The organism is Butyrivibrio sp. (assembly GCF_017433805.1).
Lineage (GTDB): Bacteria > Bacillota > Clostridia > Lachnospirales > Lachnospiraceae > Butyrivibrio.
Map to the genome: position 1 here is coordinate 1 of NZ_JAFRGN010000028.1, position 57,629 is coordinate 57,629.

The 57,629-nt window shown below is 41.6% G+C and carries 48 protein-coding genes, 2 tRNA genes and 1 other annotated feature; of the genes, 11 read left to right on the forward strand and 39 right to left on the reverse strand.

Annotated features, from left to right (window positions below; all coding sequences use genetic code 11):
• On the reverse strand, positions 1-197 hold a 197-nt coding region (locus tag IJI01_RS07295; RefSeq protein WP_292188051.1), incomplete at its 3' end, for a GTPase domain-containing protein.
• Positions 198-381: 184 nt separating this feature from the next.
• Here IJI01_RS07295 and IJI01_RS07300 point away from each other — a divergent pair.
• The 3 genes from IJI01_RS07300 (at position 382) to IJI01_RS07310 (ending at position 4,065) form a co-directional block, all read left to right on the forward strand.
• Positions 382-1,908 carry a Na+/H+ antiporter NhaC family protein gene (locus IJI01_RS07300; protein ID WP_292188054.1) on the forward strand — a complete coding sequence of 509 codons (1,527 nt, stop codon included), beginning with the start codon at positions 382-384 and terminating at the stop codon, positions 1,906-1,908.
• Positions 1,909-2,056: 148 nt separating this feature from the next.
• On the forward strand, positions 2,057-2,827 hold the full coding sequence (locus tag IJI01_RS07305) for a hypothetical protein (RefSeq protein WP_292188057.1): 771 nt from the start codon (positions 2,057-2,059) through the stop codon (positions 2,825-2,827).
• A 59-nt stretch (positions 2,828-2,886) separates the two neighbouring features.
• Positions 2,887-4,065, forward strand: a complete 1,179-nt coding sequence (locus IJI01_RS07310) for a CapA family protein (protein WP_292188060.1) — start codon at positions 2,887-2,889, stop codon at positions 4,063-4,065.
• Positions 4,066-4,128: 63 nt separating this feature from the next.
• On the opposite strand, the gene IJI01_RS07315 is transcribed toward IJI01_RS07310, so the two are convergent.
• The 7 genes from IJI01_RS07315 to IJI01_RS07345 all read right to left on the reverse strand — a co-directional run bounded on the left by IJI01_RS07315 (position 4,129) and on the right by IJI01_RS07345 (position 10,752).
• Positions 4,129-5,064 (reverse strand): adenosine deaminase, encoded by a 936-nt coding sequence (locus IJI01_RS07315; RefSeq protein ID WP_292188063.1) that lies wholly within the window; start codon positions 5,062-5,064, stop codon positions 4,129-4,131.
• Between the two features lie 45 nt (positions 5,065-5,109).
• On the reverse strand, positions 5,110-5,574 hold the full coding sequence (locus IJI01_RS07320) for an 8-oxo-dGTP diphosphatase (protein ID WP_292188066.1): 465 nt from the start codon (positions 5,572-5,574) through the stop codon (positions 5,110-5,112).
• 66 nt (positions 5,575-5,640) lie between these two features.
• Positions 5,641-6,207, reverse strand: a complete 567-nt coding sequence (locus IJI01_RS07325) for a histidine phosphatase family protein (protein ID WP_292188069.1) — start codon at positions 6,205-6,207, stop codon at positions 5,641-5,643.
• Positions 6,208-6,227: 20 nt separating this feature from the next.
• Positions 6,228-7,211: a GNAT family N-acetyltransferase gene (locus IJI01_RS07330; RefSeq protein WP_292188072.1), complete on the reverse strand. Its 984-nt coding sequence runs from the start codon at positions 7,209-7,211 to the stop codon at positions 6,228-6,230.
• Positions 7,212-7,300: 89 nt separating this feature from the next.
• Positions 7,301-8,170: an aminoglycoside 6-adenylyltransferase gene (locus tag IJI01_RS07335; RefSeq protein ID WP_292188075.1), complete on the reverse strand. Its 870-nt coding sequence runs from the start codon at positions 8,168-8,170 to the stop codon at positions 7,301-7,303.
• 535 nt (positions 8,171-8,705) lie between these two features.
• A tRNA-Gly gene (locus IJI01_RS07340) sits at positions 8,706-8,778 on the reverse strand.
• Between the two features lie 117 nt (positions 8,779-8,895).
• Complete coding sequence (locus tag IJI01_RS07345; protein WP_292188078.1) at positions 8,896-10,752, reverse strand: glycoside hydrolase family 36 protein; 1,857 nt, start codon at positions 10,750-10,752, stop codon at positions 8,896-8,898.
• Between the two features lie 208 nt (positions 10,753-10,960).
• Between IJI01_RS07345 and IJI01_RS07350 the strand changes: the two genes are divergently transcribed.
• Genes IJI01_RS07350 through IJI01_RS07360 form a run of 3 tightly spaced genes read left to right on the forward strand, consistent with a single transcriptional unit; the run spans position 10,961 to position 15,572 of the window.
• Positions 10,961-12,490 (forward strand): GGDEF domain-containing protein, encoded by a 1,530-nt coding sequence (locus tag IJI01_RS07350; protein WP_292188081.1) that lies wholly within the window; start codon positions 10,961-10,963, stop codon positions 12,488-12,490.
• An 11-nt stretch (positions 12,491-12,501) separates the two neighbouring features.
• On the forward strand, positions 12,502-14,022 hold the full coding sequence (locus IJI01_RS07355) for a glycosyltransferase family 39 protein (RefSeq protein WP_292188084.1): 1,521 nt from the start codon (positions 12,502-12,504) through the stop codon (positions 14,020-14,022).
• Positions 14,022-15,572, forward strand: a complete 1,551-nt coding sequence (locus IJI01_RS07360) for a glycosyltransferase family 39 protein (protein WP_292188087.1) — start codon at positions 14,022-14,024, stop codon at positions 15,570-15,572. Before IJI01_RS07355 ends, IJI01_RS07360 begins: the two co-directional genes overlap by 1 nt.
• 72 nt (positions 15,573-15,644) lie before the next feature.
• Here the strand turns inward: IJI01_RS07360 and IJI01_RS07365 are convergent, their stop codons facing one another.
• The 18 genes from IJI01_RS07365 to IJI01_RS07450 all read right to left on the reverse strand — a co-directional run bounded on the left by IJI01_RS07365 (position 15,645) and on the right by IJI01_RS07450 (position 37,269).
• Positions 15,645-16,340: an ETEC_3214 domain-containing protein gene (locus IJI01_RS07365; RefSeq protein ID WP_292188088.1), complete on the reverse strand. Its 696-nt coding sequence runs from the start codon at positions 16,338-16,340 to the stop codon at positions 15,645-15,647.
• A gap of 153 nt (positions 16,341-16,493) precedes the next feature.
• Positions 16,494-16,567: transfer RNA gene (locus IJI01_RS07370), tRNA-Pro, on the reverse strand.
• 98 nt (positions 16,568-16,665) lie between these two features.
• The gene (locus IJI01_RS07375) at positions 16,666-17,802 is read right to left on the reverse strand and encodes an AAA family ATPase (RefSeq protein ID WP_292188090.1); all 1,137 of its coding nucleotides are present in this window, start codon (positions 17,800-17,802) and stop codon (positions 16,666-16,668) included.
• Between the two features lie 40 nt (positions 17,803-17,842).
• Entirely contained in the window at positions 17,843-19,498 is a 1,656-nt protein-coding gene (locus IJI01_RS07380; protein ID WP_292188092.1) for a DUF5722 domain-containing protein, read from the reverse strand.
• 24 nt (positions 19,499-19,522) lie between these two features.
• Positions 19,523-20,719 carry an FprA family A-type flavoprotein gene (locus IJI01_RS07385; RefSeq protein WP_292188095.1) on the reverse strand — a complete coding sequence of 399 codons (1,197 nt, stop codon included), beginning with the start codon at positions 20,717-20,719 and terminating at the stop codon, positions 19,523-19,525.
• Between the two features lie 54 nt (positions 20,720-20,773).
• Entirely contained in the window at positions 20,774-23,869 is a 3,096-nt protein-coding gene (locus tag IJI01_RS07390; RefSeq protein WP_292188098.1) for an ATP-binding protein, read from the reverse strand.
• Between the two features lie 11 nt (positions 23,870-23,880).
• Positions 23,881-25,215, reverse strand: a complete 1,335-nt coding sequence (locus IJI01_RS07395; protein ID WP_292188099.1) for an ABC transporter substrate-binding protein — start codon at positions 25,213-25,215, stop codon at positions 23,881-23,883.
• Positions 25,216-25,245: 30 nt separating this feature from the next.
• On the reverse strand, positions 25,246-25,752 hold the full coding sequence (locus tag IJI01_RS07400) for a flavin reductase (RefSeq protein WP_292188101.1): 507 nt from the start codon (positions 25,750-25,752) through the stop codon (positions 25,246-25,248).
• 28 nt (positions 25,753-25,780) lie between these two features.
• Positions 25,781-26,284, reverse strand: a complete 504-nt coding sequence (gene greA / locus IJI01_RS07405) for a transcription elongation factor GreA (protein WP_292188104.1) — start codon at positions 26,282-26,284, stop codon at positions 25,781-25,783.
• A gap of 92 nt (positions 26,285-26,376) precedes the next feature.
• On the reverse strand, positions 26,377-27,240 hold the full coding sequence (fba, locus tag IJI01_RS07410; protein ID WP_292188107.1) for a class II fructose-1,6-bisphosphate aldolase: 864 nt from the start codon (positions 27,238-27,240) through the stop codon (positions 26,377-26,379).
• Positions 27,241-27,329: 89 nt separating this feature from the next.
• On the reverse strand, positions 27,330-29,420 hold the full coding sequence (locus IJI01_RS07415) for an alpha-glycosidase (RefSeq protein ID WP_292188110.1): 2,091 nt from the start codon (positions 29,418-29,420) through the stop codon (positions 27,330-27,332).
• Positions 29,421-29,622: 202 nt separating this feature from the next.
• Positions 29,623-31,491, reverse strand: a complete 1,869-nt coding sequence (gene ftsH / locus IJI01_RS07420; protein ID WP_442861680.1) for an ATP-dependent zinc metalloprotease FtsH — start codon at positions 31,489-31,491, stop codon at positions 29,623-29,625.
• 31 nt (positions 31,492-31,522) lie between these two features.
• Positions 31,523-32,047, reverse strand: coding sequence for a hypoxanthine phosphoribosyltransferase (hpt, locus tag IJI01_RS07425; RefSeq protein WP_292188113.1), 525 nt, complete (start codon positions 32,045-32,047; stop codon positions 31,523-31,525).
• Positions 32,040-33,419 carry a tRNA lysidine(34) synthetase TilS gene (tilS, locus tag IJI01_RS07430; RefSeq protein ID WP_292188116.1) on the reverse strand — a complete coding sequence of 460 codons (1,380 nt, stop codon included), beginning with the start codon at positions 33,417-33,419 and terminating at the stop codon, positions 32,040-32,042. Before tilS ends, hpt begins: the two co-directional genes overlap by 8 nt.
• Before the next feature lie 131 nt (positions 33,420-33,550).
• Positions 33,551-33,862: a septum formation initiator family protein gene (locus IJI01_RS07435; RefSeq protein ID WP_292188119.1), complete on the reverse strand. Its 312-nt coding sequence runs from the start codon at positions 33,860-33,862 to the stop codon at positions 33,551-33,553.
• 73 nt (positions 33,863-33,935) lie between these two features.
• The gene (locus IJI01_RS07440) at positions 33,936-34,175 is read right to left on the reverse strand and encodes an RNA-binding S4 domain-containing protein (protein WP_292188122.1); all 240 of its coding nucleotides are present in this window, start codon (positions 34,173-34,175) and stop codon (positions 33,936-33,938) included.
• Between the two features lie 2 nt (positions 34,176-34,177).
• Positions 34,178-35,914: a PEGA domain-containing protein gene (locus IJI01_RS07445; RefSeq protein ID WP_292188125.1), complete on the reverse strand. Its 1,737-nt coding sequence runs from the start codon at positions 35,912-35,914 to the stop codon at positions 34,178-34,180.
• An 11-nt stretch (positions 35,915-35,925) separates the two neighbouring features.
• Positions 35,926-37,269: a CCA tRNA nucleotidyltransferase gene (locus tag IJI01_RS07450; protein WP_292188128.1), complete on the reverse strand. Its 1,344-nt coding sequence runs from the start codon at positions 37,267-37,269 to the stop codon at positions 35,926-35,928.
• A 100-nt stretch (positions 37,270-37,369) separates the two neighbouring features.
• Here IJI01_RS07450 and IJI01_RS07455 point away from each other — a divergent pair, with 100 nt between their 5' ends.
• Positions 37,370-39,091: a GGDEF domain-containing protein gene (locus tag IJI01_RS07455; protein WP_292188131.1), complete on the forward strand. Its 1,722-nt coding sequence runs from the start codon at positions 37,370-37,372 to the stop codon at positions 39,089-39,091.
• The gene (locus IJI01_RS07460; protein WP_292188134.1) at positions 39,084-40,766 is read left to right on the forward strand and encodes a GGDEF domain-containing protein; all 1,683 of its coding nucleotides are present in this window, start codon (positions 39,084-39,086) and stop codon (positions 40,764-40,766) included. Before IJI01_RS07455 ends, IJI01_RS07460 begins: the two co-directional genes overlap by 8 nt.
• An 80-nt stretch (positions 40,767-40,846) precedes the next feature.
• On the opposite strand, the gene proS is transcribed toward IJI01_RS07460, so the two are convergent.
• From proS to murI, 7 genes are all read right to left on the reverse strand, one after another.
• The gene (gene proS, locus IJI01_RS07465) at positions 40,847-42,280 is read right to left on the reverse strand and encodes a proline--tRNA ligase (protein ID WP_292188137.1); all 1,434 of its coding nucleotides are present in this window, start codon (positions 42,278-42,280) and stop codon (positions 40,847-40,849) included.
• Between the two features lie 82 nt (positions 42,281-42,362).
• Positions 42,363-42,600 (reverse strand) — a binding site (T-box leader).
• A 47-nt stretch (positions 42,601-42,647) separates the two neighbouring features.
• Positions 42,648-43,802: a hypothetical protein gene (locus IJI01_RS07470; protein WP_292188140.1), complete on the reverse strand. Its 1,155-nt coding sequence runs from the start codon at positions 43,800-43,802 to the stop codon at positions 42,648-42,650.
• Between the two features lie 207 nt (positions 43,803-44,009).
• On the reverse strand, positions 44,010-45,032 hold the full coding sequence (locus tag IJI01_RS07475; RefSeq protein WP_292188143.1) for a sugar kinase: 1,023 nt from the start codon (positions 45,030-45,032) through the stop codon (positions 44,010-44,012).
• A 179-nt stretch (positions 45,033-45,211) separates the two neighbouring features.
• A complete protein-coding gene (locus IJI01_RS07480; protein WP_292188146.1) occupies positions 45,212-46,570 on the reverse strand; it encodes a GGDEF domain-containing protein in 1,359 nt (452 codons plus the stop codon).
• 110 nt (positions 46,571-46,680) lie between these two features.
• Positions 46,681-47,232 carry an anaerobic ribonucleoside-triphosphate reductase activating protein gene (gene nrdG, locus IJI01_RS07485; RefSeq protein ID WP_292188149.1) on the reverse strand — a complete coding sequence of 184 codons (552 nt, stop codon included), beginning with the start codon at positions 47,230-47,232 and terminating at the stop codon, positions 46,681-46,683.
• 128 nt (positions 47,233-47,360) lie between these two features.
• Positions 47,361-49,592, reverse strand: a complete 2,232-nt coding sequence (gene nrdD / locus IJI01_RS07490; RefSeq protein WP_292188152.1) for an anaerobic ribonucleoside-triphosphate reductase — start codon at positions 49,590-49,592, stop codon at positions 47,361-47,363.
• Between the two features lie 167 nt (positions 49,593-49,759).
• Entirely contained in the window at positions 49,760-50,578 is an 819-nt protein-coding gene (murI, locus tag IJI01_RS07495) for a glutamate racemase (protein WP_292188156.1), read from the reverse strand.
• A 48-nt stretch (positions 50,579-50,626) separates the two neighbouring features.
• Between murI and IJI01_RS07500 the strand changes: the two genes are divergently transcribed.
• A complete protein-coding gene (locus tag IJI01_RS07500; RefSeq protein WP_292188158.1) occupies positions 50,627-51,076 on the forward strand; it encodes a hypothetical protein in 450 nt (149 codons plus the stop codon).
• A gap of 33 nt (positions 51,077-51,109) precedes the next feature.
• Here the strand turns inward: IJI01_RS07500 and IJI01_RS07505 are convergent, their stop codons facing one another.
• The 3 genes from IJI01_RS07505 to trmB are packed head-to-tail and all read right to left on the reverse strand — an operon-like array spanning position 51,110 to position 52,842.
• Positions 51,110-51,826: an SH3 domain-containing protein gene (locus IJI01_RS07505; RefSeq protein WP_292188161.1), complete on the reverse strand. Its 717-nt coding sequence runs from the start codon at positions 51,824-51,826 to the stop codon at positions 51,110-51,112.
• Between the two features lie 41 nt (positions 51,827-51,867).
• Complete coding sequence (gene trxA / locus IJI01_RS07510) at positions 51,868-52,188, reverse strand: thioredoxin (RefSeq protein WP_029231353.1); 321 nt, start codon at positions 52,186-52,188, stop codon at positions 51,868-51,870.
• A 3-nt stretch (positions 52,189-52,191) separates the two neighbouring features.
• Positions 52,192-52,842, reverse strand: a complete 651-nt coding sequence (trmB, locus tag IJI01_RS07515) for a tRNA (guanosine(46)-N7)-methyltransferase TrmB (RefSeq protein WP_292188164.1) — start codon at positions 52,840-52,842, stop codon at positions 52,192-52,194.
• 132 nt (positions 52,843-52,974) lie between these two features.
• Between trmB and IJI01_RS07520 the strand changes: the two genes are divergently transcribed.
• Positions 52,975-54,372, forward strand: coding sequence for a D-alanyl-D-alanine carboxypeptidase family protein (locus IJI01_RS07520; protein WP_292188167.1), 1,398 nt, complete (start codon positions 52,975-52,977; stop codon positions 54,370-54,372).
• 51 nt (positions 54,373-54,423) lie between these two features.
• Here the strand turns inward: IJI01_RS07520 and IJI01_RS07525 are convergent, their stop codons facing one another.
• Positions 54,424-55,359: a 3'-5' exonuclease gene (locus tag IJI01_RS07525; RefSeq protein ID WP_292188171.1), complete on the reverse strand. Its 936-nt coding sequence runs from the start codon at positions 55,357-55,359 to the stop codon at positions 54,424-54,426.
• A gap of 124 nt (positions 55,360-55,483) precedes the next feature.
• Between IJI01_RS07525 and IJI01_RS07530 the strand changes: the two genes are divergently transcribed.
• Positions 55,484-56,026, forward strand: coding sequence for a glutathione peroxidase (locus tag IJI01_RS07530; protein WP_292188174.1), 543 nt, complete (start codon positions 55,484-55,486; stop codon positions 56,024-56,026).
• A 95-nt stretch (positions 56,027-56,121) separates the two neighbouring features.
• Here IJI01_RS07530 and IJI01_RS07535 read toward each other — a convergent pair whose 3' ends face one another.
• Together IJI01_RS07535 and IJI01_RS07540 are read right to left on the reverse strand one after the other, a co-directional pair.
• On the reverse strand, positions 56,122-56,748 hold the full coding sequence (locus IJI01_RS07535) for a hypothetical protein (RefSeq protein ID WP_292188177.1): 627 nt from the start codon (positions 56,746-56,748) through the stop codon (positions 56,122-56,124).
• A 64-nt stretch (positions 56,749-56,812) separates the two neighbouring features.
• Positions 56,813-57,629, reverse strand: an 817-nt coding sequence (locus IJI01_RS07540) for a DUF1295 domain-containing protein (protein WP_330623099.1), incomplete at its 5' end; no start/stop codon positions are given.

The window sequence follows — 57,629 nt, forward strand, 5'->3', positions numbered from 1 at the left end:
AAAACGCCTGGTTCAATGCCAACAGTGTCAATCAATCTGAATGGGATACTTTTGTTCTCGTAAACCTTAAAATCCGCATCATTCTTTGTCTTGGATGGTACAGGCTTCTTCATGGCCGTTTCACCCAAAATAGCTTTTATCAAAGTTGACTTTCCAACACCTGCATAACCAACTACCAGTACGTTTCCCTTATCCACCGTCTATTCTCCTATGCGTTTGCCATCACATTCTGTAGTTTCTTATTTATATATAGTTATACGTTTGCAAATATATTATATAACGACATCAACAAAATTTCGACACCAATAATGCATTGACAACACCCGTGTCTTAGTAAAATAATAGAGTATACTTTAATACGTTAATGCAAAGGAGAATGGTATGTTTGTCGACACTTTCTGGTCCCTGCTTCCCGCTATCATCGCTATAGCACTGGCTCTTATCACTAAGGAAGTTTATTCTTCCCTGTTCATCGGCATTGTTGTCGGTGGTATGCTGTATTCCGGCTTTAGTTTTACAGGAACAATCGAGCATGTTTTTGTTGATGGTATGATCAGCCAGCTTTCAGATTCCTGGAATGTTGGTATCCTGATCTTCCTGGTTGTCCTGGGCACAATGGTAATGCTCATGAACAGAGCTGGTGGTTCCGCTGCCTTTGGTAAATGGGCAGTACAGCATGTTAAGACCAAAACCGGGGCTCAGATTGCCACTATAGTTCTTGGAATGCTTATCTTCATCGATGACTATTTTAACTGTCTGACTGTTGGCTCAGTTATGCGCCCAGTAACTGATAAGCACAAGATTTCAAGAGAAAAGCTTGCATACCTTATTGATGCAACCGCTGCTCCTATCTGTATCATCGCTCCTATTTCTTCATGGGCTGCAGCTGTTACCGGTTTCGTAGATGGTGTTAATGGTCTTACTCTTTTTGTAAGAGCTATTCCATATAACTTCTACGCACTCCTTACTATTGTTATGATGTTCGGCCTTACTCTGATGAAGATGGATTATGGTCCAATGAAGCAGGCAGAAGAGCATATCAAGGTAAAAGACCTTATTACTTCTGTAGGAGATGGTGAAGGACTTCTTGGTGCCAGCGACCAGCCACATCCTCCAACATCTCAGAAGGGAAAAGTTATTCATCTTATATTCCCAATTGTTTCTCTTATCATCTGCTGCGTAATCGGAATGATCTACACTGGCGGATTCTTTGAGGGAACAGGCTTTGTTGATGCTTTCTCTGGTTCAGATGCTTCTGTAGGACTTGTATATGGCTCTGTTGCAGCACTTATTATTACAATTGTCTTTTTCCTGCTTACTAATGTACTGAGCTTCAAGGATTGCATGAACTCTATTCCAGAAGGCTTTAAGAGTATGGTTCCAGCTATCCTGGTACTCACCTTCGCATGGACACTTAAGTCTATGACAGATTCTCTTGGCGCAGCTAATTATGTAGCTGGAATATTTGAGAACTTTGCTGACAACGGCGCTGTTATGAGCTTCATCCCTGCACTTGTTTTCATCATTGCTACATTCCTTGCTTTTGCTACAGGTACTTCATGGGGAACCTTCGGAATCCTTATTCCTATCGTAGTTAATGTATTTGGTTCAAACATGAATAACGAGCTTATGATAATCGCTATTTCAGCTTGTATGGCTGGTGCTGTTTGCGGAGATCACTGCTCTCCTATTTCAGATACTACTATCATGGCAAGTGCCGGTGCTCAGTGTGACCACATCAAGCATGTTTCTACGCAGCTTCCATATGCAATGACCGCTGCCGCTGTTTCTTTTGCCGCATATATCATTTCAGGTTTCGTCAGAAACTGGATGATCTGCCTTGTAGTTGGAATAGCATTGATGCTTGGAACATTGTTCGTTATTAAGAATCTTAAGAAAGCAAATTAAAAAACTATTGGCCTCAGGTGCATTTTTGTGCCTGAGGTTTTTCTTTTTGCCATCAAAAATATTCCTTCGTATAAATATTTAAAGAAACAGATACGAGCTTTCGATAATAGTTTATATATGGGATTTATCTTTTCCCGAGGAGGATATTATGAGAGACAGAAACAAAGCCGCTTCACTTATAAATGTACTTTTTGCTACAACTATTATTGCAGCTATGGTTGGTTGTGGATCAAAGAGCGTTAACGCTGAAGCGTTAGAAGAAAATATCCAGAGTGCAAGTAATGATGCAACTGAGGTTGAATTCTTTGATGAGGTAGAGCCTGAGGTTATCATAGATGAGTCAGCTACAGATGTCAGCGAAGTTCTGGTTGATGCAGAGAATGTTGATTCTCCTCTTCCAAGATATGAATATCCTGGCCCAGAATACTTCTACACAGTTCTCTATGATTTCCTGAGAGACGAATATGGTCAGCAGTATTCAGACTATGATGTCTGCATTCCTACACCATATATTATCGAGATTGATGATTCTGATCAGGACGACATCAAGGTTTATGGCGACTTCTGGATCTACAACTACAATCTTGAGGGTGATACTCTGATGTTCACTTCAGGCGGAAGCTACGCTGGACTCATCCACATGAAGAACGGCGAAGACGGCTATGAAATTACTGGTATGGATCTTGTAGGTGATGGTTCCAACTTCGAACCTACAGCAAGAGCAATCTTCGGTGATAAGTACGACGAACTCCTTGCACTTTCACTTGATAAGGATGCAAGAGAAGCCACAAGAGCTCAGATCATTGCTAACTATGTAGCAGCAAATGACCTTAATATCACTCAGTATCAGGATTATGGCTGGCCTCCAGTTCAACTTCCAGCCGAGAATATTGATAATTTCTACAGCCAGCTCGATTGAGCAGCTCTTCTGCTATAATAATATAGTGTAAAAGACATATTATTTGGCGGAATATCAAAATGAGAATATGTGAAGGTTCAAAAAGAACAATTTCATATATAAAGAAATATTCTGTAGGCATCATTATTGCCAGCTTACTATTTACTGCCTCCAGTTCTCCTGTTTCTGCAGCTAATACCAATGATGTAAATATCATCATGGTTGGAGATATTCTTCTCCACAGTCCTGTTGAGGAAGCAGCTGTAAATGAAAGTGGTGAGTACAACTTCGATTTTATATTTGACCGTACCAGAAAAGACATCTCGACAGCTGATATTGCAATCGTTAATCAGGAAGTCATTATAGGCGGCGAAGAGCTTGGCATTTCCGGATACCCAAACTTTAACGCTCCTTACCAGGTTGGCGATGCTCTTGTAAAGGCAGGTTTTGACGTTGTCTGCCACGGAACAAATCATGCCCTTGACCGAGGGAAAAAGGGAATTGTTAACAGCTGTAATTATTGGAAAAAGACTCATCCAGAAATAACTGTAGTTGGAATCAACCAGACAGAATCTGAATATTCAAACATAAATATCATCAAGAAAAATGGCATTCGCATAGCAATACTCAATTACACTTATGGAACTAACGGAATCAAGGCTCCTTCCGACATGCCTCATGCTGTAGATACTCTAGAAGTATCAAAAGTAAAATCTGATCTTGCCTACGCTGAGCAAAATGCTGATTTTACTATTGTTTGCCCTCACTGGGGAACAGAATATGTCCTTAATCCAGATTCATATCAGAAAGAATGGACTAAGCGATTCAGGAAATATGGTGCAGATCTTGTAATTGGAACTCACCCACATGTAATAGAACCTGTTGAAATGCTTGAGGATAGCATTGCTGGCATATCCAATAATAAAGGTAATGGTGATATGCTCGTATACTACTCACTCGGCAACTTCGTTAACTGGACTTCCTCAAGTGGCGCAGGTATTGCCAATAGGTGCGTTGGCGGAATGGCACAGATTACCATAGGCCGCGATTCAAAAGGAGAAGTCGTGATAAAAGATCATGGCATCAAAGCACTGGTTTGCCACCTTCAACAAGGTCCGAATGGCGTTTCGGTATATCCACTCTCAGAATATACTGATGAACTCGGGAACAAAAACGAGATTGTTGCGCAAGACTCATCATTTTCTAGAAAGTATTGTGTCGATCTTTGTAATAAAGTTTGGGGAACCGCATGGAAATAAGGAAATCCACCTTAAGGGGTTCCCTAAGGGAAGAGTCAACAATGCTTTTCAAATTTTTTGTATTTATCTTTTTAATCCGTTTAGCCTGATGTCATCCAATTCCTCGGCGGTCAGACAGCCTGATTGATAGAGGCGAAGGTATTCCTTGGAAACATCCGAATCGAAGATAAGGACATCGTCAGAGTTTATGGTCACATCCACGCCTTTGTGGTAAAGCTGCGCTATTGGATGCTGCGCCATATTAGGCACGCGGCCAAGGAGGACATTACTGGACGGCGTGATATTCAGTCTGATCTTGTGGTCTATCAGATAATCGATTACGCTCTCATCCTGTACGGCAGCAATTCCGTGCTGGACTTCATTAAGATGAAGAGCCTCAACTGCTGTAACTATATCCCGCGCTGTTCCCCACTCTCCCACATGAGCTTTCAGCACCAGACCGTTCTCTGCTGCCTTTTCATATATAGGAATGAAGTTCTCTATGGGCTGTGCCATTTCATCGCCGTATAGGTCGATAGAATAAAATTCCTTGTGTCCCCAGAAATGAGATAAGCATCCCATTAGATAATCAATTGGGCAATGACGGGATAAACCGATCTGTAGGCGAAGTTCTATCTCAGGAGCAAACTCCGCATTTGCCTTTTGGAATGCGTCAATCAGCTCTTCTATATCGTTATTAAAAAACTCCCCAAGTCCCCATACGTCTTCGCCAATTTCCAAAATGGTGACTCCATCTCTTTTGGCCTGTTCAAAGGTTGCTTCGATAAGCAGTTTCCTTCCCTCCAGACTGTTAAAACGATTCCCGATATACTTGCTGCTCCAGGCATCCATCTCGCTCATGGATGATAAGGTCTTGGAAATGGGAGTTATTTCATAGCCTATCTTCTCAAGGATATATTCTCTGCTTCCCCCGAGCACGAAATGGTTGTGAAGATCAGCCTTGGGGAAGCTTCTGATCGCATCTAGGTTTTCACTTTTTATTGCGTCTATAAAGGTCATGGTTGATTGTTCTCTCTATGTTTCTTTATTCCTGTCCTGGTAGCGTTATCTCTTTGAAACGTTCCAATTATCGCCCTCTACAAGGTATTGGAACTCGGTGAGACTTGGATTATTGAATACATCAAGAAGATCTTGGAAGTCATCGACAGTATCAATTTCAGTAATTTGACTGTAATCGATCCATTCCATCTGGCCTTCTGCAGAAGAGACAACATCTCCCGTAAATTCAGTAGCCTTGAATAGCAGTACTACGTATCGTCCCTCTTCATAATTTCCATTTTTCATAGGAAACTGTTTTATTCCCACAAGCCTTGGATCAAGGATATCAAGACCTGTCTCTTCCTTCATCTCACGTTTAACTGCGTCCACAAAGGATTCGCCAATTTCAACATGACCACCTGGAAGAGTGTACCCTTTCCAATCTTCCTTAACTCGATTCTGTAGTAATATCTTTTCCCCATTCTGAATGAGGCATAATACGGTAAGTTCTACCGTTTCAGTTCTTCCCATTTATGTTCTCCCATGTTCCATTGCATTCGTATGATTATCATTTTCTTTTGCTATGATTACAGCCAGTTATTTCAGAATGTACTTATTAATCTCAATGCACTTCCTATCTGCGCCGAACACGAACTCCACAATCCATGGCATGACAAATTTTATCTTTTCAAATTCTTCATATCCAAATGATTTGTCGTAGTAATTGATTATCGTGCTCAGTGCCGTTCCATGGCTACCAATCACGATATTTTTTCCTCGATACTTCTCCAATACTTTGCTCAATGCTGCTATATTTCTGTCCTGTACTTCACTAAGGCACTCCCCGTCTGAGAGTTTGTAGTTAAAATCACTCCACTGCCTCTTTGTAAACTCTGTGAAATCCTCAATCCAGCAGCTATCAACTTTTCTTTCGCGGAAGTCTTCTATCTTTTCTATAGACAGGCCCTTTTTCCTAGCAAAATCTGCCACAGTGTCGATAGCTCTTTTAAATGGGCTGGATAATACAACGTCTATATCCTTATCTGATAAAAAAGCTGTAACAAGCTTTCTATCCTCCATCCCACGTGGACTCAGCTCTCGCGATAAATCATCATGATTGTCGTAGTTCGGCTCTGCATGCCTTACAAAATAAACTCTGGTCATAGAAACATCCCTGATCACATTTATAGTTTGATGGCGTAATGCTGCTTGATCACTCCATCTTCTTCAAACTCTTTAACCAGCACCCCATTGCAACTCTTTGCTGTTGCGGCTGATGCAGCATTGTCCTTATCACATGCAATGATAACCTGATCCAGATGCTGCTGTCTTGCATATGCTAAACCCTGTTGAAGCTGTTTCCTGCCATAGCCTTTGCCTCGCTCAGATGGTCTTATACCATATGCGATATGTCCGCCGCTCTGAAGGTCATCTGTTAATGAATGATGGATCTTGATGCATCCAATCAGTTTGCCATCAGATATACGCTTAGAAAAGAATGTGCTTGTCTGAATTGGTCTTTCATGGCTCTTTTGCCTTATGGAATCTATATGGCTAAGCCATTCGCCATAGTCATCATAGAAAGCAAATCCGCCGCTTCCATGGATCTGAGTATCACCAGCGCTGAAGTGTTCTTCTTTATATTCCAGGGCTTCTTTTTCCATTTCTTCTGAGGGTAGCACAAGAATCATATCGTTGTCTTCATCAAAATCATGGTCAAGGCTATATCTTTCTTTTCCCAGAACAATAGCATCATCAAGCATCTGATTTCCGGCCTCATCGGAGTAATTCAGATACCCTTTTACTTTCGATATGCTAACCAGCTTACGACCATACCTTTTCCCATTAGCAGGATCATCTTGGATTTCATGTATATCTTTTATCCGTGCAATCATCCTAACCTGAGCGTACTGACTTCCATCCTCTTCGACAAGCAGATAGCCCAGGTAATGGATATCCTCTATTACAGTATTTAGTTCCTCGATGTATTCCCTCGATAGTGTCTCCTCAAATGACTCGCTCTTTTCTGGCTTTCCGCCAGTTAGCTTGTATTTATCATCCTCTATCCTAAGGAGAACTCTGCCATCATTCGAAAAGACAATTCCATAAACCTGCCTGACCTCTAAATCATCAGGGCCAGGTGCTTTAAACCATGTAAAAGTCCCCACAACAACACCTTCCTATCATCAGATAAACATTTAAAGCTACATTACTTTCTCATAGCATTATTCTTTGAACTCGTTATTCTCTGCTTACATTATTCTTTAAATGCATTACTTCTAAGGCTATCAATAAAATTCAACATCTCTTTTTCATTTGCATCAGAATAGTTAACCCCACATTTATCTGCCACTAAATTACCAGCTTTGCGCCATAGCTTGATCACAGCGTCGAAAGCTTCCCAAATCTGCTCGTACTCAGAGTTAGGATATGTCTTTTTGTACAGATCAAACAGCTCTTTTTCCAAAAGCTTTTCCATATTGCTATCTAGAATCCCCATATCCACAGGCTCGCCGTGCTGCAGATAAATATGCCAGCGAAGCATCTTATTCAGGAGATCGCGCACTGCGATATTAAGATAGAACATGGCAGATGGGAGCTCTTTTCTAAGTGTATATTCTGAAAAGGTCTTGAGAACCCAGAAGAATTCGTTGCATGTTCCAAGAAATTCATCCTCTGAAGGTGCCTCTGAAAACAGAGTCTGTGTTTCTTCCAGGCGCTCAATCTCTGGCAAGATACCATCTTTATCTATAAGCTTCTGGTAAGTATCCCCAATCCAAACGTTTTCATGAGCTTGTTCTCTATTGTAACGGGACAAAAAGGACTCTTTATCAGCCGCATCTATCACAAGCGTAATGCCATCTTTAAATAACATCAGATGTGCTTTTGTACCAGGGAACATTTCAGGATAGTTCTTATCACCGCGATATAAGAGGATTCTTTCTCCAAAGCTATCTTTAAAAAAATCATCCTCATATTTCTGAAGATCGTTGACCACAAAGAAGAATTCGTAGGAATGCTGATATTCTCTTTTAGGCATGAGATTAGTCCTGATAACCGCCCTGACAGAGGGCTCAGCCATAGCATACTCTTCAATTTGTCTTATTATCTCCGCCTCAGATCTCATACAACTTGGTCTCCTCAAGTTTTCTATAAAGGTTTCTAAATTTATAAAGGTTTCTAGATATTTAGATTCGTAAAATCACCTTACTTGAATCATTATACTTAATCGAGAGGCTTTTCCCAACCATTAAAGCCTGCATTCTTCTAATATTTCGTAAACATACCTGAGGGGCTTACTGTTGAAATTGGGAATTTAGAGATTTAGGCAGGCTCTTTTTACGGAATTATGTCATATTGCATTTTTTATATTGATTTTTAATCAAAAATCCTGGTTTCAAGCTTGTTTTTATCGATATTGCGGTAAAAAAGAGCAATTTTTCACTGCTGAAATCTTGATTTTCCCATTTTAGGCAGACCACTGTATCAATAACAGCAGAAATTGTAGTCGGTAGCATCCGCAAGCGACAATAAAGCAGGAATAAGTACATCAGCCAGTAGCAGCCTAGACATAAGACGAAAGAGACACCAGAAATAGCAAAGACAGTCAGATACAACAAAAAACCCCAGATCAGTGATCTGGGGTTTTAAGTAATAAAAAGAGCGATAGACGGGGCTCGAACCCGCGGTCTCCACCTTGGCAAGGTGGCGCTTTACCAACTAAGCTACTATCGCATATATGTAAAGTCGCTTTCGCGACAGCAAAATAAATAATACACTAGTGATATATGTTTGTCAACAACATTTTTAAGATTTTTTAAAAATGTTGTTGACGCCAGTATTTATGCCATTTTACAGTTCTGCCAAAAGTGCCTCAGCAGAAAAATCTTTCTTAGCTTCGCCATATTCTTCTAAAATCTTGTAGCTACTAATATCTATTCCAAGACCCTTAGCATACTCTTCCAGATCTACGGAATCACCAAATCTGTGATACACAACGAGTGCTCTATTGCCCAACTCTCTGATCACGAGCTGTGAGCCGGTAGGCTCATTGTAGCTGTCCGTATCGGCAGCAAGGACCGTCGTCTTACCATCTCTGATAATATCTGAAACCTTGCGGTAGAAATCCATTCCCTGATCAAGAAGCTCCCACTGATGGTCGCTAAGATCATAAACATCTCCGGAAAGCCCCATTCTGCCAAGGAATGTTGAGCAGATTGAATACCAGATTCGCTCGTCGCTGTCTTTTGCTCTCATAACAGCCCATATCTGGCTCTGGGAAGGTTTGATCACTCTGTGCATGTTTGCGGCAATGATTGGAAGTGATGCGCACTCATGGGCATCAGAAAAGCTTGCCATAGAAGCCAGCTCCATAAAGGATGGCTCAAGGCGATGTCCGCCACTTGAACAGTTCTCAATTACAAGCTCAGGGATCTCACGTTTCATTCTCTTAAAGAAGTCCTGAGTCGCCAGAACCTTCTTCCTGAGATTCTCTCCCATTCCTTCTGGGCCATCACAGCCCATTCCCATAGTGTCGTTATAATCAATCTTGATATAGCCAAAGTTATTATCCTTGAGATTATCAATAACATACTTATCCAGGTGCTGAATAACCCAAGGATCTTCCATATCAAGGAAATGCACATTTCCTACTGTAAGTGGCACTCCGTCTTTTTTTACAAGGTGATTCGTCTCGTAGAAAGATGGTGCTTCCTGAGATGTATTCTCAAGCTCGAACCAGATACCTGGAATCATGCCCTTTCCGCGAATGTAATCTGTAAGCTCCTTGAGGCCATTAGGAAATCTCTCGGTGTTAATAGTCCAGTCACCGCGCCAATCCCACCAGTTACCGCATTTGCCGTACCAGCCAGAGTCCATGACGAGGTACTGGATACCCTTTCCTGCAATCTTGTCCGCAAGCTTCTTGAGATTGTCTATTGTCGGATTTCCCCAGGTCGTACAGTACTCGTTAAAGACGATACCCATCTCATTATCAACCGGGCTGATATCCGGATTCTGGGCTTTCACAAGCTTATCACATACATCCTCAAGAGAGTTGCCTGTGGCCACAAGAGCTTTAGGCGCAACAAACTCCTCACCTGGCATAAGCTTCTTGGTCCAATGGCCAAAGTCTCTATCCGCAATTCCTCCGGCAATCGTAACAACATCTCCCGATTTAACCAATATCTCTATCTGCCATGAGCTAGGTGCATAGAGCTGAACCCCAGTAAATTTCCCTGTCTCAGAATCCTCAACTGCAACAAATGGGAAGAACTGCCTTACTGGCATAGATCCCAGATTTCCAAATTTGAGGACACGAATTCCGTGATTACTCCAGGAATGCTCCATATCAAGCTCTTTTATACTATCTACTTTATGCTTACCTTCTGCGCTCCAGAATGACAAAAGTCTGTGAATCTTGTCAGCCTTAATCTTCTTAAGAAGAACGGAAGTCAGCATTTCCATTGTCAGAGGATCTTTTCCCTCGTTAGCAACCTTGGTTACAACCTCGGTTACGTCAGCCCTGCTACTCTTTGTATTGCTAACTTTGAGCACAAGTCCGTCTGGCCTTCTGAGCTCTTCAACTTCCTCTGTATCTTTTACCAGCTCAAAGTCGTCCATTGAGCCACTTCCAAGCATAGACAGACCACATGTATATTTGTCGTTATATCTTTCACCTATGATCTTAACTTCTGCAGTTGATTTCATAACCCTCACACCTCAATTATTATATGTAACTTTCATATATTGATTATATGTGCATGCCCCATGACACGCAATTACATCCTCATTATCTGGTCCATCGCAGTTTATAGAAGTTTAACTAAACGATAATAATTACACGCTATGCCGCATGTTAAAATGGTATATGAGGTATCATGAGTTTAGTATACCCTTGCAAACATGAGGATAATCGATGGCTATATTCTTAAAACTGCCAGAGAATAAAATATCGGCCCCGGATACATACGAGGATTTTCTTGTAGAAAACATTGCCAAGATTAATCAGTACATGAACCGTACTCTTTGGTTCTGCATTCTGACAGGTCCTGCCATTGCAATAGGGGTTGCTGCGGGCATTTTTAAAAGAGTGCCTTATTCCGTATGTCTGCTTCTTTCTGCCGCTGTACTACTGCTGACAATAACTCATTTATTATTCATTAAGTACTTCCCCAAGTCTGAATTCACCAGCATTTATGCCTTATTTATCCTGGATATTCTTTTAGCCTATATGGCATATTCCCACATATATCTCAGACTTACATGGTTTTTTGTGCCGCTTTTATCTCTTTTGTTCTGTAGCTACAGAATTTATATTATGTCGCTGATTATAAATTACCTCACAATGCTGATGACAGTCTGGATAACTTCGCCATCTTATACCAGCGTTCGTTCTGACTATGATAGCTCAGTACAGTTCTTTTACAATTATATCAGTGGCACTACTATCGAAATGATCCTGATGGCCATCGTAGGTATTGCAATTCTCAAGACTTCTCACAGATATGTCCGTGAGTTTTATGAAATGTACATGACCTTAAGTTACCGCGAACAGCAGGTTTCTGAATCTATCGATACGCTGTCCTCCATGGCTGGTATCTACGACAGAGTTAATCTGCTAAATTTCCGCAATATGACTGAAAAGCCACTCACTGACGAAAACGCCAACAAACCTCCAACAAGCATAGAAGGTTTTGACCACACCAGCATGGTCATGAGTATGAAGAGCCATATCGTGCCTGAGCAGATGGATGCATTCCTTAGTTTTACAAACCTGACCACCCTCCGAGAGAGATTATTAGAGAAAAAATCTATCTCTGCAGAGTTTATCAACATCACCACCGGTTGGTTCAGAGCCCAGTACATCACTGTTGAAAAGAATCCGGATGGAATTCCTGTAACCATTATTTTCACTGTCCAGAATATTGAAAAAGACAAACGTAAAGAAGAAAAGCTCATCAGAATAGCCATGACCGATGAACTTACTCATTTATACAACCGTAGAAGCTACGATGACGACATAGCTGTTTATCGTGAAAAAGGCCTCGATGATGACTTTATCCTATTGTCGGCAGACGTAAATGGGCTTAAAATAACCAATGATACCAAAGGTCACGCTGCAGGCGATGAGCTTATTAAAGGCGCCGCTGATTGCCTACATGTATCCATTGGCAAAAACGGTAAAGTATACCGTACTGGCGGCGATGAATTTATCGCCATTGTACATTTGGACGACTATGCGGAGCTTATCGCAGAAATCGCAGCCAGAGCAAGGTCCTGGCACGGAGAATACATAGATTCCATTTCTATATCCATTGGATGTGCCAGCCACAAAGAATTTCCTGATGCTACCATCGACGAACTGGAGCGAATTTCCGATAAACGAATGTACGACAGCAAGGAACAATACTACAAACAGACCGGTCATGACAGGAGAAGGAAATAAAATAATTAACTATGGATAATAATTGCGAAAAGCCTAAAAGTTACATTGGAATTGTACTTGCACTTATCTCTTTTATTGTTTTCACGTTTTGGAATAGATATGCACAGGGAAACGACATCTGGTATGACGAAGTCTTTTCCCTGTCTTTTGCAGAGCACGGATTTAACGAGATCACCGCTCTGACTTCGCGCGATGTCCATCCTCCACTCTATTATTTTTATCTCAAGGCTTTTACTTCTATAGTCAGCTCTATTACAGGGCAATACTCAATGATAATCATTGGCAAAATTGCATCCCTGATTCCTTGGGGTTTCCTCTTTCTTATTAGCTCTACATACATCAAAGATAGATTTGGAATACTTACCTTTGGTCTGTTTTCCTTAATGGTAACAGTCATGCCACAGCTTCCATCCTACTATTTTGAGATCAGGATGTACTCTCTGGCTCTTTTGTTTATCACTGCGGAGATTCTTATCTCTTTTCACATTCTTACCAACACAGATAAAAATAATAATCTATCCTGGATTTTATTCTTTATCACAGGAATCCTTACTGCTTACACTCAGTATTATGCGTGCATAGCGATTATCGGCTCTTACATCGCCGTATTTCTTTGCCTCCTTTTTATCAAGGGCCAAAAGAAATCCGCCAATCTGATACGCCTTGCTATCTGCAGCGTTTTGTCAGTTGTATGTTACCTTCCATGGCTTCCTGTTCTGAAAGCTCAGATTGAGAATATTTCCGGCAAATACTGGATTCAACCTCTGACTCTTAGGAGTATTGCCGGCTGTGTTAAGTTTGTCGTTCTTCCTGTTGTATACCTTGGCAAAATGCCTGAGATTTCTGCTGGACTCTTGCTCATCGGTATCGCTATTTTGACGGTTCTTTTTATCAGAAAGGGTAAAAGAGATGACTTCGTAATGGCACTTTGCTGCCTGATGCCTGCATTCATCGTTGTTTTGAGTGGTTTTATTCTGTCCGCCCTTGGAACTCCGATATTTGTATATAGATATCTCGTTCCTACCCTTGGTGGAATATGGCTTCTAGTAGCACTGATGGCAGAAAAAGTTATAGATAAAAACTATCTCTTGCTGCTTTTGGTTCCTATTCTTCTTGTTTCCATTCTTAATATCAAAGGTACTGTGGACGAAGAAGGAAATAAATACTACAACATCGACCATTCCTATGATGTTGTATTAGAAGTCCCCAAAAACTCTGTCATTATCACCAATTTTGATCACGTATGCGCTATAATGTCCTATTATAGGCCTGATTGCAGCGTGCTCTTATACGAAGGCGAAATCGATCAGCTTCTACCTGACATGCTTGGAAATATCACAGACAATGTGAATGATTCAGACATACAGAACCTGGTAAAAGATAACCCTGAGAACGTTTACTTCTGGGGAAGCTTTAATTCTAGAGAAGAGATTGTCGCATCCTGGGAAAAGCTGGGCATCAGCAATGAATTACTTGATAATATCCTGATCGAGAGATACTGGATAAATGTGTATAAACTCGGAGTTAGATAATGACTAAAAAAGTATCTGCAGATTTCATCAAAGAACATATTGTAGCTGTACTCCTCATACTGTTCATGGCGATTGTGTACATCTATAACATGTTTACCAATAAACCCTGGTACGACGAACTATATACCTACTACTTTTTCATCAGTAGAGGCCCCATATACGCAGCTATCCACTGGCCTGTTCCCAACAACCACGTGGGCTATTCTGTAGTTTCTGCATTTCTTGATTATCTTGGAAATCCTTATATTGGCTTAAGAGGCGTTTCAGTTATCGCTGCTGTAGCTAATCTGGTTCTTGTGTATAAGCTTGCAATTAAGTTCATGAATAAGTGGTTCGCTACTGCTGCCATGGCACTTTATGCTGGAACATACCTGTGCTTCAGGCTCGCATTCCAAGGAAGAGGCTATACTCTTTCAACCACTTGCCTTCTGGTGGCAATACTTGCTGTCTATCGAATTGCTCTTGGTGATTGCAGGATCCGAAACAATATCATCTTCGCTGCTGCTCTGACCCTCGGACTCTATATCGTTCCAAGTTCCATCTACTGGGTTATGCCAGTGTGCATAACCGGCGGTTTATATCTCCTGTTGCAAAAGAGATATCGAGACCTGTGTAATCTTGTTCTATCCGGAGTCATTGCCGCTGTAGCGACACTGTTTTTATATCTGCTGATCTGGCTTGCTATTGGTGCCAACCTTCTGAGCAAGGATGCATCTAGCGTTTATTACGGCATTTCTCAGGTCAAGATCATCCTGAAAGCTCCATTTGCTGCCGCCGGTACAGGTATCGACTACATGCTAGCTACTCCTTATATTCAGAGTATCGACAGACTTCAGTGCATTAAGACCATGCCCGAGTACTTCATTTCTCTTTTTGGAAATTTCTACGACAAGGCTGGACTGCTGATCTTTATCCTGTATATTGTTGTGATGCTGCTTTCTATAGTTATCACAGTTATTAAGATACGACGCAGAAACAATTCGTTTTTAGGATTATTTATCAGCTGTGGAATGGTCCTTGTTCCTGTGATTCTGATGATCCAAAGTGTTCATCCATACCTTAGAGTTCTGAGCTTCCTGGCTGTGTTCCTTGCTATTGGATTTATCTACTGTATTTCCGAAGGACTGGAGCTCTTTTCCAAGGACAGTATTACTACCAAGGCAGGCTTTTGTTTCTCCTTTCTGACTATTATCCTCGCAATTACCAGCTGTGTAAGCCCATTTTACAGAGGACCGCTCGCCACAAGAGAAAACGAGATAGCTGATGTTCTTACGCAGATGGGCGATCCCGCCAGCATAGACAACATTTTCTACCTCGATGATTATCAGAAATATGTTATTAAATTCTACTACGATACTACTCCAAACGAGGTTTACACATTAGAAGCCGCAGACTACGTGATTGCCTGTCCTGAGTTTACTGATCCACAAAACGAAGTTCCAGAATGGCCTGTTCTGTATGGCTATAGTCCTGAGATGATAGAGTATGTGAAGAGTAATATGACGGTCATTGCTGAGAATGATAGCTATGCAATATACAAAAGAAAATAATAATCGTTCATATACGTAAATAATTAAGGGACAGTTCCTATCTGAGCTGCCCCTTTTGATTTGAATTCGTATTCAATAATTTATTGTATGTAATATATAATTTTCGACTTCTAGCGTGTCTTCCATAGTACACACTCCATAGGTATTCGGATAGGACTTGGATCTATCTGGTGTCTGATCCTCTGGTAGGAATTCATTCTTCTCAAAGCCATACTTATCCACATACATGAAGTAATGATAATTACGTTCGCGATCACCGTCAAACCTGTATTGCTCAAAGTATACTTCCAGATCATATAACCCCTGATCGTAAGCAACATTATCCAGAGTCCCTTCGACCATATCGTAAGTGAAACTTCCAAGTGGCTTTCCTCCTGTGCTGCAGTACTCTGGCAGTTCAATATGCTTATAGGACCTGTCCTTGGATGTTATGAAGTAGGCTATTACGCTCTCGTCTTTGTAAAAGACTCTTATCATTCCATGTTTGGTAAAATATCTGGCATCTGTGATATTGGTATCTGTATATAGACTCACATACCTAGGATGACCTATTGCATCTTCTATATAGACCTGGCTATTTGCTATAGCAATTTCATTATAGAAATCCCGCTCTGCGTATTCTGCTTTTAACCCATCAGCGATACTTGAAGCACATGCTACAGCCGCAGCCAGTATGATCGCAATGATTATCTGTCCAACAGCAGTACCAGAGAAAAATGAACCCAGCTTTTCATCACAAGTATGTAAAACCGATAATACCTTTTTCATCGCAAGCCCTCGCTAATCTCGTCATTTCAACTTCATTCATCAACTATAATTTTCTCAGATTAGCTATCAGTTGTCAAAATATCGTTTATTCGCTTACTAAAGTAAAAACAGGGTTTGCAAATCTGCAAACCCTGTTTTATAGTTCCACTAAAGTCGAGGCGACAAGATTCGAACTTGCGACCTCTGCGTCCCGAACGCAGCGCTCTACCAAACTGAGCCACGCCTCGATAAACAATATTGATACAGTTAAGATAAAGCTGCTGATGCGTATATTACGCATCAGCAACATTATCGATTTTATTATGATATTGAGAAAAAGTCAAACTTACGCGGTTTCTTCGGTGTTCTCAGCAGCCTCTTCCTTATTTCCCGCAATAACCGACAGATCTTCCAAATCCTCGCGGAGGATTGTCATCATATCATCACCAGTAGGATTCTCAAGAGTTGAGATACGTCTTGCCTGGTTAGTGATGATCTCCTCGAAGAGGTTTCTAACCTCTCTTGCGTTAGCGAAGTTATCGATGTTCTCAATCTTCTTGGCTGTAATAAGAGCTCTGATCTGATGCTTAACATCCTCATCAACCTTGTAGTCGTACTTGTTACAGTTCATGTAGAAGATCTCTTCAAGCTCATCGATGTTGTAATCGGAGAACTCGATATACTTGTTGAATCTGGACTTGAGACCTGGGTTAGACTCTATGAACTTCTTCATAGGCTCTGTGTATCCAGCTACGATAACAACGAAGTCGTCTCTGTTATCTTCCATAGCCTTGAGGATTGTATCAATAGCCTCCTGACCAAAAGCATCATCCTTCTGAGAAAGAGCATAAGCCTCATCGATAAAGAGAACGCCACCCTTAGCCTTCTTGATCTGCTCCTGTGTCTTGATAGCTGTCTGACCAACATAGCCAGCTACAAGCCCTGATCTATCTACCTCTACAAGCTGACCCTTGGACAATACTCCGATCTGCTTGTAAATCCTTGCGATGATTCTGGCAACAGTAGTCTTACCTGTACCAGGATTACCTGTAAATACCAGGTGAAGTGATACTGGAACTGATTTAAGTCCCTGATCCTGTCTGGCCTTCTGAACCTTAACAAAGGCAGCCAGTTCTTTCACATCATCCTTGATAGAAGTAAGTCCTATAAGCTTATCGAGGGACTCCATCGGATCCTCTTCAGGTTCCTCAGGTTTCTCCTCTGTTTCTGATGCTGTAGTCTTGATATTAGGGTCCTTAGCAAGAAGGTCCTTGGCTTCGCCAAGTGCTGCGTTAGCATTGTCGATGGCGTTTCCAAGTGAATCAGCAGCTTCCCCAATTTTCTTTTCCTGTTCAAGCTTCTCAGGATCTTTTTCTTTAACAGTATTCCCAGTTACATTAGATGTTCCGCTTGTTGAACCACTTGTACTGCTGCTTGATGAAAAGAAATCTCCGTAGATGCTGCCCAGAAGATTCTTCTGCATATTTGTAATCTTATTTAGTGCTTCTAATTCTTTATCTAAGTTAGTCATTTAAAAACCAGCCGTTTCTGGAAAGGAATGTACGGTTAGCAACCAGTGAGTTGATGTCGTAACCGATGATAGCTGAAGCCTTAGCCTTGTAAGTCTCCTGCTGAGCTGTTCCCATAGCCTTGTAGTAATCATATGCCATCTTGTGAGAACCATCGAGATTCTTAAGTCCCTGTGCAATATGGCTCTCCATCTCGTGAGCATCATCTGTCTCTCTGAAGAGAATGAAGCTCTTGATGTATGGGTTAGTTGAAGCCATTGTGTAAGCATATGCGATAGATGCTGCCTGATACTCCTCGCCGAAGTCTGAAGTAAAGCCGATCTCTGAAAGAGAGATATCTCTTACCTTACCTGCAGGATTGAGGAATGAAGCCTGGCACATGTAATCTGTAAGAACATACAGGTTCTCCATTGTGATGTACTTACTTGTTACATCATTGCTAACATACTGAGCCTGCTGCTTCCAAGCATATGGATCAAACAAAGGTGCGTTGTAAGGGTGGATTGAAAGTCCCCAGTCTACGTTACCTTCTCTGTTCATGTAGTAGTTGAATCTATCAAGGAAGTCCTTGGAAAGAGAACATCCAGGATTAGATTTTCTCTGCCACTCCTGATCGATTGAGTTATAAACCTTGGCGTTAGCATTAACAGCCTTGATCTCGTTGTAGAAAATACGGAATGCCTTAACATACTCACTTACGTTAAGCTCAAGGTTTGTTGAGCTCATGTAATACCATTCTGTTCTGGCATTAACCTCATTACCAATTACCCAGTTATCAATTGTTCCATAAGCTCCGCCTGAATATCTCATAGCAAGGAAAGCTGCGATAGCCTTAAGATGCTGTGTACCGCCATCTTCCTTGGTATTCATAGCGTAACCAGGACAAACATGAGCATCTCTTGAAAGAGGATGGATAAGGTCCGCACCAGCTTCTGTCTTGTTGTTGAGGATTGTCATTGTAAGCTGGAATCCGCTCACATGACACCAACGAACAAAGGCATCGTACTGGCCAAGAGTTGCTGGGTTAAAGTAATAATCTGTTCCATTGTAATTAAAGAGGATTGCTCCTGGAACTGATGCATCACATACGATATCGCCCATGTAGAGGTTATAAACCATCTGAGCAACACCGAGATCCTTGAATGTAGCAGCATCAGCATTAGTAGGAAGAATTCCCTTGATACCGTGATCATTTCTGGCAACTGTCTTGTAAGCATTGCCCTCTGGGTTTGTGATGTAGTGCTCATCACTTACCTGAACCATTGAACCACCGCTCTTAACAGCAACCAAAAACTTTCTTGAAAGATTAGAATCGCCTGAATTATATCCAAGAGGGAAAGTAAATGTAGCACTTGTGCCTCTGTCTGCAGTAGCAACTACCTTACCTGTTGTACCATCCTGATATACTTCATCAGCAAAAAGATAAAACTTACCATCATCTGAAGCTGGAACTGATTTGCAGGAAACGTTGGCAACTACGTTGCCACCCTGTATTACACAAGAATTGATAGTTACTGGTCTGCCAGCAGCTTCTGCTACAACTCCTGCATTATCAGTTACAACATGAGATGTAAAAACACCGCATGCAACTGTTGCTGCCATAGCTACTACGGCAACAAACTTCTTCATTACATTTGTTCCTTTTCTCACACTCAACCTCCGAAAAACTAATTTTTATGCCTTGACTATAGCATCCGTAAATGCTTCAAGGCTGTCAGTATCTTTTTTATGGAATGCACTTTTTATTGTAAGACTCTCTTCGAGAATTGTCACGTTTTTAAGTGCCTGAAGTTTCTCCGTCATAAGTTTAACTGTTACAGGAGCCCATGTTCCGTTCTGTCCAAGGGCAAAAGTCCTGTTCTGAACACCAAGAGCAGCCATATCATTTAAAAAGCTCTCCATTGGCGGATAAATACCATTGTTATAGGTAGGGCACATAAGAACTAATTTCTTGCAGCGCCAAACTTCTCCAATAAGATATGAAACATCTGTACCTGATACATCATACACCTTAACACCAGCTTTTGTCTTGCCCCTTATGCTGGCTGCCACAGCTTCTGCTGCGCTGGCTGTATGGCCGTACAAACTTCCATAGATAACTGCAATATCCTCTGTTTCAGGCTCGTAAGTACTCCATTTCTGGTACTTATCGATAAACCACGCTATATCTTTTCTCCAAACTGGTCCATGAAGAGGAAGAAGCATCTGAATATCAAGTCCCTGCGCCTTTTTAAGGACTGCCTGAACCTGCATTCCATACTTACCTACAATATTTGCATAGTAACGCCTTGCAGAATTAAGGAACTCTTTTTCGAAATCATAATCATCCGCAAAAAGACCTCCATCGAGCGCTCCAAAGGTTCCAAAAGCATCTGCGCAAAGAAGTGCCTTGGTCGCATCGTCATAAGCAAATAATACCTCTGGCCAGTGCACCATAGGCGCTGTCACAAAGTGGAAGGTATGGCTTCCTGTAGAAAGCGTATCCCCTTCCTTAACTTCGAGCTTATTAAAGCCTGCTGCCTCTGGGAAGAACTGCTCCATGATCTGGAAAGTCTTGGCATTACCAACAACAGTAACCTCAGGGAAAAGACCTGCAACTGTGCCGATAAGTGAGCAGTGATCCGGCTCCATATGTAAAACCACCAGATAATCCAGCTTCCTGCCATTAAGACAATCCTTGAGATTCTCAAGATACTGATCTGACACACTGATATCTGCGGTGTCAAATACAGCTGTCTTCTCATCGTCTATGAAGTAACTATTATAGGAAACCCCCTCAGGAATCGGGAAAATATTCTCAAAACGCTCAAGTCTCCTGTCACTTCCACCAATCCAAAATATTCCGTCTGTTACTTTCTTTACTCCGTTCACGTTTTACCCTCCATTAATAACCTATTTTCTCATATTATACGGATAAAATAAACCTTATTTGTTCTTAAACTCAAGGATTGTCTTCTCAACAACCTTGATATCAATAGGCTTTGTCACATGCGCATTCATTCCAGCATCAAAAGCAAGCTGCACATCATCCGCATATGCATTAGCAGTCATAGCTATGATAGGTATTCTCTGAGCCCAGTCTGTCTGGATACTTCTGATGGCAGCTGCTGCCTCATATCCGTTCATAACCGGCATCTGAATATCCATGAGGATCATGTCATAATCGCCCTCCTTGGCCTTCTTAAACAGCTCTACAACTTCCTGTCCGTTTACGCCTCTTGTTACAGTTGCTCCGAACATATCCATTAGTTCAATAAGGATATCTGCGTTGATATCATTATCCTCCGCTGCAAGGAAGTGCATTCCTTCAAGAGGATTTGTAGGCTCCTCTTCCTTCTCGGCATTCATCTTGGTCACATCTTCAATTGCCTGCTTGAGATTCGTGACAAATACAGGCTTTTGCAGAATATCATTGCAGCCTGCTGCCTTAAGAGCATCTGCGTTCATCTCATAATTATCAGTAACAGCAAAGATAAGGCTATTATTCTTGTTGTCCCTTGCCCTGATATTCTTAACCAGCTCCACCACCGTGGTATCATCGATAGTTTCATCAATAAGTATGAAGTCGTAGTGCTTATTATCCGAGCGCATTTCATCAACATACTTAAGTGCCTCACTTCCTGTGAAAGCCCTTGTAACATCCAGATCCTCGTTGGCATATGCCTTCCGATGTTTCTCATCTTCTGCCTTGTCTCCATTAACCACAAGCATCGTGTATATTCCATTGGCTTTCCAGAAATCGACGTCTGATTCAATAGCTTTAAGTCTTAGGTTAACAATAAAGGTACTTCCTTTGCCTTCTTCTGACTCAACCCTGATAGTACCGCCCATGAGCTCAACAAGACTCTTGGTAATAGCCATTCCAAGACCTGTTCCCTGAATGGTTTTGGTCGCCCCCTTCTCTTCGCGGGAGAATGCATCAAAGATCTTATCTTTATATTCAGGCTTCATACCAATTCCATTATCCTTGATTGTAAAGGTAACGTTCTGGAAGCCCTCTGATGAAGATGAAGACTCAATAATAGAGAATTCAATCCTGCCACCCTCCGGAGTATATTTGATCGCATTACCCAGAATATTCATCAGGATTTCATTGATCCTCTGCTTATCTCCCATGAAGATATCATGCTGAAGGCCTCCAACAGTCACAACATACTCCTGGTTCTTATTCTTGGCCTGGAAGCTGATAACAGAATTAATTTCCTCCAGCAAAAGACCTATTGGCATTTCTTTAATATCCAGAGTAGTCTTACCACTCTCGATCTTACTCATATCCAAAACATCGTTGAGCATAGATAAAAGATTCTGCGATGCAAGGCTGATCTTATGCGTATACTCTTTTACCTTCTCAGGTTCGTCTGCATGCTTGTCTATCAGAAGGTTAAAGCCTGTGATGGCATTCATAGGAGTTCTGAAATCGTGAGACATATTTGCAAGGAAGCTTGTCTTGGCCTTATTAGCTGTCTCAGCGGCATTAAGAGCTTCCTGAAGCTGATGATTTCTCTTAATCTCCTGAGTTCTGTCATAGAGCGCAATGGCAGTTCTTTTACCACCGTCATCAATAGTAGTAACAGTAATTCCACGATAGTAGAGATGCTCACCGGTTCTTACATTTTCTAGCTGAATTTCATCCTGTATGAACGCCTCGCCAGTATCTCTGCACGTCTCAAATACATGTTCAAGCGTTATACCGTCAGTTTCCTCTGATTTATGTACTCTGTTAAGGGCTCTGATATCTTCCTTAACATCATTTAATGGAATTCCCAGCACATCCTCAACATTCGAGGTGACAAAGCTTGGAACATAACTATCTCCATCCACAACTGCCAGAATATCGTTATTTCTCTCAACCACGAAATCGAACAGCCACTCTCTATAGTGGATATCGTTATCCTTGAGCTGAAGATCCTTCTCGTTACGCTCATTGATTTCCTGCACCATAGCATTTAGCTGACCAGCCATTCCTACCATGGCTGTGGACAACTGTCCAATCTCGTCCTTATATTTGTCTTTATCCTGAATATCAAAATTACCTTTCCTTACCTGCTCGGCCATGTCATTAAGTCTGCTGATTCTGTTACTGAATCTTCCGGCATAAAACGACGCAACAATGAATGCCAGAGCAAAAAGAACTATGGCAATTACTGTATCTGAGAGCAGAATCGACATTACATCTGCTGTAATCTCAGCTCTATCTACGTAGTAAAAGAGCTTCCAGGAATTCTCGAATGTCTTGGATGAGGACAGGAAATAACCTTTGCCCTCAGCAAAGGCATTATTCATGAAATCAATGCCATATCCCATGGCAACTTTACAGATTTCTGTATCAAGTGCCTTATCTGCGATTCTCTTGTGGATTACAATATTTCCATCTCCATCAACAATAAGAATTCCGTTATCCAGATATCCTGTACTGCTAATAGATGAAAAGAAAGTCTCATTCTTAACTTTTAGGACAACGACACCGACCAGTTTAGATGAGCTTCCAATATCAAGAAGCGCCTTTATAACATAAACACCACCCTGTCCATCAGTAACCCACATGGTGCTATAGTCCTGGGAGCACAGCTCATACCACTTCTTTTCCAGATCAGTCTCTGGCCTGTGCGTAAAGTCGCCAAGGTGATCTTCTGATATAAGCTCAGAATAAATATTTATGGATTCAATTCTCGTATCACTACTAAGGTAATACCAGATAAGAGGCTCGATATTTTTGCTTAATTCAGATGAAAGGGCATATGGATTACTGTTTGCGTGTTCAAGCGTTTTTCTAAGGTTCTCCTCATAGGTAAAAAACTTGACGATATCTGACTTTCTGTTACAGTTGCTTTCAAGCTCATTGGCAATAACATCAGTATTACCTTCCATGGCAATCTGCGTTTGCTGAATCAGATTTTTTCTGGCTACAACATACATGTAAATTCCCAGAAAGACGATAGGCGTAACAATAAGCACAGCCAGTATTACCCTCAGCTGCGTTTTGATACTATATGTCCATTGTCCCTTTTCTTTTGCACCCATATACGCTCCTCTTAATCTTCTCTTAGAAGCTGCTTCACTTCGTCATCTATATTTTGAAATGCCACTTCTATTGTCCTTTCTCCAAGTACCACCTGTTGAAGCTCATATCCAAACTTCTCATAAATCTGACTACTGTTATTACCCCATTGATTCCACGGCATTACTACCCTGTCTGTACTGGTAAGTGCCCTGATCTCGTCGAACTCGTCCGGATTATCAAATATTACATTTTTCAGATAGGTCTGACTTCCCTGTCTGTCAGACCACAGTGCTCTCTGTCCTTCTTCCGTTGCTATCTTGCCAACTACAGCCATAGCAAAGCCTTTATTAGGGTCAAAAGAATTAACTGCAAAGCCACAGTTACAGCCGCCTATAAGAACAGCCTTTCCTACACTGTCGCTTGAAAGAGCCATTGTTCCCAGTCTTATGTCCGGGTTCTTTTCTTTGATTCGGTTATAATCTGATAATCCGCCCAGATACAAAAAGCTCTTACCAGCTGCAAATTCCTCTATTGCTGCTGTTTCATCCATAATACACATATCCCTTGTATATATCTTATGGATGCACATATCCTGCCATTTATGCATATATGGCCTTATTTCTTCATAAAATGTAGTCTGACCATAGGCCATTTTGCTTCCAAACTTTTTACCCTGATCGGTATTAAAGTAACCTGATGAAAGAAGGGCAAGCGCTGTATCTGCAACCTTATCAGAATCCTTAAGACCTGCAGATAATGGTTTTATTTCCATGTTGTTTCGCATGTAATCGCACAGGTCAACAAGGCTTGAATATGACAACGGAACCTTTTGTCCGCTCTGCTCTAATATATCTTTATTGTAAAAGAGACACTGAAAATCGCTGGTACTTGGGACCGCATATATTTTGGTTCCGTACATAAAGGCCTCTTTTCCCTTATCTGTGAAATTCTCACAGTATAGTGTCAGATCCTCGATATACCTGTTTTTAGCATGCTTTTTAGCCATAGATGGTGTCATCATAACAATCTCTGTGGCTATCTGTGACGAAAGCTCCGCATCTATTATGGATTCGTAGCTATCCTTGGATATGTATCTGTATTTAAATTTATATTTTGGGAATTCATCGGCAAGAAATGCCATGAGATTCTTGACGCAGGATTCATCAAGCCATCCTGAAATCTCTATAGTAGAAGCAGAGTCATAGAATTCTAATTCCTCTGAAACATTGTTATCATATTCCTCTAAAATTTGCGTATACTTATCAGAGCGTGGATCTGACTCTCCGCAGCCAGATAACACGCCTACCGCCAATAAAATCGTGCTAAGCACACAGGAAAAGATATTCTTAGGTCTTTTAGTTCTCATATGCCCCTCATAAGCACATTTTGTACTAACTTATCGCAATAATACCTTTTTTATCTCTCCCACGTAGATCACATAATCATTAACTTCTTTCGCTTCAACCTCCGGTAAGATGCTCTCTATAAAGCCGTCCCTACCTATCTCCTTCCTATACAGTACCTTACAGACGATAACATTGTTAGCTTCCTCAATGTATGGTACCCCTTCATAATATCCCACATTGAGTCTTGCACCCTTTAATTTGTCCTCATCTTTTCCAGATACAGCTTCAAGGTACTTGATAGCACCTCGAAATTCTTCGTGATCTAAAAAACTAAGCGAGTATTCTCCAGCAGCATCAATAAGCTGCTTGGTAAAACGGTTGTTTCGGACACAGATAAAGGTAACTCTTTTGCCCCACATCTGACCAACTCCGCCATTTGATGCCGCAGTGGTATTAACCCTTGTTTCATCTCCTGCCGTTACCAGAAATTTCCTTCCGCTAAAAACGTAAGCGCCGTTTTCAACATCCTCTGGTTTAAAGTCCTGAAATACTCGCATATTTACCTCCGTAAATCCCGAAAAAACATCAGAAATCTCTAATTCTGTCTTCTTCTGTGAGTCCTGTGTTTTCAATCTTGGTTATCGTTATTTCATAACTATAATTATCGCTTACTTTAATATTAACACGGTCTCCTACCTTATGTCCAAGTAATTGTTTGCCCAGTGGAGATTCAATACTGATGAGGCCTTTAAGGGAATTCTGCCTCATTGTGGTTACTATTTTGTAGGTTTCCTCACTGCCATCTTCTTCAATGCGAACAGTTACGGATTTATTCATTCCTACCTGATCCTCTGTTGTGTTATCATCGATAACTTTGGCAGTCTTAATCATCCTCTCAAGGAATCTTATTCTGCTCTCGTTCTGATTCTTGGCTTTTTTGGCAGCGTAATACTCGAAATTCTCAGAAAGATCTCCCTGTGCACGAGCTTCTTTTACGTGCTCGAGGAGCTCTTTTCTGACAACAACCTTGCGGTGTTCGATCTCTGCCTCCATGTCCTCAATATCTTTTCTGGTTAATTCGTTGTTCATTGGTGTTCCCCCATAACAAAGTTAAGTATATATAAACAGCAAAGGGCGAAGCCTTACGGCCTCGCCCCAATTTACTCCTAAAACAAATCGCATCAAGCCTTGCCAACTGATCCGAAGAGTTCCATCTTCTCCTTAACTGTAGCCTTGATAGCTTCAGCACCAGGAGCAAGAAGCTTACGAGGGTCAAAGCCCTTACCTTCAAGATCCTTACCAGCCTCAACATACTTACGAGTTGCATCAGCAAATGAAAGCTGACACTCTGTATTAACGTTAATCTTGGATACACCAAGTGTGATTGCCTTCTTGATCATGTCTGCAGGAATTCCTGTGCCGCCGTGAAGTACGAGAGGCATAGCTCCTGTCTTCTGCTGGATAGCATCAAGAACGTCGAATCTAAGTCCTGGCCATCCTTCTGGATACTTACCATGGATGTTACCGATACCAGCTGCAAGCATATCTACGCCAAGATCAGCGATTCTCTTGCACTCGTCTGGATCAGCACACTCGCCCATACCAACAACGCCGTCTTCCTCGCCGCCGATTGAACCAACCTCAGCCTCGATAGAAAGACCAAGCTGATGAGAAACGTTTACAAGCTCAGATGTCTTAGCAACGTTCTCTTCGATGTTGTAGTGTGAACCATCGAACATGATAGATGTGAAACCAGCCTTGATGCACTTGTAACATCCTTCGTATGTACCGTGGTCAAGGTGAAGTGCAACAGGAACAGTGATTCCAAGGCTCTCGTCCATAGCCTTAACCATAGCTGCAACTGTTGTGAAACCTGTCATATATTTACCAGCACCCTCTGAAACACCGAGGATAACTGGGGACTTAAGCTCTTCTGCTGTAAGAAGTACTGACTTAGTCCACTCCAGGTTGTTGATGTTGAACTGGCCTACTGCATAGTGGCCTTCTTTTGCTTTTACAAGCATGTCTCTTGCGGATACTAACATTGTTTTTCTCCCTTGTTTATGTAGTATTGATGGTTATTTCCATTATATACTTGTTGCCTGAAAAAATAAAGTTAATCATTTCACAAGCATCAGGCAAAATCAAAGTAGTTATCTGCCCAGAACTCGTCATCTGTCACAGGTGCAAAGCTGTTGTACCTGAGTACAGTTCCAGACCTGCGTGAAAGAGTCAGTGTGAGCACACCATCTTTAACTCTGACTGTTGAACCATCTGTGTTATAGCCTGTGTAATCGGAAGTAATAAGAGTGCTGAGCTTGGTATCACGTGGAATACCTGTTGGCCAGACTTCTATCTCTTTGGTTACCTCGAAATCATTATTGTTGATTGCCACGATGACAGCTGCAGTTCTGTTAAATCTGCCATAGGCAATGAAATTGTGATCTGCAAGAAGCTCTCTAATAGAACCACTTATAAGCTCAGGACAAGTCTTGTGAATAGCTATCATATCCTTGTGGAAAGCTATCATTTCCTTGTCTTCATGTCCCCAAGGGTAAGTTCTTCTGTTATCAGGATCTGTAAATCCACAGACGCCTGCTTCATCTCCATAATAAATAGTTGGAGCACCAGGCCATGTCATCTGCACAATAACAGCTTCTCTCATGACGCCCTTGTTGATACCAGTCTCAGCAGACTCAGGCAAAAGATTTCCTGTTCTGCCTACCTTCTGCGATGTTCTGGTAAGGAATCTGGAGTGATCATGATTGGAGAGCTCGTTCATCGCTGTATACAGTGAAGACATGCTGAAATTCTCGCCGCCACAATATGACATGGTATCGAAGAACTCTCGGGCATTACCCACACGTGTAGGCTGGAACTCATCTGAGTGCTTCTCCATTCCAGTGAGGAACCAGGTGAGAGGCTCCATAAATGCGTCATAGTTCATGACTGTATCCCACTCACCGCCCTGAAGCCATTCTCCAGCTGGTCCGTAATGCTCAGCCAGGATAATAGCATCTGGATTAGCCTTTTTTACCTCTGTTCTGAATCTGTTCCAGAAGTAATGATTGTACTCCCTTGAATGGCCAAGGTCTGCTGCCACATCAAGTCTCCATCCGTCGGCATTGTAAGGAGCTGAAACCCACTTACGTCCGATTCTGAGGATATATTCCTCAAGCTCTTTGGAACCTTCATAGTTCAGCTTGGGAAGAGTATCATATCCCCACCAGCCATCATAGGATGTATTAAATGGCCAGTTCTCGTTATTAAATGAAAAGAAATTACGATAAGGGCTGTTCTCGGATACATACGCGCCCTTCTCATAGTTATCTTTGGAATTCTCGTAAATACACTCTTTATCCAGCCACTTATTAAAAGAACCACAATGGTTAAATACACCGTCAAGAATAACTCTGATGCCTCTCTTGTGAGCTTCCTCTACAAGCTTGGCAAACAGTGCATCACTTGCCTCAAGGTTCTTTTTGCTGGTAACGCGGTTAATATACATGGTGGACTTGGTATTGTCCTGACCATCTGTATTAAGTTCTCCGCCATCCTCTACGATCACGCCGAAATGTGGATCAATATGATCATAATCCTGTGTATCGTACTTGTGAGAAGATGGTGATACAAAAATAGGGTTAAAATAGATAACATCGATTCCAAGGTCCTGTAAATAATCGAGTTTATCAAGGACTCCCTGAAGATCTCCGCCATAGAACTCTCCAAAATCCCAATTGGCATCAGGATACTGGCTCCAGTCCTCAACCTGAACGCTCTTGTGTCCGTTGTAATAATACTCGCCAGTCTTAACGTCATTGGACTTATCGCCATTGCAGAATCTATCTACAAAAATCTGATACATTACTGCACCCTTGGCCCAGTTTGGAGTAAAGAATCCAGGAAAGATCCTGAATTTCATGCTATCAAGAACAGTTCTACCGCATCCTCTCTTGTCATAAAACCAGTTACCATCATCTGATATTATCTCGAAATAATAAGGAACTGTTCCGCTTCCTGTCTTGACGCCTACGTCGTAATAGTCAAACTCCCCATCTGTTTCTGTATAACGCATGCTGTAACGCTCGTTTCCCCAAACCAGCGTAACATCCACTCTATCATCCTTGGAGCATCTGAATCTTACCTGCGTTTTTCTATTCTTGTCTGGTTCCGCTGGTCTTAAATAGTCCAGGGTCATGTCATGAAATAAAGCTTTAGTATTCATTCTCTTTCCTTAAATGCAAAAAAGACAGCTACGATGCTGTCTTTTTAGAGAAGGTATTTCTTTCTTATGGGGTATAGCAAAAAACTATATAATGTATTGGGGGGTTACGCATATTATACTAACATCCCCCCAAACCCTCGTAAAGACTAATACTTCACAAATTTGTCAAAAACAGCTGTATGTTTTTGTGCACTTTTCACAATCAAATTTCTACTTCTACATCCGTAACGATGTCTTTACCTTCAAAGAGAGCTTCGAACTCTTCTCTGCCAATCTTCTCTTTCTCGATCAGAAGATCAGCACTGCTGTGAAGGACATCCTCGTACTGAAGTATAATTTCTTTAGCTTTTGCATAGCATTTATCGATAATGGACTTAACCTCCTTATCGATCTCCCCCGCCATGAATTCGCTGTGTTTCTTGGAATGAGAAATATCATATCCGATAAATACATCTTCCTCATTCTCGTCATAGTTGATCACACCAAGATTTTCTGACATACCATACTTGGTAACCATATTTCTGGCTTCTGAAGTAGCCTTCTTGATATCGCTGGATGCGCCTGTGGTGATATCGCCAAAGATAATCTCCTCAGCAATTCTGCCACCAAGTGATACCATGATATCCTCAAGCATTCTCTTCTTGGTAATGAACATCTCATCCTTTTCAGGAAGAGGCATTGTGTAGCCTGCTGCCCCAAGGCCTGTAGGAATAATAGATATAGTATGAACTGGGCCCACCTCTGGAAGAACATGGAACAGAATCGCATGTCCTGCCTCGTGATAGGCTGTGATCTTCTTTTCTTTGTCTGAGATGATGCGGCTCTTTTTCTCGGTTCCAATACCAACCTGAATAAATGCCTTCTCAACATCAGCCTGTTTGATAAACTGTCTGCTGTCCATAGCAGCATTGATAGCAGATTCATTAAGAAGATTCTCAAGATCAGCTCCTGTAAAGCCAGCTGTTGTCTGAGCAACCTTTTTAAGGTCAACATCCTCTGAAAGAGGCTTATTGCGTGCGTGAACCTTGAGGATTTCCTCTCTGCCTCCAACATCAGGTCTTGCTACAGTGATCTTACGGTCAAATCGACCCGGTCTCATGATGGCAGGATCAAGGATATCTACTCTATTAGTAGCTGCCATTACGATGATTCCTTCATTAGTACCGAAACCATCCATCTCTACGAGCATCTGGTTGAGGGTCTGCTCTCTTTCGTCGTGGCCACCACCCATACCAGTGCCTCGTCTTCTGGCAACTGCATCAATCTCATCGATAAAGATAATACAAGGAGCGTTCTTCTTGGCATCTGCAAAGAGATCTCTTACTCTTGATGCACCTACACCAACAAACATCTCCACAAAGTCTGAACCTGAAATGATAAAGAAAGGAACTCCAGCCTCACCAGCTACTGCCTTGGCAAGAAGAGTCTTACCTGTACCAGGTGCTCCCTCGAGGAGTACTCCCTTAGGGATTCTGGCTCCAACTCTTGTGAACTTACCAGGATCCTTGAGGAATTCAATGATCTCTGCAAGCTGTTCCTTTTCTTCCTTAAGTCCGGCAACGTCATCCAGCTTGATCTTGTTATCTTCAGCTGTAGACATCTTGGCTCTGCTCTTGCCGAAATTGAGCATCTTGGAGCTGCCACCGCCACCAGACTGCATTCCCATCATCATGGTGTACATGAAAACCATGACTACAAGGCCCACAATAATAGGAATAATACCATTTATCAGAACATTCTCTGAAGGAATGTCCTTAACTTCTAGTCTGACATTGTTATCATTGACCAAAGACTCAATAACCGTAACATCTGTGGAATAAAAAACCACATCGTTCTTGCCGTCTGTAAATGCAACTCTTACAGCACCGGTCGGTGTCTCGGCGTTTGGCATGATCACAACGCTCTTAATTCGCTCTGCCTCTATATCTTTCTGGAGGGAAGATACATTATAAACATCTGCACCAGATGAAAACAGATTACTACTGTACTGGATGACCACTACAAATGCCAGAAGTATCATCGCCACCATTATTATAGAGTTAAAATTCTTAGATTTATTCAAATTCCCCATTGCCCCCTTTTATGAAGCAAACTACTACTGCTTAGTTAAACTCAACAACTCCAATATATGGAAGGTTACGATATCTCTGATCATAATCAAGTCCGTATCCAACAACGAACTCATCTGGAATCTCAAATCCAGTATAATCAACCTTAACGTCTGTAACTCTTCTCTCAGGCTTATCAAGAAGTGTGCAAAGCTTGATGCTGGCTGGTCCTCTGTCTCCAAGCATCTTGATAAGATATGAAAGTGTTCTTCCTGAATCAACGATATCCTCTACGATAAGAACATCTCTATCCTTAAGTGGTTCATCAAGATCCTTGACGATCTTAACAACTCCGCTTGATTTTGTTGAACTACCATAGCTGGAAGCTGACATAAAGTCCATAGTTACAGGAACAGTGATTCTCTTAGCAAGCTCACACATGAAGAAAACTCCACCCTTAAGTACACAAACAAGGTGAACTGACTTGCCCTGATAATCTCTGCTAATCATGTCTCCAAGTTCCTGAATTCTCTTATCTACTTCCTCTTCCTTGAGTAGTACACGTACTGATTCAGCCATTACAAAAACCTCCATTATCAATATTGATTTCTAATATTCTGCCCGTTGTATCGCCTATTTTGTAAGCTCCACTCATTCTGATGCCCGGAGCCCACAAGACATTACTGCCATCCGTCAAAAGATAAACATCATCCCGAACCGCCTTGGGAACCTTTTCATCCGTCATAAGCTTACTGATTTTCTTCTTATGAAGGCCTTCCACATGCTCTAAAAGGATGTAGTCATCTGCCTTTCTGCGCCTAAATACAGCTCTTTGTATTCTATCATAATCGAACCATTTAGTATACGCTGAGGACGGAAATAGTTTCCCACCATTATATTGCAATACTTTGATATGTGCTATACCCAAATTTGGAATCTCATATTCCAGTTCATCGCCCACAGCCAGATTTGACGGTATTTCATACTCTTTGGCCGCATTCGATGAATTTTTTGTGTCTTTAACCCCGATCGTAAGACTATCGTAGCTCCTGACAGCCTCCAGATTATATGGAAGGTCGATAGATGCTGTGCCTGCCGTTCCTTCTGCAATAGCCAGTATCGAATCCACATGAGCAGAGGTAATATCCTTTCTGCTCGGAGTCAGACTTTCAAGACACTTTAGGATGATCGCCGATTTAATAGCATCGTCTTCGCCTCTATAGCTCTTTAGATCAATCTCGACGCAGCCTTCTTTTTCTTTGACCAGCGCCTGATATCTCTTATCTGTTTCATTTTGTATGTATTCATCTACCTTGGCAAACTCTATTGCAGCCCTGCACAGATGCGCAACTGCCTTTTTGTTGACCTCTTTTTCCATCTTGGGAATGAGAATGTTTCTCACAATATTCCTGGTGTGGATATTCTCATCATTGGTCTTGTCATGGCAAAAGAGCTGTCTCTTGTGCCTTAGATATTTCTCAATCTCATCCCTGTCAACGCACAGAAATGGTCTTATTATATTCCCTCTGACCGGTCTGATCGCTCCTGCTCCATGAAGCCCGCTTCCTCTTATGAGATTCATAAGAAGAGTTTCTGCCACGTCGTTCTGGTGATGAGCTACTGCTATGGTAGCTGCGCCATTTTGATCGGCTGTCTCAACGAAGGCCTCGTATCTGGCACGTCTTCCGGCTTCCTCTTCTGTCATCTTCCATTTCTTGGCAAGCTTTGGAATATCTTTTTGGTAAAAAAAGCACTCTATATCATGCTCTTTACAGAAATCCCTGACGAAAGCCTCATCCTGATAAGCTTCTTCTCTGATTCCATGATTGACATGGACCGCGATAAGCCTGATATCAAGGACCTTACGGAGGCTGCAGAGTGTGAGCATCATAGCTGTTGAATCAGCTCCTCCTGAAAAACCCGCCAGTACTGTACTGCCGGGTTCAATCATATTATTTGCTCTTATGAAATCTAAAACTCTGCTCTCGAAACTATTCATATCACCTTGTAAAAATCAAAGCGCAGACTTCATACGTACCTCGTATTGATGCCTGCGCTATGCTCACAATTAATTACTTTCGTTTAGTTACTTTCATTCTTGAAGATAATCTCTCCCGGATATACCAGTCCCAGTTTATCTCTTGCTGTATCCTCTATGTATTTACGCGTGTGCGTGTACTTCTCGAATTCAGCTATCTCTGAGCTTCTCTGCTCCTCCTGCTCAATCTGCAATACAAGAGCTTCCTCTCTGGTCTGATATTCATCAGCCTTCTTCATGAGTCCAATACTCTTTATCGATACTACAGAAACCAGGATCAGCACAACGATGCTTGCCCAGATAATACCTGCTGCATTCTGGAAGCGACGACGCTTATAGCGTGCTCTGCTTGCCATGATATACCCCTCAAATTAAGACAAAATTTAGATAATACCCTAAACCTATAATAATACTGCAATCCGCCCCGTGTCAAATATAACGATACAGCTGAGTTACATCTTCTTTGTGAATTGTTTCCTGGACATCAAGCACTTCTACGCTGACATCCTTATTACCAAAGCCGATGGTTATCTTATCTCCAACCTTAACCTCTGCAGAAGCCTTGGCTGGGCGTCCGTTTATTGTTACTCTTCCTGCATCGCAGGCTTCGTTAGCTACTGTTCTTCTCTTAATAAGTCTTGTTACTTTTAAATATTTATCTAATCGCATTGTTAATCTCCTGATGATGCTGATGCTGTACTCGCAGCATCGCTTACTTCTGAACTGCTCTCTGAGCCGTGACCATCTGTAGAGGATGAATCCCCTGATGAATCTCCAGAACTCTCACCACTTCCGCCTTCGTCGGAAGATCTGCCATCTGAAGCCTCTGACGAAGCGGATGACGCTTCTGAGGATGGCTCCGTTGAGCTTTCTGAAGGCGCAGAGGATGCCTCTGTGGAGCTCTCAGATGGAGCTGCTGTGGATGCTTCTGATGCAGAATCTGAAGACTTGTCACTGCCAGAATCTGTGTCGTCTTTAATCTTGACCATGTCAGGGAACTCATACTTAAGATTTGTTTCCTGCATATCAATGTTTATTCTGTAGCTTCTTGTCTCATAGCCTTCTTTCTTGACTATGATCTCGTGATTACCTGAAATCTTGGCAACACTACATGGGATAAGTCCTATATAATTGCCATCAAAATAAAGCTCTGCGCCGTTTGGCTTATCAATATAGATTCTATAGCCCTCAATTACTTTGTTGGTAACGCCAGTACTGCTCTTACCAGAAGAATTGGAGCTAAGTGAACCTGATGATACGGCAGATGCAAAATTGGAGCTCTTATTAGATTTCTTTTCCTGGGTTGATGCCTTGGAGCTGGCATCTGATGATTCCTTATGAGGAAGTGAAGCGGCTGAAGATGCCACTGTGCTTGCCTCCTGGGCAGACTCATCTTTTTCCAAAGTTATGCTGATAACCGATTTGGGTGTTCCAACCTTGAGGTACTTGGTCTGTGTAATGTAGCCGTCAGCAATTATCTTGAGGTTATGATAACCATACTGAATCGTCTGAGGAACTCCCGTAAGCATTCTGGAGCCATCTACAAATACGTCAGCAGTATCAGGATCTATCTCAAAGGTTACAAGGCCCTCTTTTGGCCTTGATATGGTAACATCACTGGTATCAATTACTGTCTCCTGGTTACGATTGATGCTGACCTGAGACTGGTAATTAGCGCCATTTCCCAGTATCTGTAGAGTATAATCGCCTTCAGGGGCGCTCAGCAGCATGTTGGGAGAAATCTTGTGGATTACTTCGTTATCAAGCTCAAGCCATGCACCTACAAGACTCTGGTTCTCAACTGTCTCAGAGGAAAGGCTAACATAGCCATGTCCGCTCTGCACAACAACGCTGTAAATATCGCGACCGATTCCGCTTACTGTAACAGAATCTGTAGAAAGAATATCCTCAGCTAGTGCCAGTTTTTCCTCGGCCATGATAAGTGTCCTTGAATCAATCTTGTAGACATCGCCATTAACAATGGCTGTACCATCGTTTCTGACAAGGTTGTGATCTCTGGTATTGCCAATAACCCAGGCATCCTTGGACACATTAAGTGTTGTGATATGTTTGGAGCTCTTTAAGAAGGTCACCTCGACAATCTGTCCATCCGACAGAAGCCTTGGTGATAGAACATCCCCATAGATATCGTACATCATGCTGGTATTATCATAGTTTAGTGTATAGGTCTTACCAGTTGAATGATTTCTGAACCTGATTTCTTTTCTGTCCACGTCTACAGCTCTGATAGCTGCCACATCTGCAGAATCGTATCTTCCAAGCAAAGAAACATTGACCTTTTCAGTTCCAAGCCCGCTGGAAGCATACGAAACAGGTGATAGAAAAGCCATTATTCCCGCCATAGAAAGAGCAAGCAATAGCTTTGTACGCAGATTTGTTTTTTTCACGATCTTACCCCTCATTGATCCTTCAAAAAAATACTTAGGCGCTCCGGCTCTAGCAAATACTCCTTGGAATTATGCTCTGGATTGTCTATTACATCCATCAGCATCTTCCCTAGTACATCTCCTATCTTTTTGCCTGGAGTTACTCCCTGACTGATCAGGTCTCTTCCGTTAACAGCAAGGTCTCCAAGCGTTACACACTCTTGTTTAACTTTTATTTCCTCATAAATAGCACTGATATCTTCTATCTGCTGTAGCTTCTCCTGCCTCTGGTAGTCGCTCTGAGCCATGGTATCTGCATATCTGACTTCCAGGAAATCCTGAAATGCATCAACTCCCACCTTGTTGATGGCGCGTCTGACGCTCCTGGCCTCTGCAGGGAATCTATAGTCGTGATACTTGATAAGATTGCATACCTTATCCATAGTATCCCTGTCGAACTTGAGCCTTCTGAATATAACTCTGGCCATCTCAGCGCCTTTTAAGTCATGTCCGTAAAAATGGCTCACTCCATCTTCGTCTACTGTCATTGTAGCAGGTTTTGCCATATCATGCATCAGCATTGTAAGCCTTAACACCCTGTCTGGCCTTATGTTCAGCATGGTCTGTATGATATGTTCTCCTACTGAATAAGCGTGATGAATATTGTTCTGCTCTGTCTCCATGCAGGCATCGAACTCCGGCAGGATTACCTTGGTAATGCCAAGCTTATAGGCCTGCCTTATCTTATCCGGATGATCTGACAAAAGAAGCTTGACCAGCTCTACCTGTATTCTCTCAGCGCTTATTTTCTCAAGAGTTGGAGACAGCTCTTTTATCGCTTCGCAGGTCTTGTCCTCTATGGAATAGCCTAGCTGAGCCGAAAACCTGATGGCTCTCATAATTCTAAGGGCATCCTCAGAAAATCTCTCATAAGGATTTCCAACGCATCTGATCAGGCCTTTTTCTATATCCTCCAAGCCTCCAAATCTGTCTATCAGACCTTCTTCCTCGTTGTAGGCCATGGCATTTATAGTAAAATCCCTGCGTTTCATATCTTCTGTCAGGTTTTTAGTGAAAGTTACTTCGCTTGGGTGTCTGTTATCCTCATACTTGCCGTCAATACGGTAGGTCGTGACTTCATAGCCCTCTTTTCCCATCATTACAGTTACTGTTCCGTGCTCAATTCCTGTATCAATGGTACGTCTAAATAGCTTCTTGATATCCTGAGGAACGGCATTTGTGGTTATATCCCAGTCTCCCGGAACTCTGCCAAGAACAGCGTCCCTGACACAGCCACCAACCACGTAGGCTTCGAATCCAGCCTCATGGATTGTATCTAAAATTATTTTTGCATTGTCTGGTAATTTAATATTCATATCTAAATAATAGCCCATACAACCTATCTTGTGAATAATTTACTAGGCATTTTCTACTATAAGAAGTATACTAAATATATGTAATAATGAGGATTTTCGCATGAAATATCAGAAACGCATTAGAGCATCAATATTCGCTGTTGTTCTGCTTATACTCTCAATTGTCCTGGTAATTGCTGTTAAAAAGGGCAACCAGATTGTTCTGTCTCGTGATTCAGTCACTGAAATAAATGACAACTGGACGATAATAAGCAAAGGCCAAGCGATTTATAGTGACGACGTGTCTCTGGCCGACATTGGAGTTATCAATGAACTGGAATCAGTCTCTATCTCTAGAATCATTGAAGATGTGGGCTTTGATAATCCATGCCTTTCATTCTTTTCTATTCATGCCATAGTTCATGTCTATCTTGATGATGAGCTGGTTTATTCCTATGGACAAAAATTTTATGATGCACAGAACATTGTCCCCAAGAGCTCCCACTACATTCCTCTTGGAAATTCTTATGCCGGCAAAATTCTCAAGATCGAGTTTATTGGCTCAAGAGATTCCTCTTTTTCAGGAATACCAGTGATCTATATCGGTAAAAGAACTGATATTTTAAATCTTGATCTCTATAATGGCACAATTGCTCTTTTAGTTGGTGGTTTTTTATTTGTACTGGGACTTCTTTTGATCACTTTGTCCCCGTACCTGTTTTTCTATCACAACAAAGATCTTCGTATTTTCTTTAGCGGACTTATTTCTCTTTTATTGGGCATATATATTATGGCCTACTATCGCATCTTTGATCTTCTTATCAATAATAGTCTGCTCAATACTATCCTGGAATACACATCTCTTTATAGTATCCCAACAGTTATTGTTGGATACCTTATGTGCGTGTATTCCAAGAATGTCAGAAAGCTTTTCACTGCATTGTTTATCATTGACGTATGTCTTTTCATGGCTTCAATAGGCCTTCATATGTCTCATTTTGCCAGATTTTCTGACTTCACTGCCATTCTGCACGTCGTAGCCGGAATAGAATTTGTCATTTCTGTTGTCCTAATTGCCAAAGACATACATGCAAACGCCAAAACTAATATCAGAAATATTTATTCCACTGATAACATCTTCGTTTTGGGACTTCTGGCATTCATGACCCTGTCTATTGTCGATGTAGTCAGATACAATTTCTATAAATATGGCAGAAGCTCAGGCGAAACTAATGCAACACTTATTGGCTTTACAATAGGCGCTCTTATATTCGTCACCTGTCTGCTGATCAGTTATCTATATTACAACATCTTCAGTTCAAACATTGCATCCATGCAGAGCAAGATCGTGGATCTGGCCTATACAGATGCACTTACAGGTCTGTCAAACAGGGCTCGCTGCGAGCAAATGATGCAGATGATCTCAGAAGAACATGGTGTATATGCCATCATTAGCCTTGATCTTAACAAGCTAAAATATGTAAATGATAATCTTGGACACCATGAGGGTGACAGACTTCTTACGGGTTTTGCCACTATTCTCTCTGATTGTTTCTGGGATGCCAATCTTATAGGCAGAATGGGCGGTGATGAATTCATTGTTATTCTGCTTGAAGACCGTACCTTCAATCTGACCAAGAGAATACATGAGATGTATTCGATAATAAATGACTGGAATCACAAAGAGCAGGTATTTAAATACAGTGCTTCTTATGGTTATGCCTACAGCTACGAGGTTCCTAACGGTTCTGCAAATGAAGTGTATATGCTTGCAGATAGCCGAATGTATGAGATGAAACGTGAGCATCACGAATCTGGTCAGGAGGTGATTAATCATGCGTAAAACTTCCTATTTCCTGGCCTTTGCTTTTGCTATATTCATTTTAATCGGCGGAAGCCTTCATTATCTTTTCCTGTTTACTCCGGATTATCCCGTAAAAAGACTAGACACGGGCTGGAATCTGGTATATCAGAATGACCAGTACTTAAACGTCAATCTGGAGCGGTTAAGTGATGACATTGGTACAACGCTTTCCCGCGGAGAGACCTTAACTCTTAATCTCACTACGCCACTTGAAGATATAGGCGTTCCTTTCCCTGCTGTTGTCTTCAAAAGTCAGCACAGTGCTTATGAGGTTTACCTGGACAACGAACTATTTGATGAGAAAAACATGGACAATGTTTCTGGCATAAGGTTCCTGGGCATTGGTTACAACACCATCAGCCTCCCATCTGATTATGCCGGCAAAAAACTGTCTATTAAGCTATACACCACGGAAAATAACACCCGAGCAGATCTTGTGACTCCGCTTTTTGGAAATTTCGATGATCTGTATCGAAACGTACTTCATGACGTACTAATTCCTGCATTCACAGCAATATTCCTTATTGTTTTTGGATTCGTATTCCTGATCATTTCGCTTGTTTTCTTTATGAAATCGTCGGGTGTATCTTCCCAGGTAATATGCTCCATTCTCAGTACCGTCATGGGCTTTTGGATGCTCAATTTCTATGATGCTATAGATTTCTTTATTTCGCCGCATTATGCCACATTTATAGAATATAGCGCCATGTATATGATAGTGCCCCTTATGTTTATCCTGATTCACAATCTTCACAAGAGGCATAACAGCAATGTGATCATTTTCCTTAGCTACTGTAGCATAGGCTTTGCTGCGCTTTTTATCGTGCTTCACCTGCTCAATATTGTTCATATTCATCATTTCCAGACACCATACTTTTTAATGTCTGTAATAGCACTTATTATTCTTCTAGTATATGACTACTTTGATTTAAAGCAGCAATCCAAGAATAACTCAAATCGTATTCTGATGATGGGACTTACTGCACTGGCTCTTTCTCTTGCAGTTTATGAGATTTCTGCTATATTCAAGCTTTTCGTAGACTACAGACAGGCAATCATCTTAAGCGTTCTTGTTCCTCTTGGAAGCCTGTTCTTTGTTGTAACACAGCTGCTCAACCATTTTATCTTCATGACCAGAATGTTTGCTCAGCGAAAAGAATATGCTTCACTTACTCAGATTGCTTATGTGGATAACCTGACTGAGATTCCTAACCGCGTAAGCTGTGATAAGAGGCTATTAGAACTGGCTGAATCCACAAGTAACTACTGTATCCTGAGCCTTGACCTTAATGGACTAAAGGAAGTTAATGATAACGCCGGTCATCCAGCTGGAGACAGGCTGCTCAAGTCTTTTGCCGGCGCTCTTAGAGATGTATTTGAAGGAACAGGCGAATGCTTCCGAATAGGTGGTGATGAGTTCACAGTTCTTTTCACCAGTATTGAAAAAGAGGTATTAGATGAGATGCTGATGACACTTGAAGCCAAGCTTTTAAAGCTTGACGAAGAGGATCCAGAGGCCAACCACAGTGTATCTTACGGCTACGCTTACAGCTTTGAAACTCAGGATCATGATACTCATACAGTCTTTATGCTGGCTGACCAGAGAATGTATGAGTTTAAGAGAAAATACTATAGTCATTTATCTACCAGATGATCAAACTATAAGACCCTGCGAAGGAACAACAATTCCTTTGCAGGGTCATTTTATTTGTAATTTATGTAGCTACTAGTGAATTAATAAGCACGTCCCCAGTAAACCATCTTCTTGGCTGGCTGTCCGCATATTACACACTTATCTGAGAGGTTCTCCTGCTCAAATGGAATACAACGGCTTGTTACGTTGAACTCTTCTTTGATCTTGTCCTCACACTCACGGCATCCGCACCACATAGCCTTTACAAAGCCGTTAGTTTCCTTGAAGTTCTCTGCAAACTCGTCCTTGTTGTGAGCTGCAAATGTATGTGCCTCAAGATGTGCCTTAGCTCTCTGGAACATATCGTTCTGAATCTGATCAAGGAGCTCTGCCATCTTAGCTGGAACATCTTCAATAGCACACTCGATCTTTTCTCTTGTATCACGACGGCAAAGTACGCACTTGCCTGCTTCAAGGTCCTTAGGTCCGATCTCAACACGAACTGGAATACCTCTCATCTCCTGCTCAGCGAACTTAAATCCTGGTGTTCTGTCTGTGTCATCAACCTTAACTCTGAATGCTGAAAGACTCTCTGCAATCTTATTTGCTGCCTCGAGAACGCCTTCCTTCTTCTGCTGGATAGGAATAACAACAACCTGGATTGGAGCAATCTTAGGAGGTACAACAAGTCCTGAGTTGTCACCGTGAACCATGATCATAGCTCCGATTGTTCGTGTTGTAAGTCCCCATGATGTCTGGTTTACATAGTGGAGCTGGTTGTCCTTACCTGCATACTGGATGCCGAAGGCCTTTGCAAAGCCATCACCAAAGTTGTGGCTGGTTGCGCTCTGAAGAGCACGTCCATCATGCATAAGAGCTTCTACTGTGTATGTAGCCTCTGCTCCTGCAAATTTCTCTTTATCTGTCTTCTGACCCTTGATAACAGGAATAGCCATGTCGTTCTCAAGGAAGTCAGCGTATACGTTCAGCATCTGCTGTGTACGCTCTTCTGCCTCTTCGAAAGTAGCGTGAGCTGTGTGTCCTTCCTGCCAGAGGAACTCACGGCTTCTAAGGAAAGGTCTTGTCTCCTTCTCCCAACGAACTACTGAGCACCACTGGTTGAGAACCTGTGGAAGATCCTTGTATGAGTGGATCTCTCCCTTATAGTAATCACAGAAAAGTGTCTCTGATGTAGGACGTACACAGAATCTCTCTGCAAGTGGCTCAAGACCACCGTGTGTTACCCATGCAACTTCTGGAGCAAAGCCCTCAACGTGATCCTTCTCCTTCTGAAGAAGTGACTCAGGAATGAACATTGGAAGGTATGCGTTCTGAACTCCTGTTGCCTTGAATCTTGCATCAAGATGCTTCTGGATAAGCTCCCAGATTGCATAACCTGCAGGCTTGATTACCATGCAGCCCTTGATGTTAGAGTAGCTAACAAGGTCAGCCTTGATGCACACGTCTGTGTACCATTGTGTGAAATCCTCATCCATGGACGTGATTTCTGCTACGAGTTTCTTGTTGTCTGCCATTTTCTTTTTCTCCTTTTTGATTTGTGCTAAGGGATTTCCAAGCATTTATGCAAAAAGAAAAGCCGATGCTCTTTGATCCCAAATCAGGGACCGAAGTTCATCGGCGGTACCACCCTTTTTAAATCCGGATATGGAATAATCAACCGGACTTCTCTCACTTACCCCTTAACGCGGGAAACGCTGTATTTATGCCACTTAGTAAAAAGAGCTTTCATACAGGACTCCAAGGCAGGTTCGCTGTTTAGACATAAGAGCCTCGCACCAATGGCTCTCTCTCTGAGATGTGTTACGCAGTTACTATTCCTCTTCTACGTCTATAAATATATTTAAAGATGATTTTATTGATTATTCTGTCGCTTGTCAACCCTCACACTGACACGCTGAAGCTGCCTGGGTTTGTAGTGGTAGTGCCAGCTACACCCGCTGCTGCACCTGGCATTGAAATCCTTACTGTCATCTGTTGTGTATCAGATCCGCCTGATGAGCCAAATACTGCTGAACCAGCATTTCCACCTGACATTGCTCCTGTAGCTGCTGCCTGTGCCTTATTCTTCTCGTGCTCTATCATTCCTTTAAGATAATCTCTGTCTGCTTCCGCTATCTCTTTCATTTCTTTAGCCCTGTGCTTGATCTTGAGCATCTTAAGGTCTTCTTCGGACATGTTAGGGTCAGGAGCATAAAGAGTTTCTGTCAGCTCTGTAAGATCCATGTCTTCCATCATTTCTGCCATTTCCTGGTTAAATTCATCCATCATTTCTGACATGGTATCACTTGCAGAAACAGCTGTTTCCTGAGTGTTATCTGCAATTTCTTCACTTATTTCCTGCATCATCTGCTGATACTCTTCCATGGCAATCTGTAGTTCATATTGATAGTCATATTCTGGGCGGAACTCATCATCTACATCCAGCTCCTGCATTGGATCAATGAGTTCCTCTTCTTCAAGTTTTTCCTCATCCTCTTGATCGTCTGTTTTCTTTTCTTCTATTTCTTCAAGAGCTGCTCCAAAGCCCTTGTGTGCTCTTTCAACCATCTCTTCCTGCTCAAGGTGAATTGCCTTTTTCTTGGCCACCTTTTCCATTGACTCAGCGTGATCTATTGCAAGCTGAAGCTCTTCATCATCGTACTCGCCGTTGCCCTTAAGGCGCTTTAGACGCATGATCTCACGCTTCGCTGCCTGAACTGCTTTCCTTACACTTACAGAATTCTTACTGCGAACTACCTGCGAAGATATCTTTTTGAAATTATACTGGAGTTTCTTTTTCTCAAGCGATGCTGCTTTAGATTTGGTACGCGAAGCCTTCAGCTGATTAGCATAGTTAACAGCCTGATCTACTACGCTACTCTTTTTCTCACTTTGCCTCTGCTCATAAAAAAGCCTGTCAAGCGTAGTATCCTTGGTTTCTTCACTTCTACCAATATTGTCGTTACTATACGGTGATTTGGACGCAGATTTGCCCCACAGAGAATTGTTATTTCTGTATATGTTCATACACAAATTTGTATTGATACCTACAGACATTTCGCATCCTCCATGACGCCGATACAAATCCATTTTGGCCTAGTAGCCCTATCACATTTTATATCGACATTTTGGGCGAAAACCTTAATAGCCACAGGTATATTTTTACCAAACAAAAAAGACTGGGGGATCCAGTCTTTTCTGTTTATTAGAGGTTTTTATAAAGGAAATACGTTATGGCGAACGTAAATCGGCAATTTGAATGAGTCAGCGGTTAAGCTCGCTAGTAGGACCGTCTGACTGGTGGTTCCTGATAATACTATCTATCTCTCTAAGATCACTTGCTGGAAGATCTCCAGGGATAGTATTCTTGACACTTGATGTGGCATTGCCATAGGCGAGGGCCTTCTGACAATCTCCATATTTGAGCATTCCGTAGAGAACGCCGGACACATAAGCATCACCAGAACCAATTCTATCTATAACATCAATGTTGGTATAAGGCTTTTCTGTGTAGAATTCATCACGCTCTGCATCATAAATTGTTGATGTAAAGTTGTGTTTGCGAGGGCTGATAACTTCTCTCTGAGTAGTACATACAACCTTGACCGGATATTCCTTGGTATAGCTCTTCATAATATCCTCAAGGTCACCTTCCTTCTGCATCATGCGTCTGGAAGTCTCCTCTGATATAAAAAGAATATCCACATAAGGGAGAATCTTCTTGATAGCAGTTCTCGCATCCTCTTCACTCCAAAGGTTAGCACGGTAATTACAATCAAAAGATACCATTGCTCCGCCTTCCTTGAAGCGTCTGATCATCTCAGTAGTAACTTCACAGGTGTTCTTGTTAAGAGCAAGTGTGATACCACTTGTGTGGAACATTCTGGTGGAAGTGTACACATCCTCAGGAATCTCATCCAGTGAAATCCTAGTGATGGATGAATTCATTCTGTCATAAACAATTGAAGGCTTACGTGGTGCAGCGCCATTCTCGTAGTAGTAGATACCAAGTCTTGCCTCAGGTGACTCATCATAAATAAGATAGTCATCTGATACACCCTCGAAACGAATCCTGTTCTTAATAAATGTTCCAAGAGCGTTCTGTGGAAGTCTTGAAATGATTCCAGTACGAAGCCCTAAAAGAGCTACTCCGGAAGCTACATTAAGCTCGGAGCCACCAGCCCTCTTATCAAACACATCACCTCTTGTCATGCGCTCATAATTAGGTGGTGAAAGGCGGAGCATTATCTCGCCAAAGGTTAAAAGATCAAAACGTCCGTCTCCCATAAAGGCCTCCTTGCATAACATATAACCTATCAATACTGCTAAACATCAATTGCTTACAATGGATATGATAGATTAAAAGATATTCTTGTGTAAGTGCTTACATCGCACCAAATATGGAATATTCTGAACATTCACCGGCAAAAAACAAGGACGAGACAATTATCCCGTCCTTTAACGTGTTATTTACTTCTTTTTCTTCGATCCTCATGAGTCTGATAGAACAGGCGCTTGTCCGCATACATGGCATTATCTGCCCTGTCAAATACACTCACATATTCTTTATCCTCGGAAGGATCATAGGTTGCAAAGCCTACTGAAACGCCAACTTCTACGCTAGGATCATGGAAAATAGGTGATTCCTTATTCTTCCTGCTGATAATATCCTTAAGTACCTTGATCTGTTCTGAAGGATCCGGATCATCAAGAATAGCCACGAACTCATCTCCACCAATACGGTATATTCTGCTCATTCCAAAGACATCTCTTATATCTTTTGAAATTTCTATAATAAGCTTATCGCCTGTATCATGACCAAAATCATCATTGATGATCTTTAGCTGGTTGATATCAAATACTACAACAGAGAATACAATCTCTGGATTCTCTTTCATTTTCTTTTCCAGAATCTGCAGATATTCCATGTAGGAAGTTCTGTTGTTCATTCCTGTAAGGCCATCAATATATGCATGGGAACGTATAATCTCAATCTGGTTTGCAAGCCTTGCCTGCATAATGATGAGCCTTTCTCCCATATAGTCAATGATATCCGTAACACCCCTGGCATCATCCGAATCATTGTACATTGGGAAGTCAAAGCTGTCGTTATCAAAAGCAACCTCTTCGATCAGCGTCTCAACTCCATTTGAAAGATCATTCATCTTATCAATAAGGGTTTTAAAATATCGGAAATACTGTCTGGTTATAAGAATAGCAAGAGTATTGGCACAGACAAGTGCAACAGTCAAGAAAGTTCCCACGATTATGAATAGATGCTTTAATTTATCATGGTACCAATCAGAGCTAAAATCTACAGCTACTATACCGGCCACATTTCCTTTAGAATCATATACTGGAGAATAGGAACTATAAAAAGTACCCCATTCATCCTCATAAGGTACGTCATCTACTCCGGCAACTCCTTGGCTGGCATTATATAGTGCTTCTGTATATACAATAGGAGCTCCAAATTCTCCCGGATCTTCTATTGTAGGGTCAACGCCAAAAACAAACTCTCTTTCACTTACCTGCATTATGCAGTAAATATACTCGAGCTCAATATTATCCTGAAAATATGTAAGGGTGTGCATTACTTTCTGATATTCGGGAGAATCAATATCGTCAGCGGTAATCTTCGCCAGTTCATCGCCATCTAGCATGGCTGCTGCTGTATTAGAAATATCCAGCATACGCTCATTTATCTGAGTTCTCATGGCCTGCGCTGATTCACTGATAAGGACATAACCAAAGATAACATTGAATATTGCTAATCCAATGCTGTTGAATATTGTATAGTTAGTTGCATTGTTAAGTTTCTTCATTTCCCAATGACAATATACTTATAATCGGTTAAACGTCTACATTATTTATTATAGCACTACCCCCCCCCCGAAAAAATTTAAAAAAACTCTAACTAAATCTAACGAAAGTATTAACTAAGTCTTGATTCATCCCTGTCATTATACTTGGATAAGACAATTTCCCCTGTCTCAAGAGACTTTCTTACATCAATTACTCTCTGATTCTCTGATCCCCTGAATCTGAGCATGATATTCTTTTTATCCAGCATGAATTCTCCGTCCACAAGAACATCAGTCATGGACAAAATAGCCTCTGTATCTTCGCCGTAACATTTCTTGTTATCTTTGTCTGTCAGTTCTTCCCAGGTATAGCCTGAATAGATCCAGATTGTGGCCTTAGGAACTTCTTTTTTTATTCGCTCCAAAAGAGGTCTGATTTCCTTCTGATTAACGATTTCCATAGGCTCTCCGCCAAGGATAGTAAGTCCTGCAATATAATCAGGCTTAAGAGACTCGACGATCTCATCCTCCACCTCTTTGGTATAAGGAACTCCATAATTAAAGTCCCATGTCATCTCATTAAAGCAGCCTTTGCAGTGATGTGTACAGCCACTTACAAAGAAGGCAGTCCTACATCCTACACCATTTGCTACATCGTTGTAATAAACCTGTCCGTAATTCATATATTTTGCCCTGATTTTTCCTTGTGTATCACAAGAGCCGGGATAAATCCCGGCTCCTGCTATATGTCAATTTCATAACCCCCTACAAGTAGGCTTACGCGAACCTGTAATTATCAATTCAAAAGCCATTAAAGCTTTGGATTGCTCATGTGCAATACTCTCTCTTTGATCTCCTGTGTACGTCCCTGATTCCAGAACTGTGTTCCGATATATCCACATGTACGACGTGCAACGTTCATCTTGTCCTGATTGCGGTTACCACAGTTAGGGCATTCCCAGATGAGCTTACCGTCTGTATCTGTAACAATCTTGATCTCTCCGTCATAACCACAGCACTGGCAGTAGTCTGACTTGGTGTTGAGCTCAGCATACATGATGTTGTCGTAAATGTACTTCATAACTGAGATTACAGCCTCGATGTTGCTGTTCATATCTGGAACCTCAACATAGCTGATAGCTCCTCCTGGAGAAAGAGCCTGGAACTCAGATTCAAACTTAAGCTTAGTAAATGCATCAATCTGCTCAGTTACATGAACATGATAGCTGTTTGTAATGTAGTTCTTGTCTGTAACCTCTGGAATAATACCAAATCTCTTCTGGAGGCACTTAGCAAACTTGTAAGTTGTTGACTCAAGTGGTGTTCCATAGAGACTGAATGCTACGTTTGTCTCAGCTCTCCACTTAGCACACTTATCATTGAGGAACTGCATTACCTTAAGAGCGAAATCTTTTCCTCTAGGATCTGTATGTGATACGCCCTTCATATACTTGGTACATTCGCAAAGTCCAGCGTAGCCAAGTGAAATTGTTGAGTAGTTGCCAAACAGAAGTGGATCGATAACTTCGCCCTTCTGAAGTCTTGCAAGTGCTCCGTTCTGCCAAAGAATAGGAGCTACATCTGAAGGAGTTCCAAGGAGTCTGTTGTGTCTGCACATAAGTGCTCTCTTACAGAGCTCTGTTCTCTCTTCAAGAATTGCCCAGAACTTCTCTTCATCCTTAAATGATGAGCAAGCAACGTCTACGAGGTTGATAGTAACTACGCCCTGGTTGAAACGGCCATAGTACTTGTGGTTGCCATCCTCATAGTTAAGAGCATGTGACTTGTTGCCCTTGTTGCAAAGACCTTCTGCGTTCTCTTCGCTATCAGGTGTAAGGAAGGATCTGCATCCCATACATGGATATACATCGCCCTTCTTGAGCTCTTTCATCTTCTTGGCTGAAATGTAGTCAGGAACAAGTCTCTTGGCTGTACATTTAGCTGCGAGCTCTGTGAGGTACCAATACTTGGAATCCTCATGGATATTGTCCTCATCAAGAACATAGATGAGCTTAGGGAATGCTGGTGTGATGAGCTGTCCCTTCTCATTCTTAACACCAAGGATACGCTGCTTGAGCATCTCCTCGATGACCATTGCAAGGTCTTCTCTCTGCTGTCCCTCTGGAACCTCATCGAGATACATAAATACTGTAATGAAAGGAGCCTGACCATTTGTAGTCATAAGAGTGATTACCTGGTACTGAATAACCTGGCAGCCTCTCTCGATTTCCTTTCTAACTCTCATCTCTGCGATCTCTTCAACCTGCTTCTTGTTGACCTTAACGCCTGCAGTCTCAAACTCAAGAGCAACTTCCTTGCGGAATTTCTGTCTGCTGACATCAACAAAAGGAACAAGGTGTGAAAGTGTGATACTCTGTCCACCGTACTGTGAGCTGGCAATCTGTGCAATCGCCTGTGTTGCAATATTACAAGCTGTTGAAAAGCTCTTAGGACGCTCGATCATGGTCTCAGAAATAACTGTACCGTTCTGAAGCATATCCTCAAGGTTTACAAGACAGCAGTTGTGCATGTGCTGTGCAAAGTAATCTGAATCATGGAAGTGAATAAGTCCCTCTTCATGAGCCTTAACAACATCCTCAGGCAAAAGAAATCTTCTGGTAATATCCTTGGAAACCTCACCTGCCATGTAATCTCTCTGAACAGAGTTAACAGTAGGGTTCTTGTTGGAGTTCTCCTGCTTAACCTCTTCGTTACTGCACTCGATAAGAGACATGATCTGCTCATCAGTTGTATTGGACTTTCTGACAAGAGCATGCTTGTAACGATAGGTAATGTACTTTCTAGCTACATCGAACTTGCCAGCTCTCATGAGTCCATCCTCAACCATATCCTGGATTTCCTCAACGCTAGCTGCACGTGTAAGCGTAGCACAAAGCTTCTCAACTCCAGTAGCTATGTCGATTATCTGACCATGTGTCAGTCTCTTCTCCTCAGTTACTTCATTATTAGCTTTCTCGATAGCTGCGGAAATTTTGCTGACATCAAAAGCAACTTCCTTGCCACTTCTCTTGATAATCTTCATAGGATCCCCCTTGAAAAATAGATATATTATATGTCTGTTTGAGCCACAAAAAATATGGCTGGCATGCAAGCATGCTACCATATTCTTTTTTTACTCTTTATCACTACATCTTGTGGTTACATTTAAATAATAATACAATATTTTGTTGATTTCAAGCCCTTTAAAAATTAAATTTTTCTCACCTGTTCGAGGCGATTATGCAGTCTTTTCAAGTGTTCCAGCGTTTTGGCATCCGAAATATAATTTTTAGAAAAATAATATTCCGTTTTGACTAACCCCAATATCTTGTGGTAGTCATCAAAAAATACCTCTGTATCTTGATCTGTATTCATTTCCAAACCAAGAACATCTGCCAGATGGTGAACTGTACCAAAATTACCATCCACAAGCAGCGTATCTTTGCCAAAAAATTCCTGTAAGGCCGGCTTAAAGTAGTTAAAATGCGTACATCCAAGAACGAGCGCACAATAATCTGCCGGGTCAAAATCAGCAAAACGACCTCTAATATAACCCACTACTTCCTCTGTGTCAAACTCCTCTTTTTCTGCGAATTCTACTAGCCTTGGCATGGCCATGAGGTCTACTCTGTGCTCCCCGTCTACTCTGTGGAGGAGGTCCTTAAGTTTGTCCTCACGAATAGTCACAGGAGTAGCTATTACCATGATCCTCTTATCGTCTGTGCCCTCAACTGCAGGCTTAACAGCAGGTTCCATTCCAAGGATCGGAATGTCAAATCTGCTCCTTAGTTCCTTAATGGCAACACTTGTAGCTGTATTGCAGGCTACAACAAGGGCCTCGGCTCCTTTTTCAATGAGGAACTGGGTATTGTCAATCGCAAACCCTATTATCTCCTCCGGAGTCTTAGTGCCATATGGAACATGCTCTGTATCCGCATAAAATATGTATTCTTGCCCAGGCAATCTGTGGTAAGCCTCATGTAATACGGATAATCCACCTATTCCCGAGTCAAAAATTCCTATTTTCATATGTTTTCCTATCTTTACATTTCATAATAAAATGATTAATCTTAATTTATGAGCGAGAAAAAATTTGAAGAACTGCATAAATTATACGACAATTCCAAGGTCGGCTCATTAGTCCAGGAAATCTGTGAGTACTATGCGACTCAGGACGACTATGAAGACAATTCCTATCAGGATGAGATCGAACCACCAGAGATAGTCGAGTCAATATATCTTCTGTTCTGCATCCAGAGTCGCGAGCAGATCCTCGATGAGCTGTCTATTGTGCAAAAAAAATATCCCGATCTATATAGCTCCGTCAGCGGGATGCACAACACTCTTTTAATCAATATGGATTATCGCACTCTTGAAAAGAGTTGTGGTCAGAAAATAGCTGATCATGCAAAAGACACTACACTTGAGGAAGTCCTAAACCATGCGGATTCCTATGCACGATCCAGCGAGTCACTTTCTGTCGCAGTTGATAAATTTTATACCTGGCTACATACACGCAGTAAATAATCAGTAACCATTCAGTAATGAATGGTTACTTTTTTATTTCTCTGATAAATACTTCATTGAAGCATAAACTCTTGATCCATTATAGTCCACAAGAGCCCATGTTCCATCTTCATTAACAGCAATTCTGCTAAGCTCTGTTCCCTTAGGGACAGATGTAACTATAGTTGCGTCGCTCTGAGAATTATCAACAGTTCTAAGGTTGAGCTTCTCAGCAGTTACGACAACTGTGTCATTCTTCTCAATATATCCAGTTGGCAGCGCCAGTTGAACCTCCTGGGCCTGATCCGGATCAGGTGCCAGATACTTGTCATAAACCTTGACCTTAAAAACAATTGCCAGAATCGCCAGAATGAGTATTCCTGTGATTATTGAAGATATCCTGATGAAGAGTTCAATTGGAAATCCACCTTCAGATTCCTCATCTTCCTCTTCTTCGTCGTAGTCATCGTCGCTATAATCTTCTTCCTCGTACCTTTCTTCTGTACGAGATCGTCTTCTCCTGATCGGTTCCTCTTCTACTACTTCTTTGGCCTCAGGTTCAGGCTCTACTGGTTCAGACACAGGCTCTTCTTTTTCCTGGACAGCCTCTTTCTCCCTCTCCAGTTCTTTCTGCCTCTCCTGGAAGTATTCTTCTCTTTCTTCCTCGTTAAAGAAGTTGTAAGGATCTACAATCTGAATATCTATATCGGTTGTGTCTTCGACGTTGCCTTTTTTCTTGTAGTCTTCAAAATTAGTAATCTTATCCGCCAACGTTTTGTACCTATTCCTTTATAAAACTAAAATGCTGACCGTTAGGCCAGCACTTTATCAATTATTCCTTGTAATTTAGCCTTGTTCAGTGCTCCAACTGCTGTCTCAATAACTTCCCCGTTCTTGAAGAAAGCAAACATTGGAATTGACATGACATTGTACTTCTGAGCTATGTCTGGAGACTGATCAACGTTGATCTTACCGATCTTCATCTCACCTTCATACTCTCCAGCGAGCTCATCGATTACAGGCGCCATCATCTTGCAGGGGCCGCACCAATCTGCGGAAAAATCAACGAGTACCGGAATCTTGCTCTTTAATACTTCTTCTTCGAAATTCTGACTGTTCAAACTGTAGTCCATTAGTTACTTCCCCTTTCTGCTCACAACGTATTTGTAAATCGGATTGCCTAGTGATGAGAACTTCTCCTCATATTCCGTCATTACATTGCCCTCGTTCATGACAGGGTCATTATGAAGGTCACGTGTACAAGCATCCAAAGTCCATCCAGCTGGTTCTACTTCCTCAAGTGCAAAATCAAACAGATCCTTGTTATCTGTTTTGAATTCTACAACCCCATCGGGCTTGAGAATCTTGTCATACCTTCCTAAGAATTCTCTTGATGGAAGTCTCCTCTTGGCATGTCTGTCCTTGGGCCACGGATCTGAGAAGTTGAGGTAAATTCTATCTACCTCTGATGGAGCAAATACATCTGCGATGTTCTCAGCATCCATTCTAATGAATATTACATTAGGAAGCTGTCTCTGCTCCTGTTTCTGAATTGCTCTAAGAAGTACACTGGAATATTTCTCAATTCCTACGTAATTGACGTCTGGGTTAAGCTCTGCCAAATCCATAAGGAATCTACCCTTACCCATTCCAATCTCGATTCTGATTGGATTGTCATTACCAAATACTTCTTTTTTCCAGAGTCCCTTCATAGTCTCGGGATTCTTGACAGTGTACTTACTGTCAGCAATTACTTCTCTGGAACCTGCAATGTTTCTTAAACGCATTTCTCATCCTACCTATATTTCTTATATTAGAATTTTACAACATTTGCGAGCACTTGGAAAGTAGTGTATTATCTATATACTATGAGACATTCTGATTTCTTTAATATAAGGAAAATCAAATATAGAGCGGCTTTGAGTGCACTCATTTTTTTGGCGTTCTTCCATATCCAGGCCGTTACCTCTTTTGCCGACACTGTAGACTATCAGGCAGAGGCAGATGCGCGTAAAGAGCTGCCAATCCAGAGCAACAGCACCTCCGGATGGCCAGAAGGACCAGCGATTGGTGCTGAGGCAGCCATCGTCATGGAAGCCTCCACTGGAACTATTCTGTATGCCAAGAATATTCACGAGGAGCTCTACCCAGCCAGTACCACCAAGATCATGACTTGTCTTTTGGCCGTGGAAAATGCCAGTCTTAGTGACAAGATAACCTTCTCTAATGATGCAGTATTTAGTGTTCCGAGAGATGGTTCTTCAATAGGTATGGATGTTGGCGAGTCTATCACTCTTGAGCAGGCACTTTACGGAATCATGGTAGGAAGTGCCAACGAAGTAGCCAATGCTGTTGGCGAACATGTAAGTGGCAGTATAGATGGTTTTGTAAACCTTATGAACAAGCGCGCCACAGAACTGGGATGTACCAACACTCACTTCAATAATACCAATGGTCTTCAGGATGAGTTTCATTATACAAGTGCTTATGATCTTGCACTAATAGCCCGAGCCTTTTTTGATAACGAGCTCCTGTGTAAGGTCGGCAACACCCCTCGTTATCACTTCACAGAAACCACAACGCAGCCAGATGATTTCTACCTTAATAATAAACACAAGCTTATCTCAGGAGAGATCAAATACGACGGAATCGTTGGTGGCAAGACCGGTTACACAGATCTGGCAAGAGAAACCCTTGTCACCTGTGCAGAAAGAGATGGCGTCAAACTGATATGTGTCATTCTCAAGGAAGAATCTCCAGCTCAGTTCACTGATACAGTCACTCTTTTCAACTATGGATTTAATAACTTTGCATCGATAAATGTAGCTGACACCGATAAGCGATACATGCCTAATGATTCCCTTTTCTTTGAATCAGAGCATGACGTATTTGGCAAATCAGGCACTATTCTGAGCCTTAACAAGGCTAGCACCATTATCCTTCCCAAGACTTCATCTATTAATGATACAGACTATTCTGTATCCTATGAGCTCTCAGAGGATGATCTGGATACTGCTGCCAATGCCATAGCCAAGGTATCTTATACCTACAACGGCGTTCCAATAGGAACTGCTCTCTTATGCTATGCTGCTCAGCGCAGTAACGGAAGCTACGGTGGCTCAGCCCATACTCACACCACCTATATCAATGTAGGTTATATTCTTATTGGAGCTGTAGCTTTTGTATTTATAATGACCATAGGCAGTTCCATTTCTTCGAGAATAGCTACCAACAGGCGCTACTCCAGTAAGAGTGACAGGCTTAGATACAGACGCCGTAAAAAAGAATTTAAAAAAGGTAAGATCAAGTTTAAATAATAAAAAAGCCTCAGTATTCCTTGTGAATACTGAGGTTTCTTGCTATTATCCTTAATCGCTCTGTCTCTTTTTGACTTTTCTTTGCTTGATCTTCATTGCCTCAACGTCTTCTGGCTGAATGAACTTGCAGGTCTTAACAACAAATAATCTTCCGTTTTCTGCCTTCTTGATGCGCACCTTGGACTTCATGAAGCCGTGAAGCTCGCAGTAGGCCACAGAATAATAGTGTTTACTGTTAGGAGAAAACCACTTAACCTTGCGCCTGATGTTGCGATGACACAAATAGCACTTGGTGCTCATGATCTCTATATTCTCCAGGATATCTTCCTTGGTATCAAACTCCCTTGAAATGTACTTAAAATAATCATCAAAGGTAATCTTGATCTCCTGCTTCCTGGTCTTGGGCGTTACATAGGTATCAAAAGAAACCTTCTGAAGCACCTTGTCACCTAGCTTTTTAAATATACGAGCTGTATATTCGGCATCAGCAAGCGCTCTGTGGAACGGAATATCTTTTTCCAGATTCATCTCATCAACGACAGTTGAAAGTGCCTTTCTGGATTTGCCATCATCAAATGCAAGGCTATAGAGCTTCTGAACATCATAGAAGGCTATAGGTCTATCGGACAAAAGAGGCATTCCAAAAAAGTCCAGATTTCTCTGAAACTCTGTAAGATCCAGCGGACCCCAGCTACAAAAAACAGCATCCTCTCCGCACCAATCCAGGAACTCTTTGGCTACCTCCTGAAACGAACCACCATTTTCTAAATCTTCCATGGTCAGATGTATCAGCTTACCTGTGATCCTGTGCATCTGTTTATAGACCTGTGGCTTGATGAGTCTTGAAAACTCGCCTGTCTTTTCTTTATTCTCATTTAATTTAACTGCGCCTATCTCAACGATCTCGAAATTAAGTGTCTTATCATTCTCTGTTACCGGCGCGTCTCCCTGGTTCCATTCCAGGTCAAAAACAATGTAATTCTTCATATTTACTATTATATTATATTTCTTCAAAATTTGTTCTTGACATTTTAAATTGTGCGCAATATAATTTGTATAAATCAAACATTGTAACCAATTTATTTGTATTTAATTTTAATGGAGGTCCAAGATGGGATTTTATGATTATTCTGTAACTGATGCTCAGGGCAATGAAGTTTCTATGGCTGATTTCAAGGGCAAGGTTGTTCTTGTTGTTAACACAGCTACTGGATGTGGCTTCACACCTCACTACAAGGATATTGAGGCTATGTACGAGGAGTATCATGATCAGGGACTTGAGGTTCTCGACATTCCTTGTAACCAGTTTGCAGGACAGACACCTGGTACAGACGACGAGATTCATGAGTTCTGCCAGCTTCATTACAACACTAAGTTCCCACAGATGACCAAGTCAGAAGTTAACGGCGATGGTCAGCTTCCTCTCTATAAATTCCTCAAGGAGCAGAAGGACTTCGAAGGCTTCGGTAAGGGACCAGCTGCTCTTGCTATGGGCGTAATGCTCAAGAAAATTGATAAGGATTATAAGAACAATCCTGATATTAAGTGGAACTTCACCAAGTTCGTTGTAGATCGTGAGGGTAATGTTGTTGCCCGCTTCGAGCCTACAGCAGATATGAAAAAGGTTGCTGAGTGTGTAGCATCTCTTATCTAATCTCCATAAGATTTGCATGTTTCTAACGCAACGACACTTTATGTATAAAACGAGCGGCTGATCAGTTATACTGGTCAGCCGCTTGCTTTTTACGATTATTTATTTAGTTTTAGCTGAGTAAGTCCTGCTCTTCTAAGTCTTACTACTCCAAGGAGGAAGGCTCCCTGGCCTAATATGTTAACTCCTTCGGCTATCCAGTTCCAAAATGCTGCATCAAAATCCTTGGAAGCAAGGTAACCCATAGTAAGAGAGCATACAAAATTAATTACAAATAGTGCTATAATTGATGATTTCTTAAGTCTATGAGCAATTACGCACAGAGCATAACAGATCATAGCAAGTCCAATGATCATAAAGCTGATCATTATTGGTGTTCCCTTAAACAATACAGGTGGAGCAATACAAAGTGCTGCGTTCTCTGTCTGCTTGTGATTAAGCATTCCTACAAGTCCCAGACCAGATAATAAGAATCCCACAGAAATAACTGGGAAATACAGGTTATTAAGTGATTCAAAATCACAAACACCCGCAGCGTACAGTAATTTGTAAGTAGCCTTAGCTGAACCGGCAAAAACTACATCTATTGTTCCAGTTGCAAAAAGCGCAAATGCACCTTTGCTCATCTTGTTATACAGATCCCTCTGCAATTTTACAGCTGCTATTGCGAAAAATAATACAGGAAGGAAATCTGCGAGCGCCATATAAACGCTATAGTCTTTCATAAAACCTCCAAATTTACCTTATTATTTTTCCCTCATAAAAATAAACAAAAATCGATTTTGGATATCAACCCTTTTTATTCAAATGATAGATAGGTAAAAATGGGATGATGATTGGTGTCTTATCAGCGTAGTCGTTATATGCCTGATCATTTCCATAACGAGCCATCTGTCTCTTTTCAAGACGCTGTGCGCCATTGAACATAATATATACAATTGCAATGTAAGCAAGTACTGCAATAAGCCACTGTCCAATTCCAGTGTAAGTTGTGATTCCACTTACAAAAATACCTGTCCAGAATGTGATCTCTCCAAGGTAGTTAGGGCATCTTACAATCTTGTAGAGGCCTTCTGTAGCTACCATGTTTGGATTGGCCTTTTTCTGAGCTGATTTCTGCTTGTCAGCAGCTGACTCAAGGATAAGTCCACAAATTGAAATCACGATTCCGATAACTGGAAGAACTACGTCCTTGGACTCGTTAGCATATCTGTAAAACATAGGGCTAACCTGCATAGTATAAAGAACTGCGCAGAATACCCAAATTGCGATGCTTACAAAAACAGGAATTTTCTTATCTAAACCAATTTCATTCTTCATGGTCTTCTGATATGCAGAGCTCTTAATCTCTCTGTAGAGAAGGAAGCCTGAAAGTCTTGCACCATATGCAATGAAAAGAATAGTCTGTAAAACTGCAAGCCATAAAATACCATCTGTCCAGCCATTCTTAAGTGCAATAATAAGCGCGCAAACACCGCCCCCTGCTACAGCAAAGCCATATCCGATTGACATGAAGTATACATACTTGTAGAAACCTACTGCGCACAGAATAAGACATACGATGCAGATGATAAGTAAATAGTTCCAATGTAACATTTCTAGTCTC

Excerpts from the sequence above, each read along its gene's own strand:
- IJI01_RS07525 (WP_292188171.1), bottom strand. The coding sequence starts at position 55,359 with ATGAAGAATTACATTGTTTTTGACCTGGAATGGAACCAGGGAGACGCG.
- ftsH (WP_442861680.1), bottom strand. The coding sequence starts at position 31,491 with ATGGGGAATTTGAATAAATCTAAGAATTTTAACTCTATAATAATGGTG.
- IJI01_RS07345 (WP_292188078.1), bottom strand. The coding sequence starts at position 10,752 with ATGAAATCAACTGCAGAAGTTAAGATCATAGGTGAAAGATATAACGAC.
- tilS (WP_292188116.1), bottom strand. The coding sequence starts at position 33,419 with ATGATTGAACCCGGCAGTACAGTACTGGCGGGTTTTTCAGGAGGAGCT.
- IJI01_RS07310 (WP_292188060.1), top strand. The coding sequence starts at position 2,887 with ATGAGAATATGTGAAGGTTCAAAAAGAACAATTTCATATATAAAGAAA.
- IJI01_RS07450 (WP_292188128.1), bottom strand. The coding sequence starts at position 37,269 with ATGAATATTAAATTACCAGACAATGCAAAAATAATTTTAGATACAATC.
- hpt (WP_292188113.1), bottom strand. The coding sequence starts at position 32,047 with ATGGCTGAATCAGTACGTGTACTACTCAAGGAAGAGGAAGTAGATAAG.
- IJI01_RS07480 (WP_292188146.1), bottom strand. The coding sequence starts at position 46,570 with ATGAAGAAACTTAACAATGCAACTAACTATACAATATTCAACAGCATT.
- IJI01_RS07440 (WP_292188122.1), bottom strand. The coding sequence starts at position 34,175 with ATGCGATTAGATAAATATTTAAAAGTAACAAGACTTATTAAGAGAAGA.
- IJI01_RS07470 (WP_292188140.1), bottom strand. The coding sequence starts at position 43,802 with ATGTCTGTAGGTATCAATACAAATTTGTGTATGAACATATACAGAAAT.
- IJI01_RS07365 (WP_292188088.1), bottom strand. The coding sequence starts at position 16,340 with ATGAAAAAGGTATTATCGGTTTTACATACTTGTGATGAAAAGCTGGGT.
- IJI01_RS07435 (WP_292188119.1), bottom strand. The coding sequence starts at position 33,862 with ATGGCAAGCAGAGCACGCTATAAGCGTCGTCGCTTCCAGAATGCAGCA.
- IJI01_RS07455 (WP_292188131.1), top strand. The coding sequence starts at position 37,370 with ATGAAATATCAGAAACGCATTAGAGCATCAATATTCGCTGTTGTTCTG.
- trmB (WP_292188164.1), bottom strand. The coding sequence starts at position 52,842 with ATGCGTTTAAGAAACATTGCAGGTTCCAGAGAAGTAATTGCTGACAGT.
- IJI01_RS07305 (WP_292188057.1), top strand. The coding sequence starts at position 2,057 with ATGAGAGACAGAAACAAAGCCGCTTCACTTATAAATGTACTTTTTGCT.
- IJI01_RS07300 (WP_292188054.1), top strand. The coding sequence starts at position 382 with ATGTTTGTCGACACTTTCTGGTCCCTGCTTCCCGCTATCATCGCTATA.
- IJI01_RS07335 (WP_292188075.1), bottom strand. The coding sequence starts at position 8,170 with ATGAGATCTGAGGCGGAGATAATAAGACAAATTGAAGAGTATGCTATG.
- IJI01_RS07415 (WP_292188110.1), bottom strand. The coding sequence starts at position 29,420 with ATGAATACTAAAGCTTTATTTCATGACATGACCCTGGACTATTTAAGA.
- IJI01_RS07390 (WP_292188098.1), bottom strand. The coding sequence starts at position 23,869 with ATGGGTGCAAAAGAAAAGGGACAATGGACATATAGTATCAAAACGCAG.
- IJI01_RS07350 (WP_292188081.1), top strand. The coding sequence starts at position 10,961 with ATGGCTATATTCTTAAAACTGCCAGAGAATAAAATATCGGCCCCGGAT.
- IJI01_RS07355 (WP_292188084.1), top strand. The coding sequence starts at position 12,502 with ATGGATAATAATTGCGAAAAGCCTAAAAGTTACATTGGAATTGTACTT.
- IJI01_RS07500 (WP_292188158.1), top strand. The coding sequence starts at position 50,627 with ATGAGCGAGAAAAAATTTGAAGAACTGCATAAATTATACGACAATTCC.
- IJI01_RS07375 (WP_292188090.1), bottom strand. The coding sequence starts at position 17,802 with ATGCAGAAGAATCTTCTGGGCAGCATCTACGGAGATTTCTTTTCATCA.
- IJI01_RS07535 (WP_292188177.1), bottom strand. The coding sequence starts at position 56,748 with ATGAAAGACTATAGCGTTTATATGGCGCTCGCAGATTTCCTTCCTGTA.
- IJI01_RS07360 (WP_292188087.1), top strand. The coding sequence starts at position 14,022 with ATGACTAAAAAAGTATCTGCAGATTTCATCAAAGAACATATTGTAGCT.
- nrdG (WP_292188149.1), bottom strand. The coding sequence starts at position 47,232 with ATGAATTACGGACAGGTTTATTACAACGATGTAGCAAATGGTGTAGGA.
- IJI01_RS07315 (WP_292188063.1), bottom strand. The coding sequence starts at position 5,064 with ATGACCTTTATAGACGCAATAAAAAGTGAAAACCTAGATGCGATCAGA.
- fba (WP_292188107.1), bottom strand. The coding sequence starts at position 27,240 with ATGTTAGTATCCGCAAGAGACATGCTTGTAAAAGCAAAAGAAGGCCAC.
- IJI01_RS07325 (WP_292188069.1), bottom strand. The coding sequence starts at position 6,207 with ATGACCAGAGTTTATTTTGTAAGGCATGCAGAGCCGAACTACGACAAT.
- IJI01_RS07460 (WP_292188134.1), top strand. The coding sequence starts at position 39,084 with ATGCGTAAAACTTCCTATTTCCTGGCCTTTGCTTTTGCTATATTCATT.
- proS (WP_292188137.1), bottom strand. The coding sequence starts at position 42,280 with ATGGCAGACAACAAGAAACTCGTAGCAGAAATCACGTCCATGGATGAG.
- IJI01_RS07530 (WP_292188174.1), top strand. The coding sequence starts at position 55,484 with ATGGGATTTTATGATTATTCTGTAACTGATGCTCAGGGCAATGAAGTT.
- nrdD (WP_292188152.1), bottom strand. The coding sequence starts at position 49,592 with ATGAAGATTATCAAGAGAAGTGGCAAGGAAGTTGCTTTTGATGTCAGC.
- IJI01_RS07475 (WP_292188143.1), bottom strand. The coding sequence starts at position 45,032 with ATGGGAGACGGACGTTTTGATCTTTTAACCTTTGGCGAGATAATGCTC.
- greA (WP_292188104.1), bottom strand. The coding sequence starts at position 26,284 with ATGAACAACGAATTAACCAGAAAAGATATTGAGGACATGGAGGCAGAG.
- trxA (WP_029231353.1), bottom strand. The coding sequence starts at position 52,188 with ATGGACTACAGTTTGAACAGTCAGAATTTCGAAGAAGAAGTATTAAAG.
- IJI01_RS07400 (WP_292188101.1), bottom strand. The coding sequence starts at position 25,752 with ATGCGAGTATTTCAGGACTTTAAACCAGAGGATGTTGAAAACGGCGCT.
- IJI01_RS07320 (WP_292188066.1), bottom strand. The coding sequence starts at position 5,574 with ATGGGAAGAACTGAAACGGTAGAACTTACCGTATTATGCCTCATTCAG.
- IJI01_RS07395 (WP_292188099.1), bottom strand. The coding sequence starts at position 25,215 with ATGAGAACTAAAAGACCTAAGAATATCTTTTCCTGTGTGCTTAGCACG.
- murI (WP_292188156.1), bottom strand. The coding sequence starts at position 50,578 with ATGAAAATAGGAATTTTTGACTCGGGAATAGGTGGATTATCCGTATTA.